The sequence below is a fragment of the Actinomadura rifamycini DSM 43936 genome (genome assembly GCF_000425065.1).
Lineage (GTDB): Bacteria > Actinomycetota > Actinomycetes > Streptosporangiales > Streptosporangiaceae > Spirillospora > Spirillospora rifamycini.
In genome coordinates, this window is record NZ_AULB01000017.1 from 113,072 (window position 1) to 170,742 (window position 57,671).

Genomic DNA, 57,671 nt, shown 5'->3' on the forward strand with positions numbered 1-57,671 from the left:
ACCCGCTGGACGAGCGCGCGCGTCGTCAAGGAGTCGTTCGTCCCGCCGACGGACTACCGCTACCCGCACATGGGGCCCTGACCGCCCGGTTGCCAGGAGAGCCCGTGAGGCCCGACGATAAGGGCGCCCACCGCCCCCGGGACGCCCGGGCGCTCCTCCGACGACCATGGGAACGGGATGTCGACGCTGAACCGGCTGGTGCTCTGGAACATCGACCACACGCTGGTCGACGTCGGGCGGGTCACCCGCGAGGCGTACGCCGAGGCGTTCCAGGCGACCGTCGGGCGGCCGCTGCTGCGGCTCGCGCCCACCCCGGGGCGCACCGAGTCGGAGATCGTGTTCGAGACGCTCGCGTTCAACGACGTCGTGACGACCGACGACCATCTTCCTCCGTTCATCGCCGCGCTCACCCGGGCGTTCGCCGCGCGGCGGGCGGGGCTGCGGGAGCACGGGCGGGTGCTCGCGGGCGCGCGGGAGGCCCTGGACGCTCTGGGGCGGGCGCCCGGCGTCGTGCAGTCGGTCCTCACCGGGTCGGTCCGGGCGAACGCGGTGCTGAAGGTGACCGAGCTGGGGCTCGCCGGGCACCTCGACCTGGACGCCGGCGGGTACGAGGACGGCGTCTACAGCAAGGCGGCGCTGCTGGAGCTCGCCCGGTCCCGCGCGGGGGAGCGGCACGGCGCGGCCTTCCCCGAGCGGGCCACGGTCTACATCGCGGACTCGCCGCGCGACGTGCAGGCGGCGCACATCGCCGGCTCGCCGATCGTCGCGGTCGCGACCGGGAGCGCCACGGAGGCGGAGCTGCGGTCCGCGGGGGCGGACGCCGTCCTCCCCACGCTCGCCGACACCGGTGCCGTGCTGCGGGCCGTCGCCGAACTGACCAGTCCCTGACATGTCTCTTCCTTCCGTCGGCTCCAGTGTTCGCGGTGCCGGGACGGCGCGGAACTGAGAACCCGCCCTGTGGACAACCCCGGCCATGGGGCGCGACGCCATGCCCGGCACGGGAAGTGTGTGCGCCACAGGCATTGCGCGTGACCTGCGGAAGGAGCGGCCGGACGGGCGGGGCGGCGAGGTTGCGCCGGGTGCGGCCCCGCGGCGAATATGGGGAGCGCCGCGCGGCCGGACGCGGCGGGAAGGTGGAGAGATGTCGGGTGAGCACACCGTCGCCGAGGGCGCACCGCTCTGGGAACCGTCCGAGCAGGTCGTCGCGAACGCGCGGGTGACGCACTTCGTCCACTGGCTGTGGGACCGGGGCGTCCTCACCGAGACCTACGACGACCTGTGGCGCTGGTCCGTCACCGAGGTCGACGCCTTCTGGGACGCGATCTGGACGTACTTCGACGTCGTCGGCGAGCGCGGCGACGGGCCCGTCCGCACCGGCGGCCCCATGCCGGTGGACGGGCTGCGCTGGTTCCCCGGCTCGACGCTCAACTACGCCGCGAACGCGCTGCGGCGGGCCGAGCAGACCCCCGACGACACCGCGGTGATCTTCCGGTCGGAGGCGGGCGGGCACCGCGTGCTGTCCTTCCGGGAGCTGGCGCTGCACGTCGCCGAGGTCCGCGCGGGCCTCGCCGACCTCGGCGTCGGCAAGGGCGACCGGGTCGCCGCCTACATGCCGAACATCCCCGAGGCGCTGGTGTGCTTCCTCGCCGCCGCGTCCCTCGGCGCGATCTGGTCGTCCTGCTCGCCGGACTTCGGCTCGTCGTCGGTCATCGACCGGTTCGCGCAGATCGAGCCGAAGGTCCTCATCGCCGTCGACGGCTACGCCTACAACGGCAGGACGTTCGACCGCCGCGACACCGTCCGCGAGATCGAGGCCGCGCTGCCGACGCTCGCCGCGACCGTGCTCGTCCCCTACCTCGACCCGGCCGCGACCCCCGACGGGTTCCGCGTCGGCATGGGCTACGCCGACCTGCCCCGCCCCGACGGCGGCGCCCTCGAGTTCGAGCCCGTCCCCTTCGACCACCCGCTGTGGGTCGTCTACTCCTCCGGGACGACCGGGCTGCCCAAGCCGATCGTGCACGGCCACGGCGGCGTCGTCCTCGAACACCTCAAGGCCCTGTCGTTCCACCAGGACCTCGGCCCCGGCGACGTCTTCTTCTGGTACACCACCACCGGCTGGATGATGTGGAACTACCTGGTCGGCGGGCTGCTGGCCGGTTCCACGATCGTGATGTACGACGGTGCGCCGCTCGACCTGTGGCGGCTCGCCGCCGACAGCGGCGTGACCTACATGGGGGTCGGCGCCCCCTACATCACCGCCTCCGCGAAGGAGGGCCGCCGCCCCGGCGAGGAGCTCGACCTGTCGGCGCTGCGCGGCATCGGCTCCACGGGGTCGCCCCTGCCGCCCGAGGGGTTCGCCTGGGTGTACGACGCCGTCGGCCGCGACCTGCTGCTCGGCTCGTTCTCCGGCGGCACCGACCTGTGCACCGGCTTCGTCGGCCCGTCCCCGCTGCTGCCGCTGCGCGCCGGGGTCATCCAGTGCCGCGGCCTCGGCGCCAAGGTCGAGGCGTTCGGCGACCAGGGCGAGCCGGTGGTGGACGAGGTCGGCGAGCTGGTGATCACCGAGCCGATGCCGTCGATGCCGGTGTTCTTCTGGAACGACGAGGACGGCGCCCGCTACCGCGACTCGTACTTCGACATGTACCCGGGCGTCTGGCGGCACGGCGACTGGCTCAAGATCCTCCCGGACGGCGGCTGCGTCATCTACGGCCGGTCCGACTCGACCCTCAACCGCGGCGGCGTCCGCATGGGGACGTCCGACTTCTACCGCGTCGTCGAGGCGTTCGACGAGATCACCGACAGCCTCGTCATCGACACCGGCCGCCTCGGCCAGGAGGGCCGCCTGCTGCTCTACGTGCAGCTCGCGCCGGACGCGTCCCTGGACGACGACCTGCTGAACCGGCTCAAGCGCGAACTGCGCTCGGCGCTGTCGCCGCGGCACGTCCCCGACGAGGTCCGCGCCGTCCCGGGCATCCCGCGGACCCTGTCGGGCAAGAAGCTGGAGGTCCCGGTCCGCAAGATCCTGCAGGGCACCCCGGTCGACCAGGCGGCCAACCGCGACTCGATGGCCAACCCGGAGGTCCTGGCCCACTTCACCCGCTGACGGGCGGAACCGCGGAAGGCGAGGGAGGTCAGCGGGCGCGGCGGGCGGCGTAGGACCGGACGTCGCGGCGGCGGTAGAGGCGGCGGACGCGGCCGCCCGCGAGGGGTTCGGTGCGGGCGGGCTCGGGCCAGCCGGCGGGCGGGCGCTTCGCGTACACGGTGACGCTCGTCGGGGCGAGGCCGAGGATGCGGGCGGCCTCGGCGAGGGTGACGAGGTCGTCCGGGTCCTCGGCGGGCGGCCGTTCGGCGAGCGCCGCGTACCAGGCCGCCCACTCGGCCTCGTCCCAGTAGAGGGCCTTGCCGGCGCGGCGGGCGGGCTCGGGGTGGCCGTTGGCGGCGCGGTCCGCCCAGAGCTGCTTGAGGCGGTGGCGGCTGAGGCCGTGCCGGGCGGCGAGGTCGTCGCGGGTCGCCAGGCCGGACGGGACGGCCGGGGCTTCGCGCGCCGCGTACCAGCGGTCCCACGCGTCGGCGTCCCAGGCGAGTTGCGCGCCGACCTTCCCCGCGGGCTCCGGGTGCCCGTTGGACGCGCGTTCCCGGTACCACTTCTCCAGGGTGCTGCGGCCGAGCCCGTGCGCTTCCATGATCTCGTTGCGGGTGCGGACCCGGCGGCCGTGCAGGAAGGACATGGGACCAGTCTCGCGGATGCGGATCGGACGGCGAATGATCTCGCGGTCCGTCGGTGTTCGGCACTAAGGTAAGAGCCTGCTCATACGTGTCCGATCGGAAGCACTGGGTCAGAACGCACCGTATGGCCTGATGGCCGGGTGAACCCCCCGCACGACTCGGACGTCACACTGACACGCACAGCGCCGGCCCGCGACGATCGGCCGGTGGTCCGCTCGACCCGGGCGATCAGGAGAGGGACGGTTCCACGCATGGAGATTGGGGCGCTGCGATCCGGGGATCCGGAGCGGCTTGGTTCCTACGCCCTGATCGGCCGGGTGGGCGAAGGCGGGCAGGGCACGGTCTACCTCGGCGAGGACGAGGACGGACGGCAGGTGGCGATCAAGCTCCTGCACGCCGAGCTCGAGGAGGACGACAAGGCGCGCGCCCGGTTCCTGCGCGAGCTCGACGTCGCCAAGCAGGTCGCGCCGTTCTGCACCGCGCAGGTGATCGACGCGGACGCGACCGGCGAGCGCCCGTACATCGTCAGCGAGTACGTGCCGGGCCCGTCGCTGAACCAGCACGTCACCAAGGACGGTCCGCTGGAGGGCGCGGCCCTCGACCGGCTGGCGGTCGGCACCGCGACGGCGCTCGCCGCGATCCACCAGGCGAAGATCATCCACCGCGACTTCAAGCCGCACAACGTCCTGCTCGGCCCGGACGGCCCCCGCGTGATCGACTTCGGCGTCGCGCGGGCGATGGCGGGCAGCACCACGCTGACCAGCCGGGTGATCGGCACCCCGTCGTACATGTCGCCCGAGCAGATCGGCGGCGACGAGATCGGCGCCCCCTCGGACGTCTTCTGCTGGGCGGCCACGCTGGTGTTCGCCGCGACGGGCGAGCCGCCGTTCGGGCAGGACACCATCCCCGCGGTGATCAACCGGATCCTGCACGAGGAGCCCGACCTCGGCGGCCTGGAGGGCGCCCTGCGCGACCTCGTCGCCGACTGCCTGCGCAAGGAGCCGGAGCTGCGGCCCACGGCCCGGCAGGTGCTGATGCGGCTGCTCGGCCACGAGGAGGCCGCCGCCCCCGTCCCGGTCGCCGTCCCGGACGACACCGACGACCCCGAGGCGACCGCGATGCTCGCGGCCGGGTCCGTCCGCGCCGCCGAGGCCCTCGACGAAAACTTCGCCGAGGACTTCGCCGAGGGCTTCGACGAGGCGCCGGCGGCCGCCGCCGCGGACGACCCGGTCCGGACGGGCGACCTCGACCGCACGCAGGCCGTCCCCGCCGCGGCCCTCTCCGCCACCCGGCCCGGCGGTGGCGGCGGACGTCCCACGCTGCGGCAGCTCGTCGAGAGCTCGGGCCGCTCGGCCGCGCTGGCGGGCGTCGCCGCGGTGCTCGTCGCGATCGTGGTCGTGTCCTCGGTGATGATCTTCAGCTCGGGGGAGAAGGGCAAGGCCGGCGAGCACGTCGGGGACCCGACCGTCCCGCCGATGTCGGACAGCGGCACCCCGTCGCTGACGGTCCCGACGACCACGGCGCCGGACGACCCGGTCTCCGACACCCCGGACTACACGCCCGACCCGTCCTACGACCCGTCCTACGAGGGCTCACCGAGCATGTCGGGCTCCCCGAGCCCCAGCGACAGCGCGTCCCCCGACCCGACGGAGTCCGACACCCCCACCGGCTCGCCCACCACCAGCGGGCCGCCGCCCAGCGGCGACCCCGGCGGGGACGAGCCGCCCCCGGACGGCGAGGAGCCGCCGCCCGACGGGGGCGAGCCCACCGGCGGCACGGGCGGCGCCGACGCCGGCGCCTGACCGCGTACCGCTCCCCGCGGGCGCGCGCCCCGACCGTCCGGCCGCGCGCCCGTCCCTCCCGCTCCCCGCGTCCAGCCCGATCCCCGCGTCCCTCCCAATCCCCGTGATCGCATGCGGAACCGGATTCGGTCTTGCGAGAATCTGACCGCGCGGCGAGCCCCCGGCGGTGCCGGAGCGGCGCCCCGTGACCGCACGCGGGCGCCGGAGACGGACGGCACCCCGAGCCCCTGCCGGCGGACCCTCCCGCGAGCACGTGGGAAAAGCCACGTCCGCGTAACGGGTTGGCAGGTCAACTTTGGGGTGTTTTCCTGGCTACGCTGGCGCGTGAGGAGCGCCACAACGGGGTGGCGGAGTCTCTAAGGGGAGTTTTTTGATGGGCGGCAAGCTCGACCAGGCGAAGGACGATCTCATACGCAGGGCCGCCGAGAGGTGCGTCCAGCGGCCGGGGACCGGCGGGGGCGACGTCGAGGAGGCCGTCGCGTACCTCCGGCTCTACTACCGGCACGTCGCGCCGGAGGACCTCCTGGAACGGGATCCGGCCGACATCTGCGGCCCGGCGATGGCGCACCGGCTGCTCGGCGAGGAGCGGCCGCAGGGGCGCCCGAAGGTGCGGGTCTTCACGCCGACGGTCGAGGAGCACGGCTGGGACCCGGGGCACACGGTCGTGCAGGTGGTCACCGACGACATGCCGTTCCTCGTCGACTCGGTGACGATGGAGCTGAACCGGCACCAGCACGCGGTGCACCTGGTCGTGCACCCGCTGCTCGGCGTCGACCGGGACGTCGCGGGCCACCTGCACGGGTTCCGCGCGAAGCTCGACGACTCCACCGACATCGACGAGTCGTGGATGCACATCGAGATCGACCGGACGAGCGACCGCGCGACGCTGGAGACGCTCGAGAAGGACCTCCTGCGGGTCCTGCAGGACGTGCGGGTCGCGTTCGAGGACGGGCCCAAGATGCGGGCGCGCGCGCGGGAGATCGCCGACGCGGTCCGCGGGGACGGGCCCGCGCTGCCGGACAAGGAGCTCGCCGAGGGCGTCGAGCTGCTCGACTGGCTGGTCGACGGGCACTTCACCTTCCTCGGCTACCGCGACTACACGCTGGTCGAGGACGGGACGGCGCTGCGGCCCGAGCCCGGGACCGGGCTCGGCATCCTCCGCGACGACACGCGCGAGTCCCGCAGCTTCGCCGCGCTGCCGCCCGAGGTGCGGGAGAAGGCGACGGAGAAGCGGCTGCTGGTGCTGACGAAGGCGAACTCGCGTTCGACCGTCCACCGCCCGCTGTACCTCGACTACATCGGGGTGAAGAAGTTCGACGCGTCCGGCGAGGTGGTGGGGGAGCGCCGGTTCCTCGGCCTGTTCACGCACGTCGCGTACAGCGAGTCGATCGCGCACGTCCCGGTCTTGAAACGCAAGCGCGACGAGGTGTTGGAGCGGTCCGGGTTCCCGGCCGACAGCTACGACGGGCAGGACCTCATCGAGGTGCTGGAGGGCTACCCGCGCGACGAGCTGTTCCAGATCTCCGTGGCCGACCTGCTGGGCATCGCGCTCGGGGTGCTGCGGCTGCGGGAGCGGCGCCAGTTGAGGCTGTTCCTCCGCAAGGACATGTACGGCCGGTTCATGTCGTGCATGGTTTACCTGCCGCGCGACCGGTACACGACGAAGGTGCGGCTGCGCATCCAGGCGATCCTGAAGGAGGCGTTCGAGGGCGTCAGCGTCGACTACAGCGCGAACGTCACCGAGTCCCTCCTGGCGCGCCTGCACGTGGTCGTGCGGGGCGAGCGCGGCCGTCCGCTGCCGGACGTCGACGCGGACGACCTGGAGGCGCGGCTCGCGGCGGCGACCCGGTCGTGGGCGGACGACCTGGCGGACGCGGTCCTCGAGCAGTTCGGCGAGGAGCGGTCGGGGACGCTGTCGCGGCGGTACGCCGACGCGTTCCCTGAGGGCTACAAGGCGGACTTCCCGGCCCGCACGGCGGTCGCCGACCTGCGGTTCCTGGAGGAGCTCGGCCCCGACGCCGACACGTCCATCAACCTGTACGAGCCGTTCGGCGCGGGGCACGGCGAGCGGCGGCTGAAGATCTACCGGCTGGGCGAGCCGATCTCGCTGTCGCGGGTGCTGCCGCTGCTGCAGAACATGGGCGTGGAGGTCATCGACGAGCGCCCCTACGAGATCGGCACCGCGGACGGCCGCCGGTGCTGGATCTACGACCTGGGGCTGCGGTACGCGCCGTCCGCCGACGTGTCCGAGGAGTCGGTCAAGGAGCTGTTCCAGGACGCCTTCCGCGCCCTGTGGCGCGGCGAGATCGAGAACGACGGGTTCAACGCGCTCGTCCTGCACGTGGGGCTGAGCTTCCGGCAGGCGATGATCCTGCGCGCGTACGCGATGTACCAGCGGCAGGCGGGCACGTCGTTCTCCAAGCGCTACGTCGAGCAGGTGCTGCTGCGGAACGCGCAGATCACGCGGCTGCTGGTGCGGCTGTGGGAGAGCCGCTTCGACCCGGCCCTGGCGGGCGGGGAGAGCGAGCGCAGCCTCGGCATCACCGAGGAGCTGCAGGGCAAGCTCGACGAGGTCGCGAGCCTCGACGAGGACCGGATCCTGCGCGCGTACCTCGCGATGATCCAGGCGACGCTGCGCACGAACCACTACCAGCACAAGCCGTACCTGTCGCTGAAGCTGGACCCGGCGCGCATCCCGGACCTGCCGGAGCCGCGCCCGATGTACGAGATCTTCGTGTACTCGCCGTCGGTCGAGGGCGTGCACCTGCGGTACGGCGCGGTGGCGCGCGGCGGGCTGCGCTGGTCGGACCGCCGCGAGGACTTCCGCACCGAGATCCTCGGCCTGGTGAAGGCGCAGGCCGTGAAGAACACGGTGATCGTCCCGGCGGGCGCGAAGGGCGGGTTCGTCGGCAAGCAGCTCCCCGACCCGGCCGCGGACCGGGAGGCGTGGCAGAAGGCGGGCGTCGCCTGCTACAAGGACTTCATCTCGGGCCTGCTCGACGTCACCGACAACCTGGTGGACGGCAAGGTGGTGCCGCCGCCGGACGTCGTGCGGCACGACGGGGACGACACCTACCTCGTCGTCGCGGCCGACAAGGGCACCGCGACGTTCTCCGACATCGCGAACGGGGTCGCCGCCGAGTACGGGTTCTGGCTCGGGGACGCGTTCGCGTCCGGCGGGTCCGTCGGCTACGACCACAAGGCGATGGGCATCACGGCGCGCGGCGCCTGGGAGTCGGTGAAGTACCACTTCCGGACGCTGGGCAAGGACACGCAGGCCGAGGACTTCACGGTCGTCGGGATCGGCGACATGTCCGGTGACGTGTTCGGCAACGGGATGCTGCTGTCGGAGCACATCCGGCTGGTCGCGGCGTTCGACCACCGGCACATCTTCCTCGACCCCGCCCCGGACGCGGCGGCGTCGTTCGCGGAGCGGCGGCGCCTGTTCGAGCTGCCGCGCAGCACGTGGGCCGACTACGACGCGTCGCTGATCTCCAAGGGCGGCGGCGTCTTCCCGCGGACCGCGAAGTCGATCAAGATCACCCCGCCGGTGCGGGCGGCGCTCGGCATCGACGAGGGCGTCGCCGCGCTCACCCCGTACGAGCTGATCCGGGCGATCCTGCGGGCCCCGGTCGACCTGCTGTGGAACGGCGGGATCGGCACGTACGTCAAGGGCTCGCTGGAGACGAACGACGCGGTCGGCGACAAGGCGAACGACCCGGTGCGGGTCGACGGCGGGGAGCTGCGCTGCCGCGTCGTCGGCGAGGGCGGCAACCTGGGCCTGACGCAGCTCGCCCGGATCGAGTACGCGCGCAGCGGCGCGGACGGGCAGGGCGGCCTGGTCAACACCGACTTCATCGACAACTCCGCCGGCGTCGACACCTCCGACCACGAAGTCAACATCAAGATCCTGCTGGACCAGGCGGTCCGCGACGGGGAGCTGACCGGCAAGCAGCGCGACGCCCTGCTGTACGAGATGACCGACGAGGTCGGACGGCTCGTGCTGCGCGACAACTACGCGCAGAACGTGGTGCTCGCGGCGTCCCGCGCGCAGGCCCCGGCGATGCTGCACGTCCACGCCCGGCACATGCGGAAGCTGGAGCGGGACGGGCGGCTGAACCGGCACCTGGAGTTCCTGCCGGGCCACAAGGCGATCGCGGAGCGGCGGCAGTCCGGGCTGGGGCTGACCGGCCCCGAGTTCTCGGTGCTGCTGGCGTACGCGAAGCTGACGCTGGACGCCGAGATCGTCCAGTCCGACCTGGCCGACGACCCGTACCTGGAGTCGTGGCTCGTCGACTACTTCCCGACGCCGCTGCGCGAGCGGTTCCGCCCGCACATGGACCGGCACCCGCTGCGCCGCCAGATCATCACCACGGCGGTGGTGAACGACCTGGTCAACAACTCCGGCTCGTCGTTCGTCTTCCGGATGAACGAGGAGACGGGCGCGTCGTCGTCCGACATCGCCCGCGCCTACCTGGTGGCCCGGGACGTGTTCGAGATGCCGAAGTTCTGGCGGTCGGTGGAGGGCCTGTCGCGGCAGGTCGACCAGTCCACGCAGGTCGCGATGCTGCTGGAGGCGCGGAAGCTGACCGAGCGCGGCGCCCGCTGGCTGCTGCACAACCGGCGGCCCCCGTTCGACATCCGGGAGACGGTCGACTTCTTCGCCGGCGGCGCCGCGACGCTCAGCGCGCAGCTGCCCAAGCTGCTCGCCGGGCAGGACCTCGCGGCGTTCGAGCAGCGCCGCGACGGGTTCGCCGAGCGGGGCGTCCCCGGCGAGCTGGCGGAGCAGTGCGCGATGCTCGTCGCCGCCTACAGCACGTTCGACCTGGTGGGGATCGCGCACGAGACGGGACGTCCGGTCGAGGAGGTCGCGGAGGTGTACTTCGACCTCGCCGAGCGGCTCCAGCTGTCCCGGCTGCGGGAGCGGATCATCGCGCTGCCCCGCGACGACCGGTGGCGCTCGATGGCGCGGTCGGCTTTGCGCGACGACCTGTACACGGCGCACTCGGCCCTCACCCGGGACGTCCTGGTGACGAGCGAGCCCGGCGGGCGGCCGGAGGAGCGGCTGGTGCACTGGGCGGAGAAGAACAAGACGGCGGTGGACCGCGCCCAGCAGATGCTCGGCGAGATCTGGGAGAGCGACAGTTTCGACCTCGCGACGCTGTCGGTGGCGCTGCGGTCGGTCCGCACGCTCGTCACCAGCAGTTCCCTGCCGCCCGCCGAGGCGTGACCGCCCCGGCCCAGCGGGCGCCGTGACGCGCCGTCCCGTCCCCCGTACCGGGGAACGGGACGGCGCGCGCGGCACAATCGAAGGACCCGCCGGGTGCCGGACCGCTCCCGCTGCAGCGGTCGGGAAGAGCGGGACGGCCCGGCACCCGACGGAGTACGGTGGCCGCGCGCGGTTCGGCGCCGTGCGCGGCGGGACGGCCCCCGCGTTCGGGGGGCCCGTGGCTTCAGGCTCCCTTGGCGGCGACGGCCTTGCGGTAGACGCCGGCGACCATGGCGCGGCCGTCCGGCGGAACGACGGCGAGGTACTGCGTGAGCACCGTCGTCTTCAGGCGTGTCCTGACCGACCTGGCCGGGGCGAGCCCGACGAGATCACCGCTTACCGCCAGGCTGCCCCGTTTTGCGGCGGAGTATGCCTCCCGCTGCTTCATCGCGTACCAGACGAGCGCGCCGCCGTCCTTCGTGCGCAGCGCGTGCACCCGGTAGGGCGCCGGCGCGAACGTCGACGACAGCCGGACGCCCTGCCCGGCGAGCGACTCCGTGACCTGCTGCAGCGCCTGGTACGCGCGGCCGGTGGTGGGCCCGTCCGCGAACGCCGCGGCGCCGGACGCGTCCGGGCCGCTCGTCATCAGCGCCGCGTGCGCCTTCGGAAGCCCCGCGGGCGTCACCGCCAGCCCGTCCGCCTCCGGCGCGACCGATTCGGCGAACCCCTGGTCGTCCAGCTCGACCCGCTCCAGCGCGCCGTCACCGGGGGCCGGGTCGGCGGCCAGCAGCCACGGCCCGCCCGCCTTCTCCTGCGTGAAAAGCATCGCGTGCGGCCGCGCGCCCTGCCCTCCGCCGCCTCCGGCGCCGACCGCGAACCAGCGCGGGTGGCCCTGGAGCCGCGGGATGAAGAAGGTGGTCTTCGCGAAGCCGAGCTTCGGCGGCCGCTGGCGGAGCGCCCGGTACTTCCGGAACATCGCCGCGTCCATGGACAGCTGCGGATCGGTCTCGATCGCGGTCAGCGCCCGGGCGTTCAGCTTCTGCCCGGCCCGGTCGGCGCCGGCGGTGTAGGACTTCAGCACCCGCTCCGCCTCCGCCCGGCTCAGCGCGGGCGGCGCGTCCGACCCGGCGGACCCGCCGGACGGGCCCCCGCCGCATCCCGCGGCGGCGCCGCCGAGCAGGCAGGGCACCGCCAGCGCGGCCGCGACCGGACGCGAGCGCGCGTGCGGACGTGCGGGTGTGCGTGCGGCCATACGGTCCCCCGGGTGGAATCGGCGAGCTGAGTCCACCCGGAATCATCGCAGAGTGACCACCTGATCACTCCGCGAACGCGGGAAAAAAGATCAGGCTTCGGCTTCCTGCTGCCGCATCCAGCGGATCTCCGCCTCGATGAACTCGTCGATGTCGCCGTCCAGGACGGACGACGGGTTGCCCGCCTCGACGCCCGTGCGGAGGTCCTTGACGATCTGGTACGGGTGCAGGACGTAGTTGCGGATCTGCGTGCCCCAGCTGCTCGTGCCCTCGCCGCGCAGGGCGGACATCTTCTCCGCCTCCTCCTGCCGCTTGCGCTCCAGCAGCTTCGCCTGCAGGACGTTCATCGCCGTCGCCCGGTTCTGCAGCTGGCTCCGCTCGTTCTGGCAGGACACCACGATGCCCGTCGGGAGGTGCGTGATCCGGACCGCGGAGTCGGTCGTGTTGACGCCCTGCCCACCCGGACCGGACGACCGGTACACGTCGATCCGCAGGTCGTTCTCGTCGATCTCGACGTGGTCGCTCTGCTCCACGACCGGGACGACGTCGAGCCCGGCGAACGACGTCTGCCGGCGGCCCTGGTTGTCGAACGGGGAGATGCGGACGAGCCGGTGCGTGCCGTGCTCGCCGCGCAGCGTCCCGTACGCGTAGGGCGCCTTGACCGTGAACGTCGTCGACTTGATCCCGGCCTCTTCGGCGTAGGACGTCTCGTAGACCTCGGTCGGGTAGCCGTGCCGCTCGGCCCACCGCAGGTACATGCGCTGGAGCTGCTCCGCCCAGTCGGCCGCGTCGACGCCGCCGGCCTGCGCGTTGATCGTGACGAGCGCCTCGCGGGCGTCGTACTCGCCCGACATGAGCGTCCGGACCTCGAGCTGCTGGACGGCCTTCCCCAGCTCCTCCAGCTCCCCGTCGGCCTCCGCGCGCGTGTCGGCGTCGTCCATCTCGGCGGCCATCTCGTACAGGGTCGCGGCGTCGTCGAGACGCTGCCGCAGGCCCTCCACCTTGCCCAGCTCGCTCTCCAGGTACGACAGGCGGCGGGTCACCGACTGGGCGCGCTCCTGGTCGTTCCACAGGTCGGGGTCGGCGGACTGCTCGCGCAGCTCAGCGATGTCGCGTCGCATGCCGTCGAGGTCCAGCACCTGCTCGATGCCGGACAGGGTCGCGCCGAGCTCCTTGAGTCGCTCTTCCGGTTCCATGCCTGCCACGCTTCCGAGCTTATCGCCGTCCCGGCAGTGCCGGGGGCGCCCGCCCCATACCCTGGGTGGCAGAATCGGCGAACGGGAAATCCTGCCGGACGCCCTGAGCGTCAGGGCGGACATCGGGTCCGGGGGACGGAGTCTTGCACACGATCGCGCGCGCGCTGGCGGCCGTCATGCTGCTGGTGCCGGTGGCCGCCGCGGGCTGCGCTCAGCAGAGCGCGCCGGAGGTGCGGCCGACCGCGGCCATGCCCACGCCCTCGCCGCCCGAACCGGTCGACCTCACCCCGCAGGTCGCGAAGGACACCTTCCGTACCTATGTCATCAACGAGGACGTGGCGCGCGCCGCGGGCGACGAGCGGCTCGCGCTGACCTGGACGTCCGACGGGCAGTCCCAGCTCACCGCCGCCGAGTTCCGCAAGGCCGCCTACGACGGCGACCCGGTGCGCCGCTTCCACTACGGCAAGCCCGAACTGTACGTCCCGAAGCTGCGCGGGGGCGGCTACCCGCAGTGGTTCGTGGCGTCCGTGGACCGCTCGGTCGCGGGCGAGTCCGGCAGCCGGCGCCGCGTGCTGATGTCGTTCATCCTGCGGGGGGCCGACCGCCGCTGGTCGCTGACGAACGTCGTCGTCCTCGACCGGGACGCCGACGTCCCCGCGGTCGCGGTCGACGACGACGGCTACGCGGAGGCGCTGCGCAGCGACGACACGTCCGTCCTGATCCGGCCGCAGGAGATGGGCGGCATCCACGCGACGATGGCGGCCGAGGGCGACGGCAGCGTCGCCGCCAAGGTCATGGAGGCCGGCTCGCGCACGAGCGGCTACTACGAGCGCGCCGAGAAGGCGAAGGAGAGCGCCGAGGAGGACGACCTGACGATGACGGTCGTCCCGACGGCGACGTCGTTCCCCTACTTCGGGCTGCGCACCGAGGACGGCGGCGGGCTGATCATCTACTCGCTGTTCCGCAACGTGTCGCTCATCTCCGAGGCCGCCGCCGACGATCCGGAGGCGCCCCGCCCCGAGATCCCGGCCGAGGCGGAGCACCTGCTCGACGGGACCGTCGAGGGGAACAGGGTCGACACGGCGTCGACGCTGCACTTCGCCGCCTACGACCCGCCCCGCGAGGACGGCGGGGACGAGGGGGACGGCGGGAGCGGGGACGGCGCTTCGGGTGAGCCGTCGCCGAGCGCGAGCCCGAGCGGGAGCGCGGGGCCGAGCGGCGACCGTCCGTCCGGGGAGAAGGACGGGGAGAAGGACGGCGACCGCGGGTCCGCGGCGGCCAGGGCGCGGGTCATCGCCGACAGCGGGGCCGTCACCCGCGCGAACACCCCGCCGCTGAAGAAGAACTGATGCCGTTCGTCCTGGTTCGTCCAGATTTGCGGACGGCCAGGGTTCCCGAACGCCGAGTTGGTGAGAAGCCTCTCAGAGCCCTCAGTACACGCGCTGTAGCACGAGCGCCACGAACAGCAGCGCGACCAGCACGGCGAGGACGAGGGTCGGAGGCAGCGACGGCCCGTGCCGGTGCATCTGGGAACGGGCGATCCTGCAGGTCGGGCAGCGTCCCTCGACGACCGGGTTCGAGCAGCGGGCGCAGATCAGATCTTCGCAGCTCATGGTGTGGCCCCCATCTCCGTGCTCGGCACGCGGGTCCGTGCGGATGCGTCGATCACCGACTTATTAGGCATCTTTCCCATCATCCAGCCTAGCCGGACTGTATGGTCGGTCCGGCAAGTCCGGAATCTTGAACGGTACGAACCACCCGGGGGCGACCCCGGAGCCCGCACAGTGCGGGCCCGGTCATTCCCACCGCGTCATCACCACCACGTCGAGTGGGACGAGGTAGTTGACTGTCCCCTCTACACTGCTCGCAGGCTCCACGGCCCGTCCGGCCGCAGAGCCGGGCGGCGCAGGCCGAACGCGGCGGACCACGTCCGCCGCCGCAGGTCGGGCCGCTCCCCAACCCCTAGACTGAACCGCCGTGATGCAGCCGTGATCAATTTCGACAACGTCACCAAGGTCTATCGGAGCCAGAACCGGCCCGCCCTCCAGCACGTGAACGTCGCCATCGACAAGGGCGAGTTCCTGTTCCTGGTCGGCCCGTCCGGCTCCGGTAAGTCGACCTTCCTGCGACTCATCCTCAAGGAGGAGCGTCCTTCCCAGGGTCACGTGCACGTGGCGGGCAAGGACCTCAACAGACTGAGCAACTGGAAGGTGCCGCACCTGCGCCGCCGCATCGGCTGCGTCTTCCAGGACTTCCGGTTGCTCCCCAACAAGAACGTCTTCGAGAACGTCGCGTTCGCCCTCGAAGTGATCGGCAAGCCGCGGCGCTTCATCGGCAAGGTCGTGCCCGAGGTCATCGACCTGGTCGGCCTCGAGGGCAAGGCCCACCGGATGCCGCACGAGCTGTCCGGCGGCGAGCAGCAGCGCGTCGCCATCGCGCGCGCGTTCGTCAACCGGCCGATGATCCTGCTGGCGGACGAGCCGACGGGCAACATCGACCCGGCCACCTCCATCGGAATCATGAAGGTGCTGGACCGCATCAACCGGACCGGCACCACCGTCGTCATGGCCACCCACGACGCCGCGATCGTCGACGCCTTCCGCAAGCGCGTCGTCGAGCTCGAGGACGGACGGGTCGTCCGCGACCAGTCCCGCGGCGTCTACGGCCAGGCTTACTGAGGACCGGCCCGGCCCACTGACGGCTCCCATCCGAACCACCCGTTCCCGCCACCGCGAAGACAGCCGGGACGACGACAGGCGACCAAGGACAGCGAGGCATGCGCGTACAGTTCGTTCTCCAGGAGATCTGGATCGGTCTCCGCCGGAACCTGACGATGACGATCTCCCTCATCATCACGGTCGCCATCGCCATGGCGCTCTTCGGCACCGGCCTGCTCATCCGCGCCGAGGTCTCCGCCTCCAAGAGCTACTGGCAGGACAAGATCGAAGTCTCGATCTTCCTGTGCGCGAAGACCAGCTCGAACCCCGCCTGCCAGGGGCAGGACGTCACCGAGGACCAGCGCAAGCAGCTCGAGCAGCAGCTCAAGGGCATGTCCGAGGTCTCGGAGGTCACCTACGAGAGCCGGCAGGAGGCGTACCAGCGCTTCAAGGAGCGCTACGCGGGCTCGCCCGGCTTCGTGGAGAGCACCCGCGAGGGCGACATCCCCGACTCCTTCCGCGTCAAGCTCAAGAACGCCGAAGAGTACAAGTCCGTCGCCGAAGCCGTGCAGAGCCGCCCCGGCGTGGACACGGTGATCAACGAGCAGGAGATCCTCGACCGGTTCTTCGGCATCCTGAACGCGCTGCAGTGGGGCGCCCTGGTGATCGCGCTGATCCAGGTCGTCGCCTCGGTGCTGCTGGTCGGCAACACCGTCCGGCTGTCGGCGTTCAACCGGCGCAGGGAGACCGGCATCATGCGGCTCGTCGGCGCCTCCAACACCTATATCCAGCTGCCCTTCATCCTGGAGGGCGCCATCGCCGGCCTGATCGGCGGCCTGTTCGCCTCGATCCTGCTCGTGATGAGCAAGTTCCTGCTGCTCGACCGGCTCGCCGACGACATCCAGCTCATCAGCACGCTCGGCTGGGGCACCGTCCTCTCGGTCATCGTGGTGTCGATCTGCTTCGGCGTCCTGCTCTGTGCGATCGCCTCCTTCCTGACCCTGCGGCGGTACCTGCGGATCTGAGCGGAACGCCGGGCCCGCACCGGCCCCGACTCTAGACTTGCGGCATGTTCCCGTCCGGTCGCCTGCTCCGCGGTGCCGTCATGGCGTCCGCCGTCCTCGGCGCGTACGGTCTCGGCGCGGTCAGCGGACCGGGCCCCGACCGGCACGCCGCCGTCGCCGACGGGTCCGTCCTGGACGAGGCCGCCGCCAAGATCGGCGGCAGTGCGGCGCACCCCGTCGGACGCGCCGAACTCGACCGGCACGCGATCGAAGGCATGCTCCGCGGGCTCGGCGACACGTGGGCCCGCTACTACCCGGCCCGCCGGTACGACGACGTCGAGGGCCGCCTCAACGGGCACTACAGCGGCGTCGGGCTGTGGCTCGGCGCCGCCGACGGCGACGCGCGGGTCCGCGTCGCGAGCGTCCAGCCCGGGAGCGCGGCCGCGCGCGCCGGGGTCCGCGCCGGCGACGTCGTCACCGCCGTGGACGGCGCCGCCACCGCCGGCTGGGACCTCGCCCGCACCGCCGCCGCGCTGCGCGGCCCCGCGGGCGACGCCGTCGACCTCACCGTGGCCCGCGGCTCCCGCGCCCGTACGTTCCGGCTCGTCCGGACGTCCGTCGGCAAGGGCGACGTCACCGTGACCGACGGGCCCGGCGGCGTCCGGACGATCCGCGTCGGCGCGTTCACCCGCGGCACCGGCGACCGCGTCCGCGCCGCCGTCGAGCCCGCGCCGGACGCCGGGTTCGTCCTCGACCTGCGCGGGAACCCGGGCGGGCTGCTGGAGGAGTCCGTCGGGGCGGCGTCGGCGTTCCTCGCGGGCGGCCCGGTCGTCACCTACGAGCGGCGCGGCGAACCGCCCCGCCGCTACACCGCCGACCGCCCCGGGGACGCGGAGTCGCCGCTGGTCGTGCTCGTCGACGCCGGGACGGCGAGCGCCGCGGAGATCGTCGCCGGGTCCCTGCGCGACCGCGACCGCGCGGTCCTCGTAGGATCACGTACATACGGCAAGGGGTCGGTGCAGGAGCCGATCGGGCTCTCCGACGGTTCGACGATCGAGCTGACCGTCGGTCGCTACCGCACCCCGAGCGGCCGTAACCTCGACGGTGTCGGGATCGACCCCGACGTGGCGGTCTCCGCCGACCGCCCTCCCGAAGCGGCCGAGCAGCGCGCCCGGACGGTGCTGCGCGGCCTGGACGCGACGCTGCCGGACAAGGACCGAGGCTGATCACGTGTCACGCGACACAGGGCGAAAGCTCATCGCCCAGAACAAGCGGGCCCGCTACGACTACCACATCGACGACACCTGGGAGGCGGGCATGGTGCTGATGGGCACCGAGGTCAAAGCCCTCCGCGCGGGCCGCGCCTCCCTCGTCGACGGCTTCGCCCAGGTCAGGGACGGGGAGGTGTGGCTGGAGAACGTCCACATCCCCGAGTACACGCAGGGCACCTGGACGAACCACGCCCCGCGCCGCCGCCGGAAGCTGCTGCTGAACCGGCGCGAGATCCAGAAGATCATCGACAAGACGTCGGACCCCGGCTGGACCCTCGTCCCGCTCTCGCTCTACTTCAAGGACGGCAAGGCCAAGGTCGAGATCGGCCTGGGCCGTGGTAAGAAGTCCTACGACAAGCGGCAGGCCATCGCCAAACGGGAGGCCCAGCGGGAGATGCAGCGTGCTCAGGCGGCCCGGTTCAGGAGACGGTGAAGGGTGTCCAAGACCAACCGAGACCGGACGCGCAGCGTCCGGCGCCGAGCCATCTCGCTGGCCGGGTGCGGCGCCCTCGTCGCGTCCCTGACCACCGGCTGCTTCGCCGAGCGGTCGGCGATGCCGGCCGTCCGCGACTTCCTGATCGCCTGGTCGGTCGGCAACTACGAGGCCGCCGCCGGCAACACCGTGGGCGCCGACGAGAAGCAGGTCGCGGACGCCCTCAGCAAGGTGAGCGCCCAGCTCGACGCGGCGTCCCTGCGGCTGTCGATCGGCGTCCTCGGCGCCGACCCCGACGCCGCCGCGATCGTCAAGGAGGGCGACACCGCGCAGGCGTCCTTCTCCGTGAAGATCGACCTCGGTGAGAACGGGCGGCCCTGGGAGTACAAGGGCCACATGAACCTCAAGCGGGTCGGCGGCCACTGGAAGGTCGTCTGGAGCCCGTCCATCATCAACCCGAAGCTCCAGCCGGGGCAGCGGCTCGCGGTGGTCAGCGAGGAGCCCGAGCGCGCGCTGATCACCGACACCAACGGCAAGTCGATGCTGAACCCCGCCCGGGCTTACCAGGTCGGGGTCACCCCCGGCAAGCTGCAGGACCCGAAGAAGACCCTCGACGCCCTCGCGAAGGCGACCGAGATGGACGGCGGCCGCCGGCTCGACGCCGAACGCCTCCACGGCCGCGTCCTGTCCGCGCCGCCGCAGGAGTTCCTGCCGCTGATGACCCTGCAGGCCGCGACCCACGCCCGGCTGATCCAGCGGCTCCACGGCAACATCCCCGGCCTGGAGTTCCGCGACATCGTCGCGCCGATCGCGCCGAAGGCCGCCCCGGAGCTGATCGGGACGCTCGGCCCCGCGACGTCCGACCGGCTGCAGGAGGTCGGCGCCCCCTACCAGCCGGGCGACACGATCGGCGTCAGCGGCGTCCAGCTGCTCATGCAGCGCAACCTCGCCGGCACCCCGACCGTCAGCGTCGTCGCGCAGGACCCGAACGGGCAGCGCACCGCGACGCTGAAGAGCTGGCCGGGCGAGCAGCCGAAGGAGGTCCAGACGACGCTCGACCCGGGCGTCCAGGTCGCCGCCGACCAGGCCCTGAACGGCCTGCCGTTCCCGGCGTCCCTCGTGGCCGTCCGGCCCGCCACCGGCGAGGTGCTCGCGGTCTCCAACCACGGCACGAAGGGCGAGAACCGCGCGTTCGAGGGCCACTACCCGCCCGGCATGACGTTCCAGATCGTCTCCGCCCAGGCGCTGTTCACCCACGGCGGCCTCACCCCGGCCACCGAGACGTCCTGCCCCGGCACGACCGCCGTCGGCGGCAAGAACTTCACCACGAAGGCGTACGAGGACAGCAAGTTCACCAACCACCTCGCGCTGTCCTGCAAGACCGCCCTCGCCCAGCAGAGCGGCAAGATCGACGGCAAGACCCTCCTCGCCGAGGCGGCCCGCTTCGGCATCGGCCAGGACTGGGGCCTGCAGGTCCCCGCGTTCACCGGCGCGGTGTCGTCCCCCGACAACGAGGGCGAGAAGGCCGCGACGATGGTCGGCGAGGGCGGCGTCGAGGTCAGCCCCCTGGCGATGGCCCTCGTCGCCGCCGCCGCGCAGGCCGGCACCTGGCGTCCCCCGTACGTCTTCAAGGGCAACGACGTCCCGAACGCCGAGCAGCGCGCGCCCGCCCAGAACCTCCCGTCGGAGTCGATCGCGAACCTCAAGGAGGTCCTGGACAACTCCGCCCGGAACGGCACCGCCAAGGCCGCCCACGTCGACAGCGAGGTCGCTGGAGTCACCTCCTTCACCACCTACAACGAGGGCGGCAACTCCAAGAACGTCTCGTGGTTCGTCGGCTCCAAGGGCGACCTCGCCGTCGCCATCGCCATCGAGGGCCAGATGGACGCCGCCCAGGTCGCCGGAGCCTTCTTCGGCTGATTTTGGAACCTGTTTACGTCCGGACCGCAACCAACGCCCGCCCCCCGAGCGTCTTCCCCTATGACTGAGAAACCGCTTGGGGGGTTGCGGACTCAGTCGCCGTGATGAGACCAGAGCCTCGTCTCGGGGGAGGCTCTGCCGTCCGGACCGGCCCGACCCTGCCGGTCGAACCCGGGCGGGCGCCACGCGCCCGCCCGGGTTTCACGCGTCCGCCGGGAATCACGTTGCCCGCCCACGCGTTATCCTAGTAACGTCAAGTGCGCGGCCCCCGGGCCGCTTTGACAACTCAACATGGGGGTGACCGGCTTCGACTTCGGTCGATCGAGCCAGGAGAAGCGGGTCGAGGGTTGCTGTCGTGACCTCGTTAATCCTGTGACAGCAAACCAATAACTGCCAACAAGAAGCAGTCCGAGTTCGCCCTCGCCGCCTGAGCGAGGAGCGAACTCTGTCAGCCCGGGTGAGTCTCCGCCCCGGGACCTGACATCATCAGGAGACTCCACCTTGCAGCCCGGTCGCGGGGTTGCAAGGGAAATCGAACAGCGACTGGGCCCGTCGGCGACTAGCCTGCGTGAGCGCCGGGGCCGAGAAACCGCCTAGCAGGCTGCACCCGGAGAAGCCCTGACTCATCATCGAAGGACGCGGGTTCGATTCCCGCCACCTCCACCAGAGATCGCAGATGCGGCCCAACCGAACCCGGTCGGGCCGTTCTGTTTTTGCCGCGAGGGCCGAGGGCCGCCCGGATCGGCCGCGCGCCCGGCATGCGCCAGGCTGTGCACATCTCGGCGCGGCGCCGTGTGCTCGCGCGTAGCAGTTCGTCGAAGCAGCCGTGGATGCCGCCGATGATGGTGCGCCGTACCCGGGCGAGGTCAGGCAAGCCCCCAGTCTGGCGTGCGAAGCGATGATTCGAGGCGCGGTCAGGGGCGGTGCGGCCGGTCGTCGTGGTGCTTCTTGCGGTCGGAGTCGGGCCAGAAGTACGGCAGGTCGGGGGGTACGTGGGGGAAGTGCGGCCGGTAGAAGTCGGGGTCCTTGCGGATCAGCGCGGACCGGTGGCTGATGTGCAGTTTCGGGTCGCCGAGCCAGGGCGGTAGCGCCCCGGCTTCGGCGAGGGCCTCCTGGCCGAGCGGACGCTCGATGCCCGTGGCGCCCGCCAGGTCGGACGTCAGCGAGGCGGCGCACGTGTCCCGGTGGCCGAGCGAGCACCAGTGCCGGCAGATCTCCAGGCCGTAGCGGACCAGCGCCTCCTCATACCCCGTCCACATCCGGACGGCCGGGTGGTTGCGCCACCCGTACCCCGGCACCGTCAGCCCGCGCAGCACCTGCAGCGCCTCGACGCGCTGCTTCCCGAGCCTCCGCGGGTCGAGGACGGCGGCCGTGGCGGCGAAGTCCGCGTACGGGAGAAAGGTCTGCAATGCTCCACCTCCCGATGTCCGCCCGATGCGCCCGCCGCACTCCCGTTCCTTACCTGTCGCGCCCCACCTACTCCGGTCGCGGGCCGCGGAAGTCGTCCGCGTGGTCGTCGTTCGGACGGACGCGCTGAACGACGCCATCTGCGTGGTCGCCGACGAATTCGCGTCGCTCTGTGCAGATCCCTTTCAGCGGGTGCACGTTTGCGCGAGAACCGTTTTTTCGGGACGTGCGCCCATAAGGTGGGCGCGTGGCCGATCCTGATGGCGTGCGGTTGGGGCGGATCGCCGACAAGCTGGCGGCGGCGCGGGCCGAACCGCCGGCGGTCTTCGGTGCGGAAGACCATCGGTTCGAACTCGGGCCGCCGTTGCCGGAGGCCGCGGTGGCCGAGTACGAAGAACGGCACGAGGTGGCGCTTCCCCCGGAGTACCGGCTGTTCATCACCGAACTGGGCGCCGAGGGCGCCGGTCCGGGGTACCGGTTCTGCCGACTGGACGTCGCGTGCTGCGCGAAACGACCGTCCGGGCACCTGGCGCGACCCAGCCCGTACCTGCCGGGACCGCGCTACTACGGCGACTGGGAGGAGCGGTACGAGGATCCGCCGGGCCCGGACCGGAACTTCCTGTGCGGCACCGTGCTCGTCTCGACGCACGGCTGCTCTCTCGTCACCCGTCTGGTCGTGACCGGGCCGGCGCGAGGACGGCTGGTCAACCTCGACGACGAGGGGCCGGTCGGCCCGTACGTCGTCGAGGACGCCGACTTCCTCGCGTGGTATGAGCGGTGGCTGGACGAGGCCGTCGCCGGTCGCCACGGCGGCTGGTTCGGGGAGGGGCTCCCGCTGGACGAGCGCGGACTGCTCGGGGTGCTCGCCGACGACCCGTCCCCGGAGCGGCGCGCCCGTGCCGGGGAGACGCTGCCGGCCTTGCCGGTGCTCGGTGATCACGTGTGGGACGCGCTGCTGGCCGCCGTGACCGCCGACCCGGACCCCGGCGTGCGGGCGGACCTCTGGGACCTGCTGAAGTGGCAGCGGCACAGGCACCCGCGCAGCCTCCCCGACGCCGACGCGGTCGCGGACGATATCGAGGAGCACGCCCGGTCGCGCACCCCGCGGGCCCTCGGCGCGCTCAGCGCGCTCCGAAGGGTCACCTTCGCCGACGTCCTGTCGGAGCTGGCGTCGGACGACCTCGAACGCCGCAGGCTCGCGGCCTACCAACTGACGTCGTTCATGGGCGTCGACCGGGACGAGCCTCCGCGGCGCCTGCTCGCCGAAACGGTCGCCGGGCTCCTGGAGGAGGCGGATCCGCTGCTCCGCTCGCACGGCGTCGCAGCCGTCGGACGGTTCGAACTCCTCGATCTCCACGCGCGACTGCGCGAGCTGCAGGAGACCGAGGCCGACGGGTGGGTTCGGCACCGTCTCGCATGGAACCTCGGCGAACACTCGGCCCGCGTTTGGCCGCCCGTCCCCGTGCCGGACATCGGCGACACGGCTGCCGGGTACAGCGACGACCCTCCGTTCTGAGGGAAGCCGCAAAGAGAAAACTCATCGTGTCGCAAGGACCTTTTCAGTGGCGCCGCGAACACTGGCGGTTGTACTGAGGCCGTTGCGCTGTGGAGGGTTCGTGGACGAGTTCGAGGGGCGGCCGCTCGTGCGGCCGGGGGAGGACGTCGTCGATCAGGGGCTCGGGTTCGATCTCGGCACCCTGGTCGGTCGGCGGCGGGCGCTGGGCCTGCTGGGGCTCGGGGTCGCGGGGCTGGGCCTGGCGGCGTGCGGGGGCGGCGGGGACGTGTCGTCCTCCGGGACGCCCGCCGCGTCGGCGAAGGAGATCCCGGACGAGACCGCCGGGCCGTATCCGGGGGACGGCTCCAACGGGCCGGACGTGCTGGAGCGGAGCGGGATCGTCCGCAGCGACATCCGGTCGAGTTTCGGCGGGCCCTCCGGGACGGCCGAGGGCGTTCCGATGACGCTGGAGCTGACCGTTTCCGATCTTGCCCAGGGCGGGGTGCCGTTCGAGGGCGTGGCCGTCTACGTGTGGCACTGCGACCGTGAAGGCAGGTACTCCATGTACTCCGAGGGCGTCACGGAGGAGAACTACCTGCGTGGCGTCCAGATCGCCGACGGGGCTGGGAAGGTGCGGTTCACCAGTATTTTCCCGGCCTGCTACACCGGTCGCTGGCCGCACGTCCACTTCGAGGTCTACCCCGACCAGGCGAGCGTTGCCGACGCAGACAAGGCCATCGCCACCTCGCAGGTGGCTTTGCCGAAGGACGTGTGCGACGAGGTGTACGCGCAGTCCGGCTACGAGCAGTCGGTCAAGACCCTGGCCCAGGTGACGCTGGACGGCGACAACGTCTTCGGGGACGACGGCGGAGCCCTGCAGACGGCCACGGTGACCGGCGGCGCCGGCGGGTACGTCGTGGCGCTCGCCGTCGGCGTCGACACCCGCACGAAGCCGTCCGCCGGCGGCCCCCCGCCCGGCGGCCGGCCCCCGGGCGGCCCCCCGCCCGGCGGCGGACCGGGGAACCCGCCCCCGCGGTGACGGCTCGGAATCTTCCGCGGGGTGCGGGCGTGCGGTTGAGGATTTCTCGTCCGTTATCACAAGGGGGTTGTCCGGTGGGTGGGCGGGTGGTGGGGTGGTGGCATGGAGACCAAGATCGCGATCGTGACCGGGGGGACGTCCGGGATCGGGAAAGAGATCGCGCGCGGACTGGTGCGGCGGGGGTTCCTGGTGGGGATCGTGTGCCGCAACGAGATGCGGGGGCGGGCGACGGTCGAGGAGCTGGCGGGGGAGGCGCCTGGGGCGCGGGTGGAGACCTTCCTGGCCGATCTGTCGGTGCTGATGGACGTGCGGCGGGTGGCCGCGTCGTTGCGCGAGCGCTTCGAGCAGGTGGACGTCCTGGTGAACAACGCCGGGGTCCACCAGATGCGGGCGAAGGTCAGTGCGGACGGGTACGACCGGATGATCGCGACGAACCATCTGGGGCCGTTCCTGCTGACGAACCTGCTGCTGGGGCATCTGGAGAAGGCGGCGCCGTCGCGGGTGGTGATCGTGGCGAGCGAGGCGCACCGGTTCGCCGACCGGCTCGACGTGGAGCGGCTGGCGGAGCCGGGGTCGTACGGGAGGCCGGGGTCGCTGCGGGTGTACGGCCGGAGCAAGCTGCTGAACATCCTGTTCGCGCAGGAGCTGGCGCGGCGGATGGAGGGCAGCGGGGTGGTGGCGAACGCGATGTGCCCGGGGCCCGTCGCGACGCACCTGTCGCGGGAGATGTGGGGGGCGGAGCGGCTGGGCGCGCTGCTGTCGCACACGCCGGTGGTGCGGACGCCCGAGCGCGGGGCGCGGACGGCGCTGCGGCTCGCGGTGGACGACGAGTTCGCCGCGCGGAGCGGGGAGTTCCACGGGTCGGTGCCGGGTGCGCCGGCGTCGGGGCCGTTGAAGGACGAGGCACTGGCGCGGGACGTCTGGGAGCGTTCGGCGCACCTTGTGGGGCTTCGTTAGGCTCGCCGCGTGGAGCACCAGTCGAGGTTCAAGGATCTGTTCGCCGGCGCGGGGTATCTGCTGCGGGGGATCGGGTGGGTCGCCCGGCATCCGCTGCAGTGGCTGTTCGGGCTCATTCCCGCGCTCATCGTCCTGCTGGTCTACGGGGCGGCGCTGGGGTTCCTCGTCTACAACCTCGGGGACGTCGCGGGCTGGGTGACGTGGTTCGCGGACGACTGGTCGGAGACGGTGCGGAAGGCGACGCGGGTCATCGCGGGGATCGCGGTGCTGGGCGCGTCGGCGTTCCTGGCCGTGCTGACGTTCACGGCCGTGACGCTGCTGGTGGGCGATCCGTTCTACGAGGCGATCGCGGTGCGGGTCGAGGAGTCGCAGGGCGGGGCGCCGCCGGAGCCGGACGAGGGGCTGCTCGCGGGGATCGTCCGGGCGGTCAAGGACACGCTGCTGCTGGGGCTCGTGGCCCTGGCGTTCGCGCTGGTGTTCTTCGCGTGCGGGTTCATTCCGGGCATCGGGCAGACGGTGGTGCCGGTGGTGGCGGCGTGCGTCTCCGGCTACTTCCTGGCCGGCGAGCTGGCGTCGGTGGCGCTGGAGCGCCGGGAGGTGCTGCGCAAGGAGCGGTTCGCCCGGATGAAGGAGAACCGTCCGCTGGTGATCGGCTTCGGGGTGGCGACGTTCGCGCTGTTCCTGGTGCCGCTGGGGGCGGTGCTGGCCATGCCGGGCGCGGTGGCGGGCGCGACGCTGATGGTGCGGGAGCGGCTCGGCGCGGACAAGTGGCCCGGACGGCCGTCGGACGAGTGGCGGGCGGCGCCGCAGGCGCAGCCGGACCAGTGGCAGCAGGGCCAGCCCGGCGAGGTGCAGCCGGGGCAGGGACAGCCGCCGCAGCCCGGCCAGGTCCCGCCGGGCCAGGTCCCGCCGGGGCAGATGCAGCCCGGCCAGGTCCCGCCCGGCCAGATGCCGCAGGCCCAGCCGAACCAGTGGCAGCCCGGGCAGCAGGCGCGACCCGGCCGGTGGCGGCAGGGTCACGACTGATAGCAAGCTGTGTCCGGAGCGTGATTCCTCGCGGGCCGCGTTTGATGATCTTCGCGTAACGTGTGCCGCATGTCCGATCAGGGGGAGCGCGATGCGCGCTGGACCGGTTTGAACGAGAGTGACGCGCCGCACGACGTGTGGGGCAAGGTCGAGACGCCCGCCGAGACGGCCGCCGGGCAGGCCGCCGACGGCGCGGGCGAGGCGCCCGCGGAGGAGTCCGACGTCCGCGTGGCGCCCGAGCCGGACGAGCGGGACGCGCCGCAGTGGGAGGGCGAGCTCTTCGACGAGGACGACTCGAAGGACGAGGCGCCGTCGAACTACGTCCCGGCGGTGCCGACCGGGTCGACGCAGCCGGCGAAGCCGGGCAAGCCGAGCAGCGGCAACTGGCAGATGCCGGACTGGATGGCCGACGAGGCCGCGGCGGACGAGAAGCTGGGCGCGTCCGGCGACTCGCTGGAGACGGGCGGCCGGTCGCGGCTGGTGCTGTTCGGCGGGGTCGGGCTGCTGGTGGCGGCGCTGATCGCGGCGGGCGGCGTGTACTTCCTGACGCGCGGCGGCGATGACGAGCCGGACAAGGCGGGACGGACGGGCGCGGCCGAGCGGGCGGTCACGGCGCAGGTGTCGATGCCGCCGGACGCAGAGCTGGAGGCGTTCGCGGGGACGCCGTCGCGGATGCTGGGCCGGGTGGACGACGCCGCCGCGGGGCTGTCGTACCCGCGGCTGGGGCCGCCCTGGCAGGTGCCGACGAAGGAGAACAAGCTGGGCACGCCCGGCTGGTCGGGGCAGCAGATCGTGGTGACCGAGCGCGCCGGCGCCCAGATGTGGTACGGGCAGCTGCTGACGGGGACGCTGATCCCGAGCCTGCACGGTTCCTACACGGGCCCGGACAGCGTGAAGGAGGTCGCGGGGCTGGCGGCGGAGGGGTACCTCGCGCAGTACTACGGCTTCCAGGACGGGCAGAAGCCGCTGGCGTCGCAGGCGCTCGACGTGGACGGTCGGAAGGGCTGGCTGGTCGCGTCGTACCTGACGTACGAGCGGGACGGCGTGCGGGCGACGGGCGAGATCGTCGCGACGGCGGTGATCGACACGGGGCGGCAGGCGCCCGCGGTGGTGTTCGCGTCGCTGCCGAACACGCACAAGAAGCTCTGGCCGGACCTGAACCGGTTCCTCGCGAACCTGAAGGTCATCTGACCCGCCCGCCCTAACCGAATGCCGTTCTAATAGGCTGGCCGCACCCCGAGGAAAGGTGCGGCCATGGCCATTGGTGTGACGGAGGAGCACGCGGCGCTCGCCGCGTCGGTGCGCGGGCTCGTCGAGCGGCACGCGGGCGACGGGCTCTGGCCCGCGCTGGCGGAGCAGGGGCTGCCGGGCCTGCACCTTCCGGAGAGCGCGGGCGGGCAGGGGTTCGGCCTGCCGGAGCAGGCGGTGGTGCTGGAGGAGCTGGGCCGCGCGATGGGCCCGGCCCGGTACGCGCCCGCCGTGCTCGCGTCGGCGATCCTGCGGGATGGCTCGCGCGTCGGGGCGGTCGGGCTGTCGGGCGGCCTGGAGACGGACGGGTCGCGGGTGCTCGGCACCGTCCGGCCGGTGGTCGGTGCGGCGGACGCGGAGGTGTTCGTCCTCCCGGCCGGTGACCGCTGGGCCGTCGTGGACCGGGCGTCGTGCGAGGTCGAGGAGCTGGAGTCGCTCGACGAGGGCCGTCCCGCGTGCGCGGTGACGGTCGACGCGGAAGCCCGGTTCGTGGACGAGCTGGACGGCGCGGACGGCGTGGACGTGCGGGCGCTCGCGGTCGTGGTGTTCGGCGCGGAGGCGTGCGGCATCGCTGGCCGGGCGCTGGACGAGGCGGTGGAGTACGCGAAGCTGCGGGAGCAGTTCGGCCGCCCGATCGGGCAGTTCCAGGGCGTGAAGCACAAGTGCGCGCGGATGCTGATCGCGCTGGAGCGGGCGCGGGCGGCGGTGTGGGACGCGGCGCGCGCGCTGGACGAGCCGGAGGAGCAGCGCGCGTACGCGGTGGCGGTGGCCGGGGCGCTCGCGGCGGACGCGGCGGTGCAGTGCGCCGAGGGCAACATCCAGGTTCACGGTGGCATCGGCTACACCTACGAGCACGACGCCCACCGTTACTACAGGCGTGCCCTGACGCTGCGGGCGATCCTCGGTAGGGCGAGCGAGTACCGCGCAGAGGCGGCGGCGCGCGCGGCGTCCGGCGTCCGGCGTCCGATGGACATCGACCTGCCGGAAGAGGCCGCGGACCTGCGCGCCGGTGTCCGCGCGGAGGTCGCCGGGCTGGCCGCGATGGAGCCGCTGGAGCAGCGGGCCGCGATGGCCGACGGCGGCTGGGTGACGCCGCACCTGCCGAAGCCGTGGGGGCGGGACGCGGGGCCGGTCGAGCAGATCGTCATCCGGCAGGAGCTGAAGGCGGCGGGGGTGCGTCCCGTGCCGCTGATGATCGCCGCGTGGGTCGTGCCGTCGCTCGTCCAGTACGGCAGCGAGGAGCAGAAGCGGCGGTTCCTGCCGCCGACGCTGCGCGGGGAGATCATCTGGTGCCAGCTGTTCTCCGAGCCGGGCGCGGGCTCCGACCTGGCCGGGCTGCGGACGCGCGCCGAGCGCGTCGAGGGCGGCTGGAAGATCACCGGGCAGAAGATCTGGACGTCGCTGGCGCGCGAGTCGCAGTGGGCGATCTGCCTCGCCCGGACCGACGCCGGGCGGCCGAAGCACGACGGCATCACGTACTTCCTCGTCGACATGGCGTCGGCGGGCGTCGAGGTGCGGCCGCTGCGCGAGTGCACGGGCGACGCGGTGTTCAACGAGGTGTTCCTGGACGGCGTGTTCGTCCCGGACGAGCTGGTCGTGGGCCCCGTGAACGAGGGGTGGCGCGTCGCACGCAACACGCTCGCGAACGAGCGGGTCGGCCTGACGACGTCGTTCCAGCTCGGCGGGAACGTCCCGAAGCTGCTGCGGCTGGCGGACGAGCTGGACGTGGCCGGGGACCCGGTCGTCCGGGACGGCGTGGGCGACCTGGTGTGCGACGAGCACGCGCTCGACCTGCTGAGCCTCCGCGCGACGCTGAAGCAGATCTCGGGCACCGACCCGGGCGCGACGGCGAACGTGCGGAAGCTGGTGGCGATGGAGCACGGGCAGCGGGTCACCGAGTTCGGGTTCGGGCTGCTCGGCGAGCACGGCGCGCTGACCGGCGGGTGGAAGTCGGAGCTGCGCGCCCGGTGGACGCGGCACCTGCTGGCGTCGCGGGCGATGACGATCGGCGGCGGGACGACCGAGGTGAACCTCAACGTGATCGGCGAGCGGATCCTGGGGCTGCCCCGCGACCCGGAGCCGGTCGGGTAGTTTTCCGGCGATGACGGGACGGATCGGGTGAGGGACCGGACGCGGCACCTGGCGGCCGCGGTGACCGGGCTGCTGCTCGGCGCGCTCGCGCTGGGTCCGGGGCTCGCGCCCGGGTTCGTCCTGTCGTACGACATGGTGTTCGTCCCGGATCCGGCGTTCACGCCGATGACGTTCGGGCTGACCGGGACGGTGCCGCGGCACGTGCCGAGCGACGCGTTCGCCGCCGCGCTCGGGACCGTCCTGCCCGGGGGGCTCGCGCAGAAGCTGATCCTGCTCGGGGTGTTCGTGCTGGCGTGCACGTCGGCGGCGTCGCTCGTCCCGTCCCGGCGGCTGGCGCCCCGGCTGGCGGCGGGCGCGGTGTACGCGTGGAACCCGTTCGTCGCGGAGCGGCTGCTGCTGGGGCAGTGGGCGCTGCTGCTGGGGTATGCGGCGCTGCCGTGGGCGCTGGCGGCGGCGGCCCGCGCGGGGGAGCGCGGCGGCGGGCGGCGGCTGGTGCGGGCGCTGCTCCCGGCGGCGGTCGGCGGGTTCGCGGCGCTGGCCGTGTCCGGGCTGGCGGCGCTGGTCGTCGCGCTGTGCACTGGCCGCGGCAGGTGGACGGCCGCGGGGAAGGCGGTCGCGGCGGCGGCGCTGCTGAGCCTGCCGTGGCTGGTGCCGGGCCTGCTGCGGCCGGGCGGCGTGCCGGGGGACGACGCGGCGGTCGGGCTGTTCGCGGCCCGCGCGGACACCCCGTTCGGGACGCTCGGGAGCCTGCTGCTGCTGGGCGGCGTGTGGAACGGCGAGACGGTGCCGCACGGGTACGGGGCGCCGCTGGCGGCGGCGCTGTGGCTGGTCGCGGTGGTGGGCGCCCTGGCCGCGTACGCGCTGTGGACGCGGGACGAGCCGTGGCGGCGCGGCCTCGCGGCGGCGGGGGCGGCCGGGTTCGCGGTCGCGGCGCTGGGCGCGGTCGCCGAGCCGGTGCTCGCGGGGCTGATCGGCCTGTGGCCGGGGTTCGCGGTGCTGCGGGACGGCCAGCAGTTCGTCGCGCCGCTCGCCGTCGTGGTCGCGGTCGGGGCGGGGGTCGCCGCCGACCGGGCGGCCGAGGCGAGGCTGCCGCTCGTCCCCGTGGGTCTCGTGGTCGTCCCCGTGCTGCTGCTGCCGACGCTCGCTTGGGGCGCGGCAGGCGAACTCCGGGCCGTCCAGTACCCGGACGACTGGAAGCGCGCGCGGGAGATTATCGACGGCGACCCCGCACGGGGCGACGTCCTGCTCCTGCCGTGGGCGCAGTACCGGAGCTACGCGTGGAACCACGGGCGCCGGGTCCTCGATCCCCTGCCCCGCTACCTGGACCGGCGGGTGGTCGTGAACGACTCCGTCACCGTGGGCCGGACGACCGTCGCGCCGGAGGACCCGCGCTCCGTGCGGCTCGCCCCGGCGGCGGCGGCGGGGAGCCCGCCGGCGGCGGCGCTGCGCGACGCGGGCGTCCGGTACGTGGTGGTGGACGCGGAGACCGACCGGTTCCGGCCGACCGGGGCGGTGCGGGTGCTCGACGGCCCCCACCTGGCGGTCTACCGGATCGGCGGGCAGGTGGCGCGGGTGGACGAGCGGGTTCCCGCGGCACCCGTGGTGGTGGCGTGGACTATCGCGAGCGCAGGGGTTTTCTGGTCAATTGTGGGTCCAGGTACTAGCCTGAGCACCCCGCTACTCGGGAGTATCGAATCCCGTTCACCCCGCCGCACCCGTCGAAGGGCCCCCTGATGCGCATCGCCATCGCCATTGTGGTCGGAGCTCTGCTCGCCGCCGGAACGTCGCTGGGCGCCGTGCAGCTCGCCAGCGCCTCCCAGGAAGACCCGGTCATCAAGCCGCTGTACAACTACGGCGAGCGCTGATCCTCCCGCCGCCGTGGGGACCTGGTCCGCGGGCCCCGTCCTGCTGGAGATCGTCGTCCCGGCCCGCAACGAGGCCGGACGGCTCCCGGCGGGCCTCGGCCTGCTCAGCGACGCGCTCGCCGCGCTGCCGGTGCGCGCGGAGGTGATCGTCGTCGACAGCGCCAGCACGGACGGCACCGCCGGGATCGTCCGCGCGTGGCGGGGGCCGGTGCCGGTGCGGCTGGTGCGGTGCGACCGGCCCGGCAAGGGCGCGGCCGTCCGGGCGGGGCTGCTCGCGACGCGCGCCCCCTGGGTCGGGTTCATGGACGCCGACATGGCCACCGACCTCGCGGCGCTGGACGACGTCCTCGGGCTGCTGCGGGACGGGCGTCCGGTGGTGGTGGGGTCGCGCCGCCACGACCGCTCGGTCGTGCAGGCGTACGCGCTGCCGGTCCGCCGGCTGGGCGCCGTCACGTTCAACCGGCTGGTCCGCGACCTGGTGGGCGGCGTCGCCGACACCCAGTGCGGGTTCAAGTTCTTCGCGGGCCCGCTGGGCCGCGCCGCCGCCGCGGACCTGCGCACCGCCGGGTTCGCCTTCGACGTCGAGCTGCTCGCGAACTGCGTGCGGCGCGGCGCGGACGTCACCGCGATCCCGGTCGTGTGGCGGGACCGCCCCGGCTCGACGTTCTCGGTGCGGCGGCACTCGCTGCGCTGCCTCGTCGACCTCGCCCTGATCCGGGCGCGCGCGGGCGGCGGGCCCCTGCGGTACCGTGCGGCGCGGGACGCGCACGTCCCGGCGCAGGCGCCCGCGCCGGCCGCCGAGACGGTGTCCCGGGCCGCGCCGGGCCTCGGGCGGGGATGAGCACCCGGCTCGCGGTCGTCAACTGGCGTGACCCCTGGCATCCGGCCGCGGGCGGCGCCGAACGGTACGCGTGGGAAGTCGCCAAGGGGATGGCCGGGCGCGGCGCACGCGTCACCTACATCACGGCACGCGCGCGCGGGCAGGCGCGTAGGGACCAGGTCGAGGACGTCACGTTCGTGCGGCTCGGGGGACGGTTCACCGTCTACCCGCTGGTCCTGCTGTGGCTGCTCCTGCACCGCCGGTCGTTCGACGCGGTCATCGACTGCCAGAACGGCATCCCGTTCTTCTCACCGTGGGCTTTGCCGAGGCGCGTGCCGGTGTTCTGCGTCATTCACCACGTCCACGACGACCAGTTCGGCCTGTACTTCCCGCCCTGGATGGCTTGGGTCGGGCGTGTGCTGGAGGGCCCTGTGAGCCGCTGGACGTACCGGCGGCACGCGTTCGTGGTCGTGTCGCCGTCCACGCTGCGGGCCGTCCGGGAACGCCTCGGCTGGACCGGTCCCGCCCACGTCGTCCACAACGGGACCACCGTCGCGGACGCCGCCGCGGCGGACGCTCCCGGGCCGCGCGGCGATCCGGACCTCGTCTGCGTGACGCGGCTCGTCCCGCACAAGCGGCTCGACCTGCTGCTCGACCTCGCCGGACGGCTCGCCGAGCGCCGCCCGGGCCTGCGGCTGCACGTCGTCGGGGACGGCCCGGAGGCGCCCGCGCTCGCCGCCGGGATCGCCGCGCGCGGGCTGGCCGGCGTCGTCGTCCCGCACGGCTACGTCGCCGAGGAGGCCAAGGCGGCGCTCGTCGCCCGCGCCGACCTGCACCTGTCGACGTCGCGGGGCGAGGGCTGGGGGCTCAGCGTGATCGAGGCCGCCGCGCTCGGCGTCCCGACCGTCGCCGCCGACGTCGACGGGCTGCGCGACGCCGTCCGCGACGGCGTCACGGGCTGGCTCGTCCCGCCCGGCGGCGACTTCCCCGACGTCGTCGAGCGCGCCCTCAAGGAACTGGACGACCCGGACCGCCGGGCGGAGGTCGCCGCCGCGTGCCGCGCCCGGGCCGCCGGGTTCGGCTGGGACCGGACGACCGCGCGGCTCGCGGCCCTCGTCGAGGGCGCCCTCGTCGGGGGCGCGCTCGCCGCGGGCGCGCCCGCCGGCGGCCCGCTCGTGGCGGACGCGGCCCACCGGTACGGTGACGAGCACTCGCGCGACGCGAGGCGAGCCGGAGGGGACGCCGCGAGGGAAGGGGAGCGCCGGGACCATGGCCGTCGGAGAGGCTGACCCGCCGCGCGCGGGCGTCCGGTCGCCGGGCCGGACGCGGGGCGGGGCGGCGGGCCGCGGCCGGTGGGCCGACCCGGACGCGGCGGCGGCGCGGCTGCGCGACCGGCTGCGGGCCGTCGCGTGCTGCTGCGCCCTGGTCGCGCTCGCGTTCTGCACCCGGCCGGGCGAGATCCTCGCCGACACCAAGATCGACATGGCGGTGAACCCGCGCGGGTTCCTCGGCGGCGCCCTGCACCTGTGGAGCCCCGAGCAGTTCGGCCAGCTCCAGAACCAGGCCGTCGGCTACCTGTTCCCGATGGGCCCGTTCTACGCGCTCGGCGACCTCGCCGGGATGCCCGCCTGGATCACCCAGCGGCTCTGGCTGGCGCTGCTGATGTGCCTGGCGTTCACCGGCACGCTCCGGCTCGCCGGGCGGCTCGGCGCCGGCGGCCCCCGGTCCCGCCTCTTCGCCGCGGCGGCGTACGCGCTCGCGCCGAACGCGCTGTCCACGCTCGGGCTGATCTCGTCGGAGTACATGCCGGTCGCGATGCTCCCGTGGATCGTGCTGCCGCTGGTGAGCGCGATCGCCGGGGACACCGGGCGGCTGCGCGCGGCGGCCCGGTCCGGCCTCGCCGTCGCGTGCTGCGGCGGCATCAACGCGACCGCGACCCTCGCGGTGCTGGTCGTCCCGGCGGTCTACCTGCTGACCCGGCCGCGGGGCACCTACCGGGTCCGGCTGGCGGCCTGGTGGTCGGCGGCGGTGGCGGCGGCGATCGCGTGGTGGCTGGTCCCGCTGGCGCTGACCGGCACGTACGGGTTCTCGTGGCTGACCTACACCGAGAAGGCGGACACGACGACCGGCCCGACCGGGCTCGTCAACGTGCTGCGCGGCGCGGAGCGGTGGGTGAACTACCTGGTCGCGGACGGGCAGATCTGGTCGCCGGTCGGGTACGGGCTGTCGCTGACGCCGCTCGCGATGCTGTGCACGGGCGCCGTCGCGGCGCTCGGCCTCGCCGGGCTCGTCGGGCGCCGCCTGCCGGAGCGGACGTTCCTGCTGCTGACGCTGCTCACCGGGCTCGCGATCCTCACCGCCGGGCACCTGAGCGACCTGCCGGGCCTGTTCGCCGGGGACGTCCGCGCGCTGCTGGACGGTGCCCTCGCCCCGTTCCGGAACCTGCACAAGTTCGACGCGGTGATCCGGCTGCCGCTCGCCCTCGGCCTCGCGCACGTGCTGGTCGCGGCGGCGCGGTGGCTGAAGGAGCGCCGCCCGGACGGCGACCCGGCGCTCGTCTACCCGGAACCGGACGGGCTGCGCGCCCGGTTCCGCGCCGCCGCCGCCCTGCCGGTGGCCGCGGCGGTCGCGCTCGGCGGCATCGGCCTCACCGGCGCCGTCCGCGGCCTCAGCGGCTCGGGGAGCTTCGAGCGGGTGCCCGGCTACTGGGAGGACGCCGCGTCCTGGCTGAACGAGCGCGCCGGACGGCAGGCCGTCCTCGCCGTCCCCGGTTCGTCGTTCGGCGAGTACCTGTGGGGACGCCCGATGGACGACATCGTGCAGCCGCTGCTGGACGCCCGCTGGGGCGTCCGCCAGCTCGTCCCGGCCGGGTCGCCCGGCTACACGCGCGCGCTGGACGCGATCGAGCTGCAGGCCAGGGCGGGGCTGCCGTCGCCGGGGCTGAGCGAGTTCCTCGGCCGGATGGGCGTCCGGTACGTCCTGGTCCGCAACGACCTGCGGCGGGAGAGCCTCGAAGGGGGGCGGCCCGCGCGGGTCCACGAGGCGCTGGACGGGTCGCCGGGCCTGCGCCGGGTCGCGGCGTTCGGCCCGCCGACCGGCCACGTTCCGGTGGACGACGCGGTCGCGGCCGTCGACCAGCCGTACCCCGCGCTGGAGGTGTACGAGGTCGAGGGCGCCGCGCCCGTCGCGACGCTCGACGACGCGGCCGACCCCGTCCGGGTGCTCGGCGGGCCCGAGTCGCTGCTGACGATGGCGGACGGCGGCGCGCTCCCGGACCGTCCGGTGCTGCTGAACGACGACGCGCCCGACCTCGGCGGCGTCCCGGTCGTGACGGACTCGCCGCGGCTCGTCCGGCGCAACTTCGGCGAGCTGCACCAGACGTCGCGGACGCTGGGCGCCGCGAAGCGCCGCGCGGCCGCCGACGTCCTCGACGACGGCTGGAAGCGGTACGCGACGCACGTGTCGTACGGCGGCGGCGTCCGGGACGTGACCGCGTCGAGTTCGGCGTCCGACGAGGGCACGGCGCCCGCCGGGCACCTGCCCGCCGCCGTCCCGTTCGCGGCGGTCGACGGCGACCCGTTCTCCGCGTGGCGCACCGGCGGGTTCGACGGCCCGGTCGGGCAGTGGCTCCGCGTCGACTTCGACCGGCCCCGCGACGTCGGCGACCTGGAGGCCGCGTTCCTGCGGGACGACTCCCTCGGCCCGGCCGTCGCGCGCGTCGCCGTCGAGACCGAGCGCGGGACCGCGGCGCAGGAGGTCCGGCGCACCGCCGACGCGCAGCCGCTGCGCGCGCCCGCGGGCAAGACCCGGTGGGTGCGGATCCGCATCACCGGGCTGGCCGCCGAGCCCGCCGAGCCGGGGTTCGCCCGCGCGGGCATCAGCGAGCTCACCGCCGGCGGCGTGGAGCCGACCCGCACCTACGTGATGCCCGCGCCCGGCGGGACGGACGAGCCCGCGACGTACGTGATGAGCCGGGTGCCCGGGGACAAGGCGACCTGCATGCGGGGGAGCGCGCGGTGGGTCTGCTCCGCGGACCTCGGCGCGCGCGGCGAGGAGGGCGGCGGCTTCGACCGGACGTTCACGTCCGCGACCGCCCGCGACGCGAAGATCGCCGGGACGGCCGTCCTCACCGACCCCGGACTCGTCGCGAAGTACACCGAAGCGAAGGGGCGGCCGGTCGTCAAGGCGTCCTCCGTCCTCACCGCCCACCCCGCGAACGGCGCCCGCTCCGGTTTCGACGGCGACCCCGCCACCGCCTGGATCGCGGAGGCGGGCGACCGCGAGCCCGCGTTCGCCGTCGCGTGGGGGAAGCCCCGGCAGGTCGGGTCGCTCGAACTGCGCCGCCCGCCCGGCGCGTCCGGGCCCGTCCGGGTGCGGATCGAGGGCGACGACGGCGAGACGCGGGAGGGCCTGTCGGACGACGCGGGCCGCATCGCGTTCGCCCCGATGACCACCGGGCGGATCAAGGTCGCCTTCCTGGACGACCGGCGGCTCCAGCCCGTCCAGCTCACCGACCTGGTCATCCCCGGCGTGGCGCCGCTGCCGGACGTGCGGGGCCTCGACCTCGAACTGCCGTGCGGCCTCGGACCGCGGCTGGAGCTGGGCGGGACGACCCTGCGGACGAAGGTCGCGGGCACGTTCGGCGACCTGCTCGCGGGCCGTCCCGTCCGGTTCGCCGCGTGCGGGCCCGCGAAGCTGGAGCAGGGCGCGAACCGGCTGACCGCGGTGCCGCTCGACCCCTACCGCGTCGAGACGGTCGTCGCGGGCGGCGCCGACCTCGAGCCGGGCACCGCGAAGCCGGACGTGGCCGCGGCGGCGGCGCCGGTGGAGGTCGTGCGCTGGGACTCCGGCTCCCGCGAGGTCCGCGTGGACGCCGCCGCGGCGTCGTTCCTCACCGTGAACGAGAACTTCAACCCCGGCTGGCGGGCCACCGCGGGCGGCACCGAGCTGCGGCCCGTCCGGCTCGACGGGTGGAAGCAGGGGTGGCTCGTCCCCGCCGGGACCCGCGGGACCGTCGAGCTGACCTACCTGCCGGACCGGGCGCACCTGGTGTCCGTCGCCGGCGGCCTCGGCCTGCTCGTCCTGCTGCTGGGCGTCGCCGTCCGCCCGCCGGGGCGGCGCGGCGCGCCGCGCGGCCCCGCGCCGGCGACCGTCCTCGCCCCCGCGCGGGGCTGGCCGGTGTGGGCGGCGCTCCCGTTCGCCGCCGCGCTCGGCGCGTGGATCGGCGGGGTGCCGGGCGCCGCCGTCACCGTCGCCGTCGCCGCCGTGTGCGGCTGGGCGCGCACCCGCCGCTCCGCCGCGCTCCGCGCGGTCGCGTCGCCGTGGCCGGTCGCGGCCGCCATGGTCGCCGGGACGGCGTGCCTCGCCGCCGGCGCCCGCTGGGACCTGCTCGGCAACCCCGCGAACCCGTCCGGCGTGCTCGGCGACACCGCGCCGCAGGTCCTCGGGCTGGTGATCGTCGGGCGGCTCGCGGTCGAGCTGTGGCGGCCCCGCCCGCCCGGCGGCCCCGGCGGCGGGCCGATCGCGGTCAGCTGGGACGCCCCAGGAGGCGCCGCTGAACCGCCTGCCCCGGACGTTCCACCAGGTAGTAGCTCAGCGCCGCCGCTGCAGTGGACGCCAGGGCGAGAAGCGGGAGATCCGTCAGGACGCTCCCGCGAAAGGTCCGGTCGAGAGCCTCGTACCAGGCGACAATGATGATCATCTGCCAGAGGAACAGCCCGTAGGACACCCGGCCGAGCCACCGCATCACCGGGTTGCCCAGCGCGGCCCGCATCGCCGGATGCTCCGGCGGCGCCAGCGCCACCGGCGCCATGAACGCCAGGGCGCACGCCCCGAAGAGCAGCATGTGCAGCACGGACGTCCACAGGCCGCCCGGCTCGGACAGGCTGAGCGGGCCCGTCGCCGGGGTCGCCGCGACCGCGAACAGCATCGCCGCCGCGACCCAGCACGCCTTCCACGAGTCCGCGACGGCGTTGCACAGCGCGGCGACGGGGCGGCGCTCGTCCTGCCGGGCCCAGGCCGTCACGACGGCCAGCGCCATGCCGAGCGCGAACCAGATGAAGTACCGGGGGAGCCACACGCCCATCTGCGAGTTCCGCTCCGGGAAGTACGCCAGGGCCGTGAAGGGGAGCGACAGCGCCCCGTAGACGCCGATGGCGCACAGCAGCCGTTTCGCGATGCCGCCGACGTCCGCTGTGCGCGCGCGCCTGACGACCCAGTTCAGGACAGCGGCCGTGATGGGCAGCGTCACGTAGAACGCGACCTCGACCGACAGGCTCCACAACTGCCCCAGATGCGCCGGACCCAGATCGGACGACCACCACGGGTCGGGCACGTAGATCTGCGTGAACGTCAGCAGCGACGCCCACGTGAGCGGGTCACCGATGTGGTCGCGCCCTGCCGTGGCCATGTAGACCGCGATCAGCACCCAGTACGCGGGCAGGATCCGCAGCGCGCGCTTGGCGAAGTACGTGCCCGCACGGGGCGCGGGCCGTCCGTCCAGCGCCGCCACCGCCCACGGCCGGTACAGCAGCAGCCCGGACAGCGTGAAGAAGATCGCCACCCCGACCTGGCCGCCGTTGAACAGCCAGCCCGCGCCTTCGCCCCGCGTTATCGTGCCCGCCGAGCTGGCGACGTGGACGGCCAGGACGGCGAGCGCCGCGACCGCGCGGACGCCGTCCAGCGGCGCCTGGTGCCCGTCGATCTGCGGCGGCACCGCCGTCCGCGCGACCCGTTCGCCGGTCGTCATCCGGGCCTCTTCCGCAGGACCAGCAGGAGGTTCCAGGTGGCGACCTCCCGCAGCCCCGGCACGCGGACGACCGCCCGCGCCCAGCCCGGGTGGTAGCGCGGCAGCACGTCCACGACGTCCGCGTCGTCGCGCCCGCGCGCCCACGCCAGCGCGTCCGCCACCGACACCGGGTGCAGGCCGCCGCCGAACCGGTTCTTCGGCGGGCGGCCGTGGCGCCGCTCGTACCGGCGCGCCGCCCGGTGCCCGCCGAAGTAGTGCCACGGGGACGTCTCGTGCCCGCCCCACGGCGACAGCCAGTTCGTGAACGACAGGTACACCGTGCCGCCCGGCCGGGTCACCCGCAGCATCTCCCCGGCCATCCGCCACGGGTCCGGGACGTGCTCCAGGACGTTCGACGAGAAGCACACGTCGGCCGAACCGGTCCGGAACGGCAGCGCGAGCCCGCTCGCGGCGATCGTGTTCGGCCCCGGGGCGCCGTGCGCGCACAGCTCGCGGACGTCCGGGTCGACGCCCGCGCACCGCGCGCCCGCCCGTTCGAGCGCGCGCGCGAAGAACCCCGAGCCGGTCCCGACGTCGACGACCGTCGCGCCGTCCAGGTCGGCGTACGTGCGGAGCTGGGCGACGGTGTCGCGGGCCAGCAGGTCGTAGAAGCGTCCGGGGTCGCGGCTCTCGCGCCGGAACGCGCCGAACAGCCGCACCGACCGGGCCAGCGTCGCCCGGTGGGGCGGCTCGGGGGGCGGCTCGCGGGGCGGCTCGTGCGCCGACGGCCCGGGCCCGGACGGCTCGTGCGCGCGGGGTTCCGGGTGCACCGAGACCATCGCCACCTCGCGTCCGTCCAGTCGGGGATTTCGGCGCCGGAAAAATACTGCGACGAAAAGTACAGCCGGAGCTTACCGACCGGTACGAACGTGCGGGAGTCCTGTTAGCCTGACCCGACACACGCCGGAGACGGCCCCCCGGCCGCGACTGGACGGCACTCCCGGAGGTGTTCATGCGGCGACGGGTCGGACTGCTCCTGATCGGCCTCGGAGCGTTCTTCCTCACCCTCGCGCCCCTCGTCCGGTTCTACGTGGCGGAGCAGGTCGTCCGCGCGCCGCTGAACCGGTACCAGGTGACGCACCTGGAGTCGCCGAGCAGCACCTACTTCGACCAGGCGGCGCTGAAGACGAGGACGAACGTCACGCTGCTCGCCACGAACACCGTCCGCGGCGACGTCCGGGCGAACAACGGCAACGACGACATCGCCGTCTGGGACTCGACCACCAACATCTACGACAAGGCGAACCCGAAGAACCCCGTCCAGATCCAGGGGTTCCGCATCGCGTTCGACCGGAAGACCTCGCGGTTGGTGAACTGCTGCGGCGTCAACGTGGACGGCGACGGCAACGTCCGGATGGACGGGTACGGCCTGCTGCTCCCCATCGCGAACGTGCAGAAGCGCGACTACCCGGTGTACGACCCCACGACCAAGCAGGTCGCGCCGATGAAGTTCGGCGCGGTCGAGCAGGTCCGGGGCCTCAGCGCGTACCGGTTCACCCAGCACATCCCCCTGACCAAGACCGGACCGGTCGAGGCGAAGCTGCCCGGGACGATGCTCGGGCTGCAGGAGGCCGAGCCGCAGCGGGTCGACCGCTACACCGAGGCGTACAACACCGTCTGGGTGGACCCGCGCACCGGCATCCCGGTGAAGCACCGCAAGAACATCCGCAGCACCGTCCGGACGCCGGACGGGCGCGGCGAGATGATCGTCGCGCAGGCCGACCTCGTCACCACCGACGCCGACCAGCGCAAGGCCGTCGACCTCGCGGACGGCACCGCGCTGCAGATCGACATGGTGCGGATCTTCATCCCGGGCGGGGCCGTCCTGCTCGGCCTGCTCGGGCTGCTCATCGGCGGCCTCATGGGGCTCGGCCGCGACGACGCGCCGCCGCCCCCGCCGCAGGCGCCGCGCCGCTCCGACGGCAAGTTCGGCGACGTCTCCCCGCCCCGCACGCCGAAGCGGCCGGACAAGAAGCCGGCGCGCAAGAAGGCCCCGTCGCGGGCCGCCCGCCGCCCCGAACCGAAGCGGAGACCGGCGCCCCGCGCCTGACGCCCGCCGCCCCGCCGCCCGGCCCGTCCGGGCGGCGTGCGGCATGCCCGCGCCCGACCTGCCTGATACACGTTCTAGGTGGAGCCGCCCGCACCCGGATCACAGTGAATTCCCTAACTAGAACCTGTTGCAGTTTGGCAGGATCGCGCCTAGGGTCGGGGCTGTGCGGACACGAGCTACCGAACTATTCGGCATCGAGTACCCGATCTTCGCGTTCAGTCATTGCCGCGACGTCGTCGCGGCGGTGAGCCGCGCCGGCGGCATGGGCGTCCTCGGCGCCCTGTACTTCAGCCCCGAGGAGCTCGAACTCGAGCTCAAGTGGATCGACGAGCACGTCGGCGGCAAGCCCTACGGCGTCGACGTCGTCATGCCCGCCAAGTACGAGGGCGCGGACCTCGGCGACGCCGAGGAGATGCTCGGCAAGCTGCAGGGGATGATCCCCGCCGAGCACCGCAAGTTCCTCGACGACCTCCTCGAAGAGCACGGCGTCGAGCCGTCCACCGAGACGGCCCACCGCGCGCTGCTCGGCTGGACCGACCAGACCGCGCGGCCCCAGGTCGAGGTGGCGCTCCGGCACCCGATCGCCCTGCTCGCCAGCGCGCTCGGCCCGCCGCCCGCGGACGTCGTCGCCGAGGCCCACGAGAAGGGCGTCAAGGTCGCGGGCCTCGCCTCCAACGCCCGGCACGCCCGCAAGCAGACCGACGTCGGCGTCGACATCATCGTCGCGCAGGGCACCGAGGCCGGCGGCCACACCGGCGACGTCTCCACGATGGTCCTCATCCCCGAGGTCGTGGACGCCGTCGGCGACGAGACGATCGTCCTCGCCGCGGGCGGCATCGGCCGCGGCCGGCAGATGGCGGCGGGCCTCGCCCTCGGCGCCGACGGCGTGTGGACGGGCTCGATCTGGCTCACCGTCGAGGAGGCCGACACCCCCGAGCGCGCGATGCCGAAGCTGCTCGCGGCGACGTCCCGCGACACCGTCCGGTCCCGCGCGTGGACGGGCAAGCCGGCCCGCTTCCTCAAGACCGCCTGGACGGAGGCGTGGGAGAGCGAGAAGTCGCCCGGCACCCTCCCGATGCCGATGCAGTTCATGCTCATCGCCGACGCGCTGCCCCGCATCGCCCGCTCCGGCGACGGCGAGCTGGTCACCTTCCCGGTCGGCCAGATCGTCGGCTCGATGAACCAGGTGAAGTCCACGAGCCAGGTCGTCTACGACCTCATCGAGGAGTACGTCGAGTCGATGGAGCGGCTCAACCGGATCACCGAGGACTGAGAACGTCCGCCGTCGCGTCGGGGGTGGCGCGGCGGCGGCCGAAATCCCCCGGGCGCGCTCCCGCCCGGGGGTCCGGTCGAGGCCGGGTGGCGGCACCCGGACGGGTGACCGTCAGCCCGCGACGCGGACGAACGCGACGGCGTCCGCGCCGCGCAGCTCGGCGGCCTCCAGCGGGATGTGCCCCTGGCGGGACGGGACGCGCAGGCCCCGGGCGTCCGCGAGCGCGTCGGCGAGCGGGGCCGCCGGGAAGAACGCCCGGCCGGGGACGGCGCCCGCCAGCACGCCCTGCAGGCTGTCGTCCGCGTCGCCGTCGCCGCCGTGCTCGGACACGATGAGCCGGTAGCGTCCGCCCAGGTCGGACGCCGCGGTCAGCGCGCCCGCGCTCCACCAGTGCAGGCCGTCCTCCTCGCCCCACCACGGCATGTGGGAGCGGGCCCGCTGCACATGGGCGTTGTGCGCGAACACCAGGCACGGCCCGCGCCGCTCCTCCGCCGCCGCGATGGCGCGCAGGTGCTCGGCCATCAGCGCGTCCCGCAGCCCGAGCAGGGTCGGCATCCGGGCGGGCGACGCGGACGCCAGGACCGCGTGGTAGCGCAGGACGGCCCGAGCCGTCCGGGCGTGGGCGTGCGCGCGGAAGTACGCGTCGTCCGAGGTCGCCGCGATGAGCGTCGGGGCCTCGAACCCGTAGACGGAGAGGACGTCGTCGGCGAGCAGCCGCAGCCGCCGCGCCTCGGGGGTGTCGCCGATCGAGTGCGCGGGGTCCATCATCACCTCGGGATGCGTCCACGCGTCGTCGTCGCCGAGCAGGGCGTCGAGGTCCCCGGCGTCGTAGGGGACGCGCGGCAGGTGCTCGGCCAGGTAGGCGTGGGCCGCCGTCAGCGAGGCGCGGGGGCTCGGCGCGCCGGTGATCTCGAACGGGCCGTCGAACCCGTAGAACCGGACCCGCTCCTCGGGGTCCGCCCCCGCGTTGTGCTCCCGCAGCCATGCGAGCAGTTCCCGGTTGCCGCGCAGCGTCCCGAACTCGTGCGTGAAGCCCGCGGCGAGGACGTCGTCGAGGTCGCCGGCGCCGGTGGCGACGTGGTCGTCGACGACCGTCCCGGCGATGTGGTCGCTCTCGATGGCGATGGAGCGGTACCCGTGGTGCTCCACCAGGTGCCGCAGGACCTGGTTGCGCAGCCGGGGGAACTCCTCCGCGCCGTGGGTGGGCTCGCCCAGCGCGAGCAGCGCGGGCGCCGGACGGAACCCGTCCAGCAGGCGGTCGAGCGCGGAACCGAGTCCGGCGAGGTCGTCGCCGAAGTGCAGACCGATGTCGTGGACAGACACGAAAAGCCCCTTTCGCGGGCGTGGCCAAACGGTCGCACTTAACTGTAACGTAGAAACCTCTATTGAAACTTCTCGCGGAAACTTCCGCTGACGAGCGGCTCAACCTTCAAAGCGAGGACATGAAAGCTCTGCGACCCGTCGACCTCGCCCGCGAGCACGGCCTCTCCGCGCAGGCCGTCCGCAACTACGAGGAGGACGGCATCCTGCCCCCGGCCGAGCGCAGCGCCAGCGGCTACCGGCGGTACACCGCCGTCCACGCCCAGGCCCTCCGCGCGTTCCTCGCCCTCCGCGCCGGCTACGGGCATGCGACGGCCGCCGAGATCCTGCGGGCCGCCGGACGCGGCGACGACGACGCGCTCTTCGGGCTGATCGACCGCGCGCACGCCGACCTGCTGCACGAACGGGGCGTCCTCGACCAGGTCGCCGCCGCCCTCGGCGACCTGACCGCGGCGCCGCCCGCGGACGACCCGCGCCGCGAGCTGTCCATCGGCGAGCTGGCCCACCAGCTCGGCATGCACCCGGCGTCGCTGCGCAAGTGGGAGGCCGCCGGGATCCTGCGGCCCCGCCGCGACCCCACCGGCCGCCGCCGCTACCCGCCGGACGTCGTCCGCGACGCGCACGCCGCCCGCCAGCTCCGCCGCGGCGGCTACCCGCTGCGCCGCATCGAGCTGTTCGTCGACCGGCTCCGCGCCGCGGGCGGCGCCACCGCCTTGGAGGACGTCCTCGCCGAGTGGCGCACCCGCCTCCGCACCCGCAGCCGCGCGATGCTCGCCGCCGCGACCCCCCTCGACGAGTACCTGCACCTCCGTGCGTCCTCTCCCGGAAGGTAAAGTGCCCGGCGACCTGCCCGTACCGTGCCCACGTCCTCACCGTGGACCTGCCGAAGGAGACGCCCGATGAACAAGTGGGTCCCCCTCCTCGCGGCGATCCTGCTGGAGGTGACCGCCACGCTGGCGTTGCGCGCCGCGGTGGACGACCCCGCCTGGTACGCACTGGTCGCCGCCGGCTACGTCGGCGCGTTCGCCGGCCTCAGCTTCGCCCTCCGCGCCGGGCTCGGCGTCGGCGTCGCCTACGGCGTGTGGGCCGCCGCCGGAGTCGTCCTCACCGCCGTCCTGGCCGCCGTGATCTTCAACGACGCCCTCACCCCGACCATGGGCGCCGGCATCGCCCTCGTGATCGCTGGGGTGCTGTGCGTGGAACTCGGCTCCCAGCGCGCCCGCGAACGCGAGGAAACCTCCGCATGACCTGGCTGTACCTGATGGGGGCGATCCTCACCGAAGTCACGGCCACGCTCTCCCTGCGCACGGCCTCCCAGCCGGGCGCGCGGCGCGCCTGGTTCGTGCCCGTGGCCGTCGGTTACCTCGCGGCGTTCACCTTCCTGACGCTCGCGCTCCACGAGGGCCTCGGCATCGGCGTCGCCTACGGCATCTGGGCCGCCTCCGGCGTAGCCCTCACCGCCATCGCGTCCCGCGTCCTGTTCAAGGAAGCCCTCACGAGGGTCATGGGCCTGGGCATAGCCCTAATAGCCGCCGGAGTCCTGTTCATCGAACTCGGCGCCACCCACTGACCTTGACCCGCGCAAGTGCGCCAGGACGAGCGGGGCAAGACGAGCGTGGACGGGATCGCGCTCGGCGGCCTGCACGATCATCGCGGCGACGGTGAGTTCGGCGAGCCGTCCGTCCGGTGCCGCCAGCACGTCGGCGAACGTCCGCCGGACGCCGTCCGCCACCTCGGGCACGGGCAACGAGTAGGCGTACAGATGCGCGGCGTCGAAGCCGAACGGCGCGGGTCCGAAGCCCTCCCAGTCCAGGACGGTGAGCTCAGGCGCGGTGAGGTTGGCCCAGTGAAGGTCACCGTGGGCGAGACTCCAGCGCGTGACGGTGGTGTCGACGTCCGTCTCCCCGAGATAACGGGGAATGGCGCGCGCAACGTACTCCTGGGAGACGACGGGCGGACGTGCCCCCGGCACAGGCGTCGCCGCCACGGCTCTAAGGGCCTCCCTCAACCGCACCCACCACGCACCCGGAAGGTGGATGCGGTCGGTGAGAGCAGGGGCGGACGAGCAGACGGACGCCGCGACGTAGGAACTCAACTCGGCACGGTGGGCGACCTCGCCGTCAATCCACTCCACGGCGTCGAGCAGTCGAGGACGCGGGACGGCACGGGGGAGGACAGCAGCCGCCATCTCATTCCCCGCCCACAACTTCGACCCTCGCCGCTCCACAGGCACAGCCAGCACCCGAAGCCACGCGACCCCGGCAGGCCCCTCGACGGGCCTGCCGTGGGTTCGTCCGCCATGCCCCCAGGCGCCCGGGGCGTCCGGTAGAGCGGCACAGCCCAACCGCTCAGCCGCACGCTCGAAGGCGTCCTCCATCCGCTTCCGAACGCCGGGGTCGTCAGGCACCAAGAACATGACAAATCCTCCGAAGTTGCGGAAAAGGGATGGACGGACGGCGAAACACACCCTGCGCCACCCGCCAGTGTGTCTCACTCGAGGCCGAAAGCAGCACACCGGTAAGGCCAGGTGTGGAAGCCACCACGGCCAACGCTGCCTCCGCAGGAGAAAGGTCCGAACCGATGAACTCGGCCAGTTCGCTCGTGATCATGTCGACGAGTTCCCCACCGTGCAGGGGCGCGGACGCCCACACCTGCAAGCCCGCCGCCGAAGCTTCGGCGATAGGACCGAAACCGTTGACAGCTTCGGCGAGCGGAGTGAGCTGCACCAAACTGACGGGAAGCTGTATCCCCTTCAGATGGGAGTGGTTGCTTCCTGCGGCGTCGCGGGCGGCGGACAGGAGATCCTCCACCGTGAATGCGCCGTCGGTGAAGCCGTTCCAGGTGGCGACACCGTATCCATCGATCAGACCTTGGTGACAGGCATGCTCACATTCCTCGAATGCCTGCGTTATCTGCGATCGGAGTCTGCTCCGGTCACCGTGCGCGTCATATTCCGGGTTGTGCAAGTACAGCAGGTCGAGTCGGCTCCGGGCGAGTTCGTTGGCGTTGACGGTGATCTGGTGGGCGAGGTACGCGGGAGCGATGGAGTGCCTGCGGGACGCCTCCGAGGCAGTGATGAGTCCTGAGCGTTGAGCGGCCTCGGCCTGCCGAGAAGTCATATGGCCGACCTTGGTGGAGACGCTCGCGCGCGGGCAGGCGCGAAGAGCAGGAGCCAGCCCCCTTTGCGCCTGCCCGTGAGCATAAACCGGGGCAGTATCGATCACGCGAACCCCCGTTGCGATGGCCGCCCGCGCGGCGGTGGGCACATCGCGGCAGCGGTACGTGCCCAGGCCCACGACCGCCATCACCGTTCTCCCACGGCGACGATTCCGCTGCGGACAAGTCGGCCGATCAAGTCGGCGGCCTGCTCAACGGTGATGCCCGCGGCTTTGGCGAGATTCCCGAGCGTGGTCGGCCGCCCACTGCAGAGCAAGTTCACCAGTGGTGCCGTCTGGTCGGCGAGCGTCCAACGTTGCTCGGCGGCTTCCAGCACCACGGCCTGCTCGGCATGGTGAACTACGGCACGCGATGCCGTCATTCGGACAGGCAAGCGAGGGTCCACGGGGAGTTGTTCATGAACCGCATACGGAAGCGAGCAACCCTTACGCGCTCCGTATGCGGCGTCGCGCGCGGTAAAGTAGGTCTCGACCACGGACGGATTCCGAAGGCGTTCGGTGACCAGCTTGGTGACCTTCCGGCTCCATGCCGCTTGCCCTCCAGGATCGTCCGGGCGAGGAAGGTCGGCGCGAAGAACGTGCTCGTCCCGTAGCCGATCCACCAGCCAGGTCAGCAGGTCGATACCTGTGTGCGTGGCCAGCCCGCACGTGAGGTGGAGTGACGGTTGCCCGGTGGATGCCGAAGCGGCGTGCCACCAGCCGCGCGGTATATGAAGAACGTCCCCGGCATGCAAGGTGAACTCATCGATCGGGTTTTCGGGCGGTGTGTCGTCGAACTCGACATCTCGATACATCGGTGCGGGTCTGGTCGGGCCGTAGACCCTCCATCGCTTGGCGCCCGAGATCTGCAAGACGATGACGTCGTGGTCGTCCCAATGGACGCCGAAGCCTTCCTTGGAGGTCCAGGACGCATATGCGTTGACCTGTACGCCTGTGTGTAGCCGACGCTCCAGATGGCTGACCATTTCACCGACAGGCGGATGCAGCTCCTCCACCGCGTCCAGCACCAGGGTGGCTCCACCGCGCAATTGCTCAGCGAGCAAGTGGGGACGCGGGGCCTCCCAAGGCGGCATCCGCCGGTAGGTCCGTCGTTCGCAGTATGCCGAGAGCGGGACGGTCGCTCCGGCAAGTGCGAGCCGCAACCGCGGTGGCTCCAGCCGGTGAGTGTCGAGGATTCGGTTCAGCGCGGGCCACGTCAGCAGGTCGGAGAACCGATCCGCTTGGGCAGCCGACGCCGGGTATACGCGATGAGTACGACCCAGGTCCTGGGCGAGGAACATGTCCCCGCCCAGGACCTCGGCGATCAAGTCGATCACGATCAGCCGTCGTTGAGGTCGGACTTGCCGGTGGACCCGCCGTCGGACGGCTGGGTGGCGCGTCCCCGCGCCGCCGTGATCCTCTCTACGGCGATCACCAGCTCGCCGCTCGTGTCGTTGTTCATCGAAGTTCCTTTCTGTCCCTTGCCGCCTGTCGGCCGGGCCGTTGGAAGCCATGATGCGGCCGGCAGCAGGTGTTGAGAAGCGAACCGACCCGTGGAACGGTTCCGTGTGTCGAGTCCACAGAGAATCTTCGGATCATCGGATCTTCTGGAGCAGGTGGCGCTAGTCTTTGACGTGGAGAACTCGAGACAGTCCAGGAAGATCAACGACGTGACCAGACGCAAGGTCTTCGACCCAGGTGATATTCCGATGGCCTTCTGGAGTTGCGGCGAGGTTGCGGCGGCCCTTGCGGGTCGTGACGTTGGTCGGCTTTTCCGTCTCTTCCTTGCACTTTTTCCTGAATGTACACAGACGCAACTAGCGCTGCTCACCCAACATGATCGTTCTGATGTCTCTAATTGGGTGAGAGGTACTCGGTAAGGCCGAGTGTCCGACATCGAAGTGCTGACCCGTATCGCCGACGGTATGCAAATCCCGGACGGGGCCAGGCTTTTGCTCGGGCTCGCCCCAGTCGATTCTCTTCCTCCCGAGGATGGGCCAACGCGTTCGTGGCGGCAAGCGATCGAACGAGACAGTGATGCCACCGAGAACACAGGGCGTCCTGTGTGTATTGCCATCTGTGGAAGCCGGGCCGCTGACACCGATGGTGCGGTGATCGACGAGGCCGTCCGCTGCATGGCACGCTTAGTCCTAAGCCATGGCTACAGGGTGAGTCACGGCCCGGTCGGAGTGGGGATTGAGGTCATGACCTACATCGCGGATCAGTACCGTCCGCCCGGTATAGCCGGAGCTGTTGGGCTGTTCGGCCACCGAAATGTCATCCAACATGCGAACTTGGTTATCGTAGTTGGCGGTGGTGCCGGTACCCAGACTGAAATCGACCTTGCCCTCTCGATGGGAAAACCTGTTATAGCGCTGCCCGCGAGCGGGGGCGCTGCTCGCCGCTTCTACAACAGAGCTGCACGTGATGAACGCTTGCGGACGGTATTGTCCGATGAGCATTTCGCTGCCCTTAGGGTGGGCGACGATCCTGCAGAAGACTTCGCCCGTATCATTGAGAATATAATCAGTGAAAAGTTTGGAGAGACCGATGTCTGAACGCCCCTACGTGCTCCTGTCCTGCGCTGTATCGATCGATGGCTATATCGATGATGCCACCAGCCAACGGCTCCTGCTGTCCAATGACGAGGACTTCGATCGTGTTGACGAAGTACGTGCAAGTTGTGACGCCATTCTTGTCGGCGCCAACACCATCCGTCGCGATAATCCGCGCCTTCTCGTTCGGGCGGAAGGCCGACGCAAGGACCGAATTTCTCGAGGGCTAGCCGAAAGTCCGCTCAAGGTCACCCTCACGGCAGGGGGCGACTTGCGGCCTGATGCGAAGTTCTTCGCCGCCGGCTCCGTTGAGAAGATTGTGTACTGCAGCAGCACAGCGGTCGAAGAGTGCCGAAACCGCCTGGGCGAGGTGGCGACCGTTGAGGACGTCGGCGATCCGATCGATTTGAAGACCGTGCTGAGCGACCTCGCCGCTCGGGGCGTCCGCCGCTTGATGGTAGAAGGTGGCGGTACCGTCCACACCCAGTTCCTCACCGCCGGTCTTGCCGACGAGCTGCAGCTCGTCATAGCCCCGTTCTTCGTCGGCGACTCCGCTGCCCCTCGGTTTGTGGGGGACGGCGAGTTCCGTTATGGCCCCGGTGATCGCATGGCCCTCGCCGAAGTGCGTCCGATCGGAGATGTGATTCTGGCTCGGTACCTGCTCAAGCGTTCCTGATCAGGGTGGGACGTACGGTTCCTGGCGGCGCGGTACGTCGAGCGCTCCCCCCCCCGGGCCGTCGGTGAAGGTTTGTCACGGCCCTATCGTCCAGGCCGTGGCCTGGTTTCCGGACGGATCCCGTATCGCCAACGAGTCCGATGACCGCACCGTGCGGGTCTGGGACGCGTCCACCGCCGAAGAACGGGAGGTGGCCGGGGTTCATCGGGACAAGGTGACTTCAGTGGCTTGGTCCGTCGACGGAACCCGGCTGCTCACCGGCTCGGTCGATGGCACCGCCCGGATCTGGAGGGCGGTCCCCGGCTTCGACCGGCTTCAAGCGGTCGCCCGAACTCGCGTATTCGGGTCTCTGACCGAGGCGGAGCGACGCACTCACATGCTTCCCGCCGATCCGTGACGTTCTCAGAGGGCGGTGTCGACCTCGCGGACGTGCGTCTCCACCAAGTAATCCTTGGGGTCCAACCCCATCCGCTCGCGCTTCGGCGATGCCCAGTACTGCGAGTTTCGTTCGGCGAAGGTTTCCGGGCCGTCGTAGGAGATCAACCAGATGAACTGGTTCCGCTCCCGATCCAGCCACGCGCCGCCGATCTCGAACCCGAACTCCAGCCGCAGCGGCACGATCAACTCGCGCCACTTCGCCGCCCACTCGTCGAGCAGGCCGTGCCGTACCCGGTACGTTCGCAGTTGCGTCGTCCTCGCCACCGTCCCGCCCCTTCCGCCGTCGCGATCGCCGGTGAGATTCGTGGCGAGCCGGGGCCTTGGCGTCGCCCGCTTTGAGTCCTCGGTTTGATGCCCTGACGTGGATTGCCGTAGTTGAGCGACGGATCGAGTGCCGGGGTTCCGTCGTGCGGACGAACTGGGCGCATTCTCCGACACAGACTCGACCTCGTTACCCCGGAATCGCGCTTCCCCAGTCGGCCGGGCCGGTGACTCCGCGGCTTGGACGGCAATGGGTGGGAAGAGCGTGTCGCGCGGGGCGTTCGTGGCCGGGGAACCAGCGGCGGCAGGCGGTGGCGAGCCGGGTGAGGAGGCCGGGGCGCGCGGTCGGGCGCGGGTTGTCGGCTTCGCGGCGTGGCGGGCTCCAGGTGCCGTCGCGTCTTCGCGTAGACGGCGGAGCTGCGGATGTGTCGCGTCCGGCGGGGTGTGGAGGGCCGAGGGCGGCGCGGAGTTGGTAGGCGAGCTCGGCTGCGTTCTTGGCTTCGACCAGCCGGTTGGGGAGGAGCGCCCACAGTGAGCCGCTGTAGTCGCCGTACCAGAGGCATACGCCGGGGAACGTCCGTCGCAGGTCGGCCAGGGCCGCGTCGAGGTCGGCGTCCAGTTCGATGCGGGACGGGCGATGGTCGTCGGGTTGCATGGTGAGCCTCCGGAGAAGGGGGAGCGGTCTACCAGGACGCCGTGAACATGCGGCGTCTGAGGACGTGGGCCACCAGTTCGGCGGTGCCCTAGGCGTCGCCGCAGGGACAGAGGTAGTGATGGTCCAATTCGTGGTAACCCCAAATCCCGCCCGGTGCGGCGTGGACGGCGATCACGGCTCGGACGTGGGCGTGCGGGTCGATGACCGCCAGCCGTGGCCGAGCGCGGTGCCGCGCGACGCAGCGGTATCCCAGCGCGTGGAGCACGGTGGCGAGCGCGTCCAAATGCCGGATCGCCGCCGACCGTTTCCACCACGCCCGCAGGCCGAGCAGGACGGGTTCGGCCCGGACGATCAGAGCGCCCACCGAACCCACACGACTTTTCCGGTCTCGTACAACGGGCGGACGCCCCATTCCTGGACGAGCTCGATGACCAGCGGCAGCCCCCGCCCGCCCTCGGCGTGGTCGTTCTCCGGCCGGACGACGGGCAGCGCGGCCCCCTCGTCCCACACCTCCACACACACGGAGGTCTTGGTCTCATTCGGGAAAATTCGCACGACGATATGACCGAATCCGACGTGCTTGTAGGAATTGGTGACCAATTCCGTCACCACGAGCCGCCCCGCGAAGTCGTCGCGTATGTCGAGCTGCCCGAACTGCTCGACGAGGAACCGCCGCGCGAGCGCGGGTGCCCGGTCGGACGGTGGAAGGACGAGCGTCGGCGTCTCCGGCGCAAGCGCAACGGTTGACATTGGAAGATCCCTTCGCGACGAGTCCGGTTGCCTGTCCGCTAATTCAGGCAGTCGGCCCGCAGTGCGAGGCATCAACTACAGAACAAACAGAAATCTGAGGTCGGATTACTTGGTGACACTTGAGGTCGCTTGAGGCACCATGTGCGTATGGCGTCCTCCCAGCAGCAAGGCAAGCGCAACAGCACGTCGCCCATGCTCACGGCGTTCGGGAAAGCATTGCGGCGCCACCGCAGCCGCGTCGGGCTCAGTCAAGACCGGCTGGCGGCCAAATTGGGGGTAACTGCCCAATATGTGTCTTTGGTGGAACTCGGCCGCACCCGTTGCACCTTAGAGTTCGTCACGGCATCAGACGCGGCTCTTGGGGCTGAAGGTGAGCTTCAGGAGTTGTGGAAAGACCTCGTTATGGACTCGGCCTACCCGACGTGGTTCGACTGGCCCACCGTCGAGGCCGAGGCTCTGGAGCTCACGGAGTACAGCCTGACCGTGGTCCCCGGCCTGTTGCAGCTCCCCGCGTACGCAAGTGCCATCCTGCGCGGCAACAAGGAAGCCGTGGACGCTCGTCTCAAGCGTCAGGACATCCTGCGGAAGAACCCGCCGCCTCCGCTGACCGTGTTGCTGGACGAGGCGGTCTTGCACCGCGAGGTCGGCGACAAGGAGGTCATGCGGGAGCAACTGGAGTACCTGGCCAGTGTGGCTGGACGTAACGTGACCATGCAGGTCGTCCCCAACCGTGGTGAGCACGACGGCAACTCGGGCGCCTTCGTGGTGGCCACTCTGGAAGACCGTTCCGAGGTGGTGTACGTCGAGAGCGCCTATCGTGGCCTCACCTTGAGCGACCCAGACGCGCTGGCTACGATCGCGGCAACCCTCCGGGAGCTTCGTAGTCTGGCGCTGCCGATGACGATGAGTGTCGATCTGATCCGCAGAACGGTGGATGAAAAATGGATTTGAGCACGGCGGTTTGGCGCAAGGCCAGCCGCAGTACGTCGAACGGCGGCAACTGCGTCGAAGTCGCTGATCTTTCCAGCGCCGTTGCCGTCCGTGACAGTAAGGACCCGGACGGCCCCAAGCTCACGGTGAGTCGAGACGACTTCCGGCGCTTCGCTAAGGCGATCAAAGGTCTCTGAGTCCCTGGCGCCTCCCGTCTCAAGGCCGTGTCCGGCGGCAAAGGCGGTGGGCGCGGCCCGTCCTGACGGGACGGGTTGTCAGGGGGTGGCTGTGTCTAGGCGGGTTGCTAGGGCCAGGTAGGTGTCTGTCCAGCCGCTGCTGGTGGCGATCTCGCACAGGGGGGCCGTCGGGAGGAGGAGGTGGCGGAGGTCGGGCAGGCGGGTGGCGTCGCCGCGTCGGAGGCGGTCGGCGTGGTCGCGGAGGTCGGAGACGAGGTCGTCCTCGCTCGCGTACCGCCGCTGCCAGGTCAGGTCCTGGGGCGTGGCCTGCACGATGGCCAGTATCGCTTCGACGGTCTCGAGGGCCGTGCCGAGCACGCGCGCGTCCATCGGAACAGCATCGCCGACCCTCGCCGCCACCGCCAGCCGTCCGCTTACACAACTGTGCGGGAGTGCTAACGCCGTTTTCGAAGGTTCGTCTCGCAGCGCATTCTGGCCGGCGGCCGGGCTTGGGAGTGTGGTCGGGCTTCGGTGCCACCCCCACACGTCAGGAGCGGTTGATGCGACTGAGATCCCTGTTCACGGCCGGTGCCCTCGGCGCCGCGCTGGCGGTTCCCCTGCTGGGCGCCCCCGCGTCGGCGGCGCCGTGGACCTGCTGGTCCTCCGACGCCCAGATCTACGCGGCGGCCGACACCGTCCACGGCTCCCCGGGCGACCTGCTCGCCTGCCGGGAGGTGAAACTGGACGGCGTCCGCAACGCGCCCGGCCACAAGGCGTGGAAGGTGCGGTACGTCTCCACCGACGCCAAGGGCGCGAAGGTCGCCGTCACCGGTACCGTCGCGGTCCCCACCGCGGCGTGGACGAAGGGCGGCTCGCGGCCGACGATCGCGTTCAACCCCGGGACGCTCGGGTCCGGGCCGCAGTGCGCGTTCTCCCGGCAGCTCGCGGGCCAGAAGCAGGACATGTACGAGGGCGACAACATCGCCACGTTCCTCAACGCGGGCCACGCGGTCGCCGCCACCGACGGCGTCGGCTACATCGACGGCGAGGTGCACACCTACGTCAACGGCGCCAACGCCGGGCACGCGCTGCTGGACGCCGTCCGCGCCTCCCGCCAGATCCCCGGCGGGAGCCTGAAGGCCGACAGCAAGGTCGGCATCTCCGGGTACTCCGAGGGCGGGCACGCCTCCCTGTGGGGCGCCCAGCTCGCCGAGTCCTACGCCCCCGAGCTGAACGTCGTCGGCGCCGCCGCCGGCGGCGTCCCCGGCGACCTGCGCGTCACCGCGGAGGCCCTCAACGGCAGCCTGTTCGCCGGGTTCCTCGCCGACGCCCTCATCGGCCTGAACGCCCAGTACCCCGAGATGCCGTTCGACGAGCTGATGAACGACGCGGGCCGCCGCGCCGTCGACGACGTCAAGAAGAACTGCCTGCTCGGCACCCTGGCGGTGTTCACGGGCGCGCGGGTGGAGAACTTCACCACCGACAAGCTGTCGCTGGACGACCTGTACGCGATCGCGGGACCCGGGGGCGTGACCTGGGGCGAGATCGTCGACCGGCAGAAGGTCGGCGTCGGCATCGGCCCCGCGGGTTCGGGCGCCCGGTACGAGATCGGCTTCCCGGTGTTCCAGTACCGCGGCTGGCTGGAGGAGATCATCCCGCACGAGACCGAGGACGCCACCCGGCAGCTGTACTGCGACGCCGGCATCAACACCACCTGGAAGAACACCTACATGTCCGAGCACCTGTCGACCGACTGGGCCGCGGCCCAGGACGTGACGAAGTTCCTGAACGACAGGTTCGAGGGCAAGCCGGTCGAAGGCAACTGCTGACCCGACCGTCCCCCCGGCCCGGACGCTGAATGCATCGGCGTCCGGGCCGGTTCGCGCCGTCAGGGGGTCGGCTGGGAGGGGCGTTCGTCCAGGTCGGGCGGGGCGGAGCGGTAGGTGGGCGGGGTGGCCGACAGGCCGATCGGGTTGCGGGTGAGGCGGGCCGACGTGCCGTCCGGGCGGGGGACCTCGACGACCGGGGCCAGGCCGAGCGACTCGGCGAGCGCGAACGCCCCGGCGATGTCGTTGACCTGACCGGCGGGGACCCCGGCCGCCGACAGGGCGGGCACCCAGTCGGCGGCGGGCTCGGCGGCCAGGGCGTCCACCAGGAGGCGGCGCAGCTCGGCGCGGTGGGCGACCCGGGCCTCGTTGGCGGCGAAGCGGTCGTCCTCGGCCAGTTCGGGACGGCCGATGACGCGGGCGAGCGCGCCGAACTGGCGGTCGTTGCCGACGGCGAGGACGAGGTCGCCGTCGCCGGTGGGCAGCGGCTCGTACGGCGCGATGCTCGGGTGGGCGTTGCCCATCCGGCCGCCGACCCGTCCCGCCAGGGTGTAGGCCGAGCCCTGATTGGCGAGGGCGGCCAGCAGGCACGACAGCAGGTCGATCTCGACCCGCTGCCCCTCGCCGGTGCGCTCGCGGTGCCGCAGCGCGGCGAGGACGCCGACGCTCGCGAAGAGCCCGCTGATGACGTCCACCAGCGCGACGCCGACCTTCTGCGGCTCGCCGTCGGGCTCCCCGGTGATGCTCATGAGGCCGCCGAGTGCCTGGATCAGCAGGTCGTAGCCGGGCAGCGCGGCGCCGGCGCCCGACCCGAAGCCGGTGATCGAGCAGTAGACGAGGCCGGGGGAGGCGGCGCTCAGCTCGGCGTGGCCGAGGCCGAGGCGGTCCATGACGCCGGGGCGGAAGTTCTCCACGACGACGTCGGCGGACGCGGCGAGCTCGCGGGCGCGGTCGGCGCCGTCCGCGGTGCGCAGGTCGAGGACGACGCTGTCCTTGTTGCGGTTGGCGGCCTGGAAGTAGGTCGCCCGGCCGCCGTCGTCGTAGGGCGGGCCCCACGCGCGGGTGTCGTCGCCGCCGTCCGGGCGCTCGATCTTGGTCACGTGGGCGCCCAGGTCGGCGAGGACCATCGTGGCCAGCGGTCCGGCGAGCACGCGGGAGAAGTCGACGATGCGGACACCGTCCAGGGCATGGGGCATGGTGGGCTCTTTGTCGGCTCGGGGTCGGGTATGCGATTATCGAGTCTAGATTTTCGAAGATTTCCCCGCAACGAGAGGTGACCGCCATGACGAGCACGCCGGACCGGGCCGACCTGCGCCCCGACGACTTCTTGGACATCGACGGCCTCCTGTCGGACGAGGAGCGCGACATCCGCGACACCGTCCGGGCGTTCGTGGCCGACCGGGTCGTCCCGCACGCCGGCGACTGGTTCGAGCGGGCCGCGATCCCCCGCGAGCTGCCGCGCGAGCTCGGCGGGCTGGGCGTCCTCGGCATGCACCTGGACGGGTACGGCTGCGCGGGCACCAGCGCGACCGCCTACGGCCTGGCCTGCATGGAGCTGGAGGCCGGGGACAGCGGCGTGCGCAGCATGGTCTCCGTGCAGGGCTCCCTCGCGATGTTCGCGATCTGGCGCTGGGGCTCGGAGGAGCAGAAGCGGAAGTGGCTGCCCGGCATGGCCGCCGGGGAGACGATCGGCTGCTTCGGGCTGACCGAGCCGGACGCGGGCTCCGACCCGGGCGCGATGCGGACCCGGGCCCGCCGGGACGGCGACGACTGGATCCTCGACGGCCGCAAGATGTGGATCACCAACGGGACGATCGCGGACGTCGCCGTGGTGTGGGCCCGCACCGACGAGGGCGTCCGCGGCTTCGTCGTCCCGGCCGGCACGCCGGGCTTCACCGCGCCGGAGATCCACAAGAAGATGTCGCTGCGCGCGTCGGTGACGTCCGAGCTGGTGCTGGACGGCGTCCGGCTCCCGGCCGACGCGGTCCTGCCGGAGGTGTCGTCGCTGCGCGGCCCGCTGTCCTGCCTGAACGAGGCCCGCTACGGGATCGTCTGGGGCGCCGCCGGCGCCGCCCGCGCCTGCTTCGAGGCCGCGCTCGCCTACGCCGAGGAGCGCACCGCGTTCGGCAAGCCGATCGCGGGCACGCAGATCCAGCAGCAGAAGCTCGCGCACATGGCACTGGAGGTCAACCGCGCCACCCTGCTGGCGCTGCACCTCGGCCGGCTGAAGGACGCCGGCCGGCTGCGCCCCGAGCAGATCAGCATGGGCAAGCTCGGCAACGTCAACGCCGCGCTGGACGTCGCCCGCACCGCGCGGCAGGTGCTCGGCGCCAACGGGATCTCGCTGGAGTACCCGGTCATCCGCCACATGAACAACCTCGAGTCCGTCGTCACGTACGAGGG

General features: G+C 72.4%; 50 protein-coding genes, 1 other RNA gene and 1 pseudogene (2 of these 52 running past the window's edge). 35 read left to right on the plus strand and 17 right to left on the minus strand.

The genetic code is table 11. The annotated features are described in order from the left end of the window. The 3 genes from pruA to H505_RS0117615 all read left to right on the plus strand — a co-directional run. On the plus strand, positions 1–81 hold the 3' portion of the coding sequence (pruA, locus tag H505_RS0117605; protein WP_026403048.1) for an L-glutamate gamma-semialdehyde dehydrogenase. It extends 1,551 nt beyond the left edge of the window; 81 of the gene's 1,632 nt are visible here — the last part of the coding sequence; its start codon lies off the left edge, out of view; it ends in the stop codon at positions 79–81. Positions 82–177: 96 nt separating this feature from the next. Continuing rightward, positions 178–888 carry an HAD family hydrolase gene (locus tag H505_RS0117610; protein WP_026403049.1) on the plus strand — a complete coding sequence of 237 codons (711 nt, stop codon included), beginning with the start codon at positions 178–180 and terminating at the stop codon, positions 886–888. A 253-nt stretch (positions 889–1,141) separates the two neighbouring features. After that, the gene (locus H505_RS0117615) at positions 1,142–3,103 is read left to right on the plus strand and encodes an acetoacetate--CoA ligase (RefSeq protein ID WP_026403050.1); all 1,962 of its coding nucleotides are present in this window, start codon (positions 1,142–1,144) and stop codon (positions 3,101–3,103) included. 28 nt (positions 3,104–3,131) lie between these two features. Here the strand turns inward: H505_RS0117615 and H505_RS0117620 are convergent, their stop codons facing one another. Then, a complete protein-coding gene (locus tag H505_RS0117620; RefSeq protein ID WP_026403051.1) occupies positions 3,132–3,728 on the minus strand; it encodes a hypothetical protein in 597 nt (198 codons plus the stop codon). A 249-nt stretch (positions 3,729–3,977) separates the two neighbouring features. Here H505_RS0117620 and H505_RS42550 point away from each other — a divergent pair, with 249 nt between their 5' ends. Beyond that, on the plus strand, positions 3,978–5,528 hold the full coding sequence (locus tag H505_RS42550) for a serine/threonine-protein kinase (protein WP_034518389.1): 1,551 nt from the start codon (positions 3,978–3,980) through the stop codon (positions 5,526–5,528). 373 nt (positions 5,529–5,901) lie between these two features. Beyond that, positions 5,902–10,758, plus strand: coding sequence for an NAD-glutamate dehydrogenase (locus H505_RS0117630; RefSeq protein WP_026403052.1), 4,857 nt, complete (start codon positions 5,902–5,904; stop codon positions 10,756–10,758). A gap of 223 nt (positions 10,759–10,981) precedes the next feature. Here H505_RS0117630 and H505_RS0117635 read toward each other — a convergent pair whose 3' ends face one another. Both H505_RS0117635 and prfB read right to left on the minus strand, forming a co-directional pair. Further along, the gene (locus H505_RS0117635) at positions 10,982–11,989 is read right to left on the minus strand and encodes a DUF8094 domain-containing protein (protein ID WP_051300813.1); all 1,008 of its coding nucleotides are present in this window, start codon (positions 11,987–11,989) and stop codon (positions 10,982–10,984) included. A 90-nt stretch (positions 11,990–12,079) separates the two neighbouring features. Further along, a complete protein-coding gene (prfB, locus tag H505_RS0117640; protein WP_425248259.1) occupies positions 12,080–13,183 on the minus strand; it encodes a peptide chain release factor 2 in 1,104 nt (367 codons plus the stop codon). 143 nt (positions 13,184–13,326) lie between these two features. On the opposite strand from prfB, the gene H505_RS42555 reads away from it, so the two are divergent. Next, a complete protein-coding gene (locus H505_RS42555; protein WP_051300814.1) occupies positions 13,327–14,532 on the plus strand; it encodes a DUF8094 domain-containing protein in 1,206 nt (401 codons plus the stop codon). A gap of 81 nt (positions 14,533–14,613) precedes the next feature. On the opposite strand, the gene H505_RS0117650 is transcribed toward H505_RS42555, so the two are convergent. Continuing rightward, on the minus strand, positions 14,614–14,796 hold the full coding sequence (locus H505_RS0117650) for a hypothetical protein (protein WP_026403055.1): 183 nt from the start codon (positions 14,794–14,796) through the stop codon (positions 14,614–14,616). Between the two features lie 375 nt (positions 14,797–15,171). Here H505_RS0117650 and ftsE point away from each other — a divergent pair, with 375 nt between their 5' ends. The 6 genes from ftsE (at position 15,172) to ssrA (ending at position 21,134) form a co-directional block, all read left to right on the plus strand. Then, positions 15,172–15,861, plus strand: a complete 690-nt coding sequence (gene ftsE / locus H505_RS0117655) for a cell division ATP-binding protein FtsE (RefSeq protein WP_026403056.1) — start codon at positions 15,172–15,174, stop codon at positions 15,859–15,861. 98 nt (positions 15,862–15,959) lie between these two features. Beyond that, the gene (gene ftsX, locus H505_RS0117660) at positions 15,960–16,865 is read left to right on the plus strand and encodes a permease-like cell division protein FtsX (protein WP_026403057.1); all 906 of its coding nucleotides are present in this window, start codon (positions 15,960–15,962) and stop codon (positions 16,863–16,865) included. A 44-nt stretch (positions 16,866–16,909) separates the two neighbouring features. Further along, a complete protein-coding gene (locus tag H505_RS0117665) occupies positions 16,910–18,070 on the plus strand; it encodes a S41 family peptidase (RefSeq protein ID WP_026403058.1) in 1,161 nt (386 codons plus the stop codon). A gap of 4 nt (positions 18,071–18,074) precedes the next feature. Next, on the plus strand, positions 18,075–18,548 hold the full coding sequence (gene smpB, locus H505_RS0117670; protein ID WP_026403059.1) for an SsrA-binding protein SmpB: 474 nt from the start codon (positions 18,075–18,077) through the stop codon (positions 18,546–18,548). Between the two features lie 3 nt (positions 18,549–18,551). Further along, positions 18,552–20,468 (plus strand): penicillin-binding transpeptidase domain-containing protein, encoded by a 1,917-nt coding sequence (locus H505_RS0117675; protein ID WP_026403060.1) that lies wholly within the window; start codon positions 18,552–18,554, stop codon positions 20,466–20,468. Between the two features lie 293 nt (positions 20,469–20,761). Then, positions 20,762–21,134, plus strand: a transfer-messenger RNA (tmRNA) gene (gene ssrA / locus H505_RS48535). A gap of 248 nt (positions 21,135–21,382) precedes the next feature. Here ssrA and H505_RS0117680 read toward each other — a convergent pair. After that, the gene (locus H505_RS0117680; RefSeq protein WP_026403061.1) at positions 21,383–21,877 is read right to left on the minus strand and encodes an MSMEG_6728 family protein; all 495 of its coding nucleotides are present in this window, start codon (positions 21,875–21,877) and stop codon (positions 21,383–21,385) included. Between the two features lie 245 nt (positions 21,878–22,122). On the opposite strand from H505_RS0117680, the gene H505_RS0117685 reads away from it, so the two are divergent. From H505_RS0117685 to H505_RS51680, 11 genes and pseudogenes are all read left to right on the plus strand, one after another. Further along, positions 22,123–23,391, plus strand: a complete 1,269-nt coding sequence (locus H505_RS0117685; RefSeq protein ID WP_157433033.1) for a hypothetical protein — start codon at positions 22,123–22,125, stop codon at positions 23,389–23,391. A 100-nt stretch (positions 23,392–23,491) separates the two neighbouring features. Continuing rightward, the gene (locus H505_RS0117690; RefSeq protein ID WP_157433034.1) at positions 23,492–24,409 is read left to right on the plus strand and encodes an intradiol ring-cleavage dioxygenase; all 918 of its coding nucleotides are present in this window, start codon (positions 23,492–23,494) and stop codon (positions 24,407–24,409) included. 102 nt (positions 24,410–24,511) lie between these two features. Beyond that, the gene (locus H505_RS0117695; protein WP_026403064.1) at positions 24,512–25,366 is read left to right on the plus strand and encodes an SDR family NAD(P)-dependent oxidoreductase; all 855 of its coding nucleotides are present in this window, start codon (positions 24,512–24,514) and stop codon (positions 25,364–25,366) included. Between the two features lie 9 nt (positions 25,367–25,375). Beyond that, positions 25,376–26,392, plus strand: a complete 1,017-nt coding sequence (locus H505_RS42560; protein WP_084550402.1) for an EI24 domain-containing protein — start codon at positions 25,376–25,378, stop codon at positions 26,390–26,392. 69 nt (positions 26,393–26,461) lie between these two features. Continuing rightward, a complete protein-coding gene (locus tag H505_RS0117705) occupies positions 26,462–27,583 on the plus strand; it encodes a flagellar basal body-associated FliL family protein (protein WP_157433035.1) in 1,122 nt (373 codons plus the stop codon). Positions 27,584–27,646: 63 nt separating this feature from the next. Beyond that, positions 27,647–29,731 carry an acyl-CoA dehydrogenase family protein gene (locus tag H505_RS0117710; protein ID WP_026403066.1) on the plus strand — a complete coding sequence of 695 codons (2,085 nt, stop codon included), beginning with the start codon at positions 27,647–27,649 and terminating at the stop codon, positions 29,729–29,731. A 27-nt stretch (positions 29,732–29,758) separates the two neighbouring features. After that, positions 29,759–31,465, plus strand: coding sequence for an MmpA family trehalose lipid delivery protein (locus tag H505_RS42565; RefSeq protein WP_051300815.1), 1,707 nt, complete (start codon positions 29,759–29,761; stop codon positions 31,463–31,465). Further along, positions 31,465–31,596: a hypothetical protein gene (locus H505_RS52400; RefSeq protein ID WP_267898580.1), complete on the plus strand. Its 132-nt coding sequence runs from the start codon at positions 31,465–31,467 to the stop codon at positions 31,594–31,596. Before H505_RS42565 ends, H505_RS52400 begins: the two co-directional genes overlap by 1 nt. A 13-nt stretch (positions 31,597–31,609) precedes the next feature. After that, positions 31,610–32,437 carry a glycosyltransferase gene (locus H505_RS42570; protein WP_084550405.1) on the plus strand — a complete coding sequence of 276 codons (828 nt, stop codon included), beginning with the start codon at positions 31,610–31,612 and terminating at the stop codon, positions 32,435–32,437. Next, positions 32,434–33,705, plus strand: a complete 1,272-nt coding sequence (locus H505_RS42575; RefSeq protein WP_064743660.1) for a glycosyltransferase family 4 protein — start codon at positions 32,434–32,436, stop codon at positions 33,703–33,705. Before H505_RS42570 ends, H505_RS42575 begins: the two co-directional genes overlap by 4 nt. Beyond that, positions 33,686–36,898 (plus strand): annotated as a pseudogene (locus H505_RS51680) (alpha-(1->3)-arabinofuranosyltransferase domain-containing protein); the annotation flags it as partial. The gene H505_RS42575 and the pseudogene H505_RS51680, both read left to right, overlap by 20 nt. Positions 36,899–37,943: 1,045 nt before the next feature. Here the strand turns inward: H505_RS51680 and H505_RS51685 are convergent. Together H505_RS51685 and H505_RS0117745 are read right to left on the minus strand one after the other, a co-directional pair. Beyond that, entirely contained in the window at positions 37,944–39,164 is a 1,221-nt protein-coding gene (locus H505_RS51685) for an acyltransferase family protein (protein ID WP_084550407.1), read from the minus strand. Further along, positions 39,161–39,988, minus strand: a complete 828-nt coding sequence (locus H505_RS0117745) for a class I SAM-dependent methyltransferase (protein WP_245592554.1) — start codon at positions 39,986–39,988, stop codon at positions 39,161–39,163. The genes H505_RS51685 and H505_RS0117745 overlap by 4 nt, the downstream gene beginning before the upstream one ends. A gap of 167 nt (positions 39,989–40,155) precedes the next feature. On the opposite strand from H505_RS0117745, the gene pgfA reads away from it, so the two are divergent. Beyond that, entirely contained in the window at positions 40,156–41,253 is a 1,098-nt protein-coding gene (pgfA, locus tag H505_RS42590; protein ID WP_157433036.1) for a cell envelope lipid trafficking protein PgfA, read from the plus strand. A gap of 163 nt (positions 41,254–41,416) precedes the next feature. Next, complete coding sequence (locus H505_RS0117755; protein ID WP_026403068.1) at positions 41,417–42,526, plus strand: NAD(P)H-dependent flavin oxidoreductase; 1,110 nt, start codon at positions 41,417–41,419, stop codon at positions 42,524–42,526. A gap of 111 nt (positions 42,527–42,637) precedes the next feature. Here the strand turns inward: H505_RS0117755 and H505_RS0117760 are convergent, their stop codons facing one another. Continuing rightward, positions 42,638–43,849, minus strand: coding sequence for an erythromycin esterase family protein (locus H505_RS0117760; protein ID WP_026403069.1), 1,212 nt, complete (start codon positions 43,847–43,849; stop codon positions 42,638–42,640). A gap of 119 nt (positions 43,850–43,968) precedes the next feature. Between H505_RS0117760 and H505_RS0117765 the strand changes: the two genes are divergently transcribed. From H505_RS0117765 to H505_RS0117775, 3 genes are all read left to right on the plus strand, one after another. Then, the gene (locus H505_RS0117765) at positions 43,969–44,679 is read left to right on the plus strand and encodes a MerR family DNA-binding transcriptional regulator (RefSeq protein WP_211238491.1); all 711 of its coding nucleotides are present in this window, start codon (positions 43,969–43,971) and stop codon (positions 44,677–44,679) included. A 66-nt stretch (positions 44,680–44,745) separates the two neighbouring features. Next, positions 44,746–45,093: a DMT family transporter gene (locus H505_RS0117770; protein WP_026403071.1), complete on the plus strand. Its 348-nt coding sequence runs from the start codon at positions 44,746–44,748 to the stop codon at positions 45,091–45,093. Continuing rightward, positions 45,090–45,416, plus strand: a complete 327-nt coding sequence (locus H505_RS0117775; RefSeq protein WP_026403072.1) for a DMT family transporter — start codon at positions 45,090–45,092, stop codon at positions 45,414–45,416. The genes H505_RS0117770 and H505_RS0117775 overlap by 4 nt, the downstream gene beginning before the upstream one ends. On the opposite strand, the gene H505_RS42595 is transcribed toward H505_RS0117775, so the two are convergent. The 4 genes from H505_RS42595 to H505_RS52405 are packed head-to-tail and all read right to left on the minus strand — an operon-like array spanning position 45,369 to position 48,463. Next, positions 45,369–46,262 (minus strand): phosphotransferase family protein, encoded by an 894-nt coding sequence (locus tag H505_RS42595; RefSeq protein ID WP_051300818.1) that lies wholly within the window; start codon positions 46,260–46,262, stop codon positions 45,369–45,371. The two genes, H505_RS0117775 and H505_RS42595, sit on opposite strands and share 48 nt — an antisense overlap. Beyond that, on the minus strand, positions 46,246–47,151 hold the full coding sequence (locus tag H505_RS0117785; protein WP_034518464.1) for an aldo/keto reductase: 906 nt from the start codon (positions 47,149–47,151) through the stop codon (positions 46,246–46,248). The genes H505_RS42595 and H505_RS0117785 overlap by 17 nt, the downstream gene beginning before the upstream one ends. Continuing rightward, a complete protein-coding gene (locus H505_RS0117790; RefSeq protein ID WP_026403074.1) occupies positions 47,151–48,338 on the minus strand; it encodes a cupin domain-containing protein in 1,188 nt (395 codons plus the stop codon). The genes H505_RS0117785 and H505_RS0117790 overlap by 1 nt, the downstream gene beginning before the upstream one ends. A gap of 2 nt (positions 48,339–48,340) precedes the next feature. After that, entirely contained in the window at positions 48,341–48,463 is a 123-nt protein-coding gene (locus H505_RS52405; protein ID WP_281173451.1) for a hypothetical protein, read from the minus strand. Between the two features lie 424 nt (positions 48,464–48,887). Here H505_RS52405 and H505_RS49905 point away from each other — a divergent pair, with 424 nt between their 5' ends. From H505_RS49905 to H505_RS0117805, 3 genes are all read left to right on the plus strand, one after another. Then, positions 48,888–49,559: an SLOG cluster 4 domain-containing protein gene (locus H505_RS49905; RefSeq protein WP_157433038.1), complete on the plus strand. Its 672-nt coding sequence runs from the start codon at positions 48,888–48,890 to the stop codon at positions 49,557–49,559. Beyond that, the gene (locus tag H505_RS0117800) at positions 49,552–50,232 is read left to right on the plus strand and encodes a RibD family protein (protein ID WP_026403075.1); all 681 of its coding nucleotides are present in this window, start codon (positions 49,552–49,554) and stop codon (positions 50,230–50,232) included. The genes H505_RS49905 and H505_RS0117800 overlap by 8 nt, the downstream gene beginning before the upstream one ends. Before the next feature lie 64 nt (positions 50,233–50,296). Beyond that, on the plus strand, positions 50,297–50,629 hold the full coding sequence (locus tag H505_RS0117805) for a WD40 repeat domain-containing protein (RefSeq protein ID WP_084550410.1): 333 nt from the start codon (positions 50,297–50,299) through the stop codon (positions 50,627–50,629). 5 nt (positions 50,630–50,634) lie between these two features. Here the strand turns inward: H505_RS0117805 and H505_RS0117810 are convergent, their stop codons facing one another. From H505_RS0117810 to H505_RS0117820, 3 genes are all read right to left on the minus strand, one after another. Then, positions 50,635–50,934 (minus strand): NIPSNAP family protein, encoded by a 300-nt coding sequence (locus H505_RS0117810; protein WP_026403077.1) that lies wholly within the window; start codon positions 50,932–50,934, stop codon positions 50,635–50,637. 740 nt (positions 50,935–51,674) lie between these two features. Further along, on the minus strand, positions 51,675–51,950 hold the full coding sequence (locus tag H505_RS0117815) for a hypothetical protein (protein WP_026403078.1): 276 nt from the start codon (positions 51,948–51,950) through the stop codon (positions 51,675–51,677). Continuing rightward, positions 51,938–52,336, minus strand: coding sequence for an ATP-binding protein (locus H505_RS0117820; RefSeq protein WP_026403079.1), 399 nt, complete (start codon positions 52,334–52,336; stop codon positions 51,938–51,940). Before H505_RS0117820 ends, H505_RS0117815 begins: the two co-directional genes overlap by 13 nt. Positions 52,337–52,483: 147 nt before the next feature. Between H505_RS0117820 and H505_RS0117825 the strand changes: the two genes are divergently transcribed. Both H505_RS0117825 and H505_RS49020 read left to right on the plus strand, forming a co-directional pair. Beyond that, entirely contained in the window at positions 52,484–53,287 is an 804-nt protein-coding gene (locus tag H505_RS0117825; RefSeq protein WP_026403080.1) for a helix-turn-helix domain-containing protein, read from the plus strand. Beyond that, entirely contained in the window at positions 53,278–53,463 is a 186-nt protein-coding gene (locus tag H505_RS49020) for a DUF397 domain-containing protein (protein WP_084550416.1), read from the plus strand. Before H505_RS0117825 ends, H505_RS49020 begins: the two co-directional genes overlap by 10 nt. Before the next feature lie 78 nt (positions 53,464–53,541). On the opposite strand, the gene H505_RS0117830 is transcribed toward H505_RS49020, so the two are convergent. Beyond that, complete coding sequence (locus tag H505_RS0117830) at positions 53,542–53,832, minus strand: hypothetical protein (RefSeq protein WP_157433039.1); 291 nt, start codon at positions 53,830–53,832, stop codon at positions 53,542–53,544. Positions 53,833–54,002: 170 nt separating this feature from the next. Between H505_RS0117830 and H505_RS0117835 the strand changes: the two genes are divergently transcribed. Then, entirely contained in the window at positions 54,003–55,271 is a 1,269-nt protein-coding gene (locus H505_RS0117835; RefSeq protein ID WP_026403082.1) for a lipase family protein, read from the plus strand. A gap of 59 nt (positions 55,272–55,330) precedes the next feature. Here H505_RS0117835 and H505_RS0117840 read toward each other — a convergent pair whose 3' ends face one another. Further along, positions 55,331–56,464, minus strand: coding sequence for a CaiB/BaiF CoA transferase family protein (locus tag H505_RS0117840; protein ID WP_026403083.1), 1,134 nt, complete (start codon positions 56,462–56,464; stop codon positions 55,331–55,333). 86 nt (positions 56,465–56,550) lie between these two features. On the opposite strand from H505_RS0117840, the gene H505_RS0117845 reads away from it, so the two are divergent. Next, positions 56,551–57,671: the 5' portion of an acyl-CoA dehydrogenase family protein gene (locus tag H505_RS0117845; protein WP_026403084.1), read on the plus strand. 64 nt of this gene lie beyond the right edge of the window; the window shows 1,121 of its 1,185 coding nt (coding positions 1–1,121); the start codon lies at positions 56,551–56,553; its stop codon lies beyond the right edge, outside the window.

Coding starts and splice junctions, on each gene's coding strand:
- H505_RS0117610 (WP_026403049.1), top strand. CDS start 178: ATGTCGACGCTGAACCGGCTGGTGCTCTGGAACATCGACCACACGCTG.
- H505_RS0117615 (WP_026403050.1), top strand. CDS start 1,142: ATGTCGGGTGAGCACACCGTCGCCGAGGGCGCACCGCTCTGGGAACCG.
- H505_RS0117620 (WP_026403051.1), bottom strand. CDS start 3,728: ATGTCCTTCCTGCACGGCCGCCGGGTCCGCACCCGCAACGAGATCATG.
- H505_RS42550 (WP_034518389.1), top strand. CDS start 3,978: ATGGAGATTGGGGCGCTGCGATCCGGGGATCCGGAGCGGCTTGGTTCC.
- H505_RS0117630 (WP_026403052.1), top strand. CDS start 5,902: ATGGGCGGCAAGCTCGACCAGGCGAAGGACGATCTCATACGCAGGGCC.
- H505_RS0117635 (WP_051300813.1), bottom strand. CDS start 11,989: ATGGCCGCACGCACACCCGCACGTCCGCACGCGCGCTCGCGTCCGGTC.
- prfB (WP_425248259.1), bottom strand. CDS start 13,183: ATGGAACCGGAAGAGCGACTCAAGGAGCTCGGCGCGACCCTGTCCGGC.
- H505_RS0117650 (WP_026403055.1), bottom strand. CDS start 14,796: ATGAGCTGCGAAGATCTGATCTGCGCCCGCTGCTCGAACCCGGTCGTC.
- ftsX (WP_026403057.1), top strand. CDS start 15,960: ATGCGCGTACAGTTCGTTCTCCAGGAGATCTGGATCGGTCTCCGCCGG.
- H505_RS0117665 (WP_026403058.1), top strand. CDS start 16,910: ATGTTCCCGTCCGGTCGCCTGCTCCGCGGTGCCGTCATGGCGTCCGCC.
- H505_RS0117695 (WP_026403064.1), top strand. CDS start 24,512: ATGGAGACCAAGATCGCGATCGTGACCGGGGGGACGTCCGGGATCGGG.
- H505_RS0117705 (WP_157433035.1), top strand. CDS start 26,462: ATGTCCGATCAGGGGGAGCGCGATGCGCGCTGGACCGGTTTGAACGAG.
- H505_RS0117710 (WP_026403066.1), top strand. CDS start 27,647: ATGGCCATTGGTGTGACGGAGGAGCACGCGGCGCTCGCCGCGTCGGTG.
- H505_RS52400 (WP_267898580.1), top strand. CDS start 31,465: ATGCGCATCGCCATCGCCATTGTGGTCGGAGCTCTGCTCGCCGCCGGA.
- H505_RS42575 (WP_064743660.1), top strand. CDS start 32,434: ATGAGCACCCGGCTCGCGGTCGTCAACTGGCGTGACCCCTGGCATCCG.
- H505_RS51685 (WP_084550407.1), bottom strand. CDS start 39,164: ATGACGACCGGCGAACGGGTCGCGCGGACGGCGGTGCCGCCGCAGATC.
- pgfA (WP_157433036.1), top strand. CDS start 40,156: ATGCGGCGACGGGTCGGACTGCTCCTGATCGGCCTCGGAGCGTTCTTC.
- H505_RS0117765 (WP_211238491.1), top strand. CDS start 43,969: ATGAAAGCTCTGCGACCCGTCGACCTCGCCCGCGAGCACGGCCTCTCC.
- H505_RS0117770 (WP_026403071.1), top strand. CDS start 44,746: ATGAACAAGTGGGTCCCCCTCCTCGCGGCGATCCTGCTGGAGGTGACC.
- H505_RS0117775 (WP_026403072.1), top strand. CDS start 45,090: ATGACCTGGCTGTACCTGATGGGGGCGATCCTCACCGAAGTCACGGCC.
- H505_RS42595 (WP_051300818.1), bottom strand. CDS start 46,262: ATGTTCTTGGTGCCTGACGACCCCGGCGTTCGGAAGCGGATGGAGGAC.
- H505_RS0117785 (WP_034518464.1), bottom strand. CDS start 47,151: ATGGCGGTCGTGGGCCTGGGCACGTACCGCTGCCGCGATGTGCCCACC.
- H505_RS52405 (WP_281173451.1), bottom strand. CDS start 48,463: ATGAACAACGACACGAGCGGCGAGCTGGTGATCGCCGTAGAGAGGATC.
- H505_RS0117800 (WP_026403075.1), top strand. CDS start 49,552: ATGTCTGAACGCCCCTACGTGCTCCTGTCCTGCGCTGTATCGATCGAT.
- H505_RS0117820 (WP_026403079.1), bottom strand. CDS start 52,336: ATGTCAACCGTTGCGCTTGCGCCGGAGACGCCGACGCTCGTCCTTCCA.
- H505_RS0117825 (WP_026403080.1), top strand. CDS start 52,484: ATGGCGTCCTCCCAGCAGCAAGGCAAGCGCAACAGCACGTCGCCCATG.
- H505_RS49020 (WP_084550416.1), top strand. CDS start 53,278: ATGGATTTGAGCACGGCGGTTTGGCGCAAGGCCAGCCGCAGTACGTCG.
- H505_RS0117830 (WP_157433039.1), bottom strand. CDS start 53,832: ATGGACGCGCGCGTGCTCGGCACGGCCCTCGAGACCGTCGAAGCGATA.
- H505_RS0117835 (WP_026403082.1), top strand. CDS start 54,003: ATGCGACTGAGATCCCTGTTCACGGCCGGTGCCCTCGGCGCCGCGCTG.
- H505_RS0117840 (WP_026403083.1), bottom strand. CDS start 56,464: ATGCCCCATGCCCTGGACGGTGTCCGCATCGTCGACTTCTCCCGCGTG.